Source organism: Pseudoblastomonas marina, assembly GCF_034374265.1.
In the GTDB taxonomy this organism is placed as follows: domain Bacteria; phylum Pseudomonadota; class Alphaproteobacteria; order Sphingomonadales; family Sphingomonadaceae; genus Alteriqipengyuania_A; species Alteriqipengyuania_A marina.
In genome coordinates this window covers 1,796,632-1,854,302 of record NZ_CP139718.1, presented here as the reverse complement: position 1 = coordinate 1,854,302, position 57,671 = coordinate 1,796,632, and the positions used below count along the sequence as shown (strand labels likewise).

Below are 57,671 nucleotides of genomic sequence, written 5' to 3'. Positions count from 1 at the left end.
ACCTGGAAACAATCGCCGCGCATTTCGGCAAGTTCGCGCGGACCGAGGACTACCAGAAGAGCGGCGACCTCCCGCCGAGCAATTACGCCTATCACCTCGATGCCGGTCGCTATGCCAAATTCCTCAGGAAATTCGCCGAGGATCGCGGCGTGGTGCGGCAGGAGGGCAAGGTGTCCGAGGTCAATCTCGATCCCGAGAGCGGCTTCGTATTCTCGATCACGCTCGAAGGCGGGCAGGAGATTTCCGGCGACCTGTTCATCGACTGCACCGGGTTTCGCGGACTGCTGATCGAGCAGGCGCTCGAGACCGGCTACGAGGAATGGACCCATTGGCTGCCCTGCGACAGGGCGGTCGCGCTGCCCTGCGGGCGCGACGACGGTTCGCCGCCATTGCCCTATACCCGCGCTACCGCGCACAGCGCCGGCTGGCAGTGGCAGGTCCCGCTGCAACACCGCAACGGCAACGGCCACGTCTATTGCAGCCAGTTCATGGAAGCCGACGAGGCAACCGATATCCTGGTGGGCAACATAGCCGGCAAGCCGCAGGCCGATCCGAATCATTTGCGCTTCGTCACCGGCCATCGGAAGAAGTTCTGGAACAGGAACGTCGTCGCACTCGGGCTATCGGCGGGCTTCATGGAGCCACTCGAATCGACCTCGATCCACCTCATCAATACCGGGCTCAACAAGCTCGTCTCGCTGCTGTCTTCCAACGGGATAACGCAGGCGCAGGAAGATGCGTTCAATCGCTTCACGCTCAAGGAATACGAGCGCATCCGCGACTTCCTGATCCTCCACTACAAGGCGACCGAGCGGACCGATTCGGAATTCTGGAATTACTGCCGCACCATGTCGGTGCCCGACAGCCTGACCGAGAAGATCGAGCTGTTCCGCCACAATGGGCAGATCTTCCGCGAGGAGGACGAGCTCTTCACCGAGACCAGCTGGGCCGCGGTGATGATGGGGCAGGGGATCGCGATGGAAGGCCACAACATCATGGTCGACCCGTCGAAGCTCGCCGCGCTCAAGGGCGAGATCGACGGGATCGAGCAATCGATCCGCTGGCTGACCCAGCACATGCCCACCCACCAGCAGTACCTGGCGAAATATTGTCCCGCGAAGGACGCGGCGTAGATAGTTTCTAAGTCCGTTCGCCCTGAGCCTGTCGAAGGGCGTTGGGGGCGTGCGTACTTCGGCAGGCTCAGTACGAACGGAGAATGAGGACTAGGCCGAGCAGCTCGCGCCGCCGAGAACGCAGAAGCGCGCGCAATGCGGGTGGTTGAGTTTCACGGGGTGGGAAGCTTCGGCGAGCGTGTCGCCAAGGTCGAATTCCTCGTCGTAGGGGATCAGCGTGCAGGCCGCGACACGCGGTCGCTCCTCGCCCTTGCGGTGCACCACCATGCGGCTGGTGGCGCACATGATGTCGGCTGGCGACTTGCCGAGGATGTCCCAGCAACCGGTGGTGATCTCGGCAATGTCCTTGGTCTCGTCCATTTCGGGAAAGAGCACGAGCCGCGCCGGGTTCTGCGGATCGATCGCGATACCCTCGCGCTTAAACAGCGCAGCATAGCCTGCGCGCGCCTCCGGCATGCCTTCGCCCGGCAACAAGCGCCCGGCGACCGCGATCGAGAAACCGTGCTCGGACAACCAGCGTAGCCCGTCGAGACCCACCTCCCAGCTGTTCGGCCCGCGTTCGCCCTCGTGCCCGGCCTTGGTATGGTGATCGAGGCTGACGCGCAGGGTGAGCTTGTCGCCAAAGCGTTCGCGGAGCACCAGCAGCGCCTCCTCGTGGCGCCGCATCGGCCTCATCGCGTTGGTCAGCACCAGCGCCTCGAACCCGCGTTCGAGCGCGTCGGTCAGCATTGGCAGGAAGGCTGGGTTCATAAACGGTTCGCCGCCGGTGAAGCCGATTTCCTTGGTGCCCATGCCCTGCGCTTCGCCATAGAATTCCGCCGCATGCTCGGCCGAAAGATAGACCAGCGCATCGTTGGTAGGGCTGCTCTCGATATAGCAGGTCGCGCAGGCGAGATTGCACAGCGTGCCGGTGTTGAGCCACAGCGTTTCGAGCTCGATCAGCGGCACCGATGCGCGCGGCTCGCGCTGCGCTGTCCAGTCGGGATCGGTGAACTTGGCGGGCGGGAGCGCGGGGGCATCGACCGCGAAAGGCGAGGGGCCGGTCCGCGCGTTGCGACTCTTCGTGCGGCCTAGGGTGCGGGTACTCATGCGAAACGCTTTCTCATGTTCGAAACGAACCGCGCCCATTTCTTCGGCCATTTGCCGAACACGGTCGGCTCCCACGCGGCGAAGGCGGCGGCCTTGGTGATCTCGCTGCGGGTCGGATAGGCGATGATCGCGCTGCCCATCGCAAAACTCGATGCCTTGCCGGTGATCAGCTGCGAATAAGGTAACAGCAACTCGCCGGCATTCCTGCCCACCAGGCTCGCGCCGATCACCTTCTTGCCCTTGAAGATCACCTTCGCTCGGCCGGCGTCATTGCCCTCGGCAAGCGCGCGTTCGTTGTCGTGGAAGGTCTCGGTCACCACGCGGATCGCATCGCCGTGTTTCGCGCGCGCGTCCTTTTCGGTGAGGCCGATCTGCGCGACTTCGGGCTCGGTGAAGGTGCACCAGGGCAGGGCCGAATAATCGACCTTGGCCGGCAGGCCGAGCGTAATCTCGAGCGCGACGTTCGAGCCCTCATAGCCCGAGACATGCGTCAATCGCGGTCCCGCGCGACAATCGCCGATCGCGTAGATGTTGGTCACCGAAGTACGGCGCCGGTCATCGACGACGATGCCGTCGCGGCCGGTTTCGATGCCGACGGCTTCGAGATTCAAGCCGTCGATATTCGCTTTACGCCCGACCGCGACCAACAGGTGGGTCCCGTCGACGCTCTCGCCATTGTCGATCGCAACCGAGATTGCGCCCGGACCGCCCGACACTCCTTTCGCGAGCCCTGTCACGAAGCGCACGCCCTCGGCCTTCATCGCCTCGACCACCACCGCGACATTCTCCCTGTCGTCGCGCGCCAGCAGCGCTTCGGGTTCGATCACGGTCACTTCGGAGCCGAGACGGCGGAAGGCCTGCGCCATTTCCATCCCGATCACACCGCCGCCGACGATGACGAGATGGCCCGGACGCTCGGTCAGATCGAACAGGTTCTCGTTGGTGAGATAAGGGACACTCTCGATCCCCTCGATCGGCGGGACTAAGGGCTTTGATCCGGTCGCAAGCACGATGCGCGGCGCGCTAATCTGACGTCCGCCGACCTCGACCCTGTGCTTGTCGACGAGGCGCGCATGGTCGCGGATCACCTCGCAGCCCATCTCCTCGAAGCGTTCCTGCGAATCGTGCGGGGCGATCGCGGCGATGGCGTCGTGGATGTGCATGTGCACTCCCGAATAGTCGATCTGCGGCGCTGCCAGAGTCACTCCGAAGCGGGTGGGCTCGCGCGCCTCGGCGGCGCGGCGCGACGCGGTGATGAGGGCTTTCGACGGCACGCAGCCATGGTTGAGGCACTCTCCGCCCATTTCGCCCGCTTCGATCAACGCGACCTTCAGCCCGAACAGCGCGCAGCCCCCTGCCGCCGTCAATCCGGCGGCACCGCCACCGATGACGATCGCGTCATGCGTAAATTTCATGCGTGTTCCCGAAACCTTTCATGGATAGGCGCCGTATCAACGTTCACTGTCTTATTCGCAATGAGGGGCCAAGCGGTTTCATGAACCTGGAAAATTCGCGCGATTACTACGGCAAGGTGTTGGCCGGGTCCGACGACCTGAAAACCGACGCCTGCTGCACCGCCGAGGCTCCGCCGCCGGCTGTGATGGCCGCGATGCGCAACGTGCACGAGGATGTGCGCGCGCGTTATTACGGCTGCGGGCTTGTCGCCCCCCAGGCGATCGAGGGTGCGCACGTGCTCGATCTCGGCTCGGGCAGCGGGCAGGATGCCTATATCCTCGCGCAGTTTGTCGGCGAGGCCGGCTCGATTACCGGCGTCGACGCCACCCCCGAACAGCTCGCGGTCGCGCGCGAGCACGAGGACTGGCACCGCGAGCGCTTCGGCTATGCGAAAAGCAACGTTCGCTTCCTAGAAGGCGATATCGAGAAGCTGGGCGATCTCGACCTCGCGGCAAACAGCTTCGACGTGATCGTTTCCAACTGCGTGATCAACCTCGTCGCGGACAAGGCGGCGGTATTCGAGGCTGCGCATCGGTTGCTCAAGCCCGGCGGCGAGATGTATTTTTCCGACGTCTATGCCGAACGCCGTGTGCCCGAGGTCCTGAAGGACGATCCGGTGCTGCATGGCGAATGCCTGTCGGGATCGCTCTACTGGGGCGATTTCGTCGCGCTCGCCAAGGAGGCGGGCTTTCGCGATCCGCGGATGGTGACCTCCCGCCCGCTGGGCATCGGCGATCCGGCGGTGGCGGCCAAGCTCGAGGGGATCGCCTTCCATTCGGCGACTTATCGCCTGTTCAAGCTCGACGGGCTCGAAATCCAGTGCGAGGATTACGGGCAGGCGGTGCGCTACAAGGGCACGGTGCCGGGGCAGGAACGCGTGTTCGAGCTCGATGCGCACCACCATATCGAGGCCGGGCGGATGTTCCCGATCTGCGGCAATAGTTGGAAGATGCTCGCCGAGACGCGCTTTGCCGAGCACTTCGAATTCTTCGGTGATTTCTCGACTCATTACGGCGTATTCCCCGATTGCGGCATCGCGATGCCGTTCGGCGCGGGGCAGGGCGATGTTCCGGCCACCCCGGCGGCCTGCTGCTGATGAAGATCCTGCTCACCGGGGCCGCCGGGCTGATCGGCGGCGAACTTGCTGCGCGCCTCGTCGCGGCGGGTCACGAAGTCACCGCGTTGGTCCATCGCAACCGCGAGATCCGCGCGAATAGCGGCGCGTTGGTCCCGGTCGCAGGGGTGCTTGGCTGCGATATCACCGAGCCGCTGCTGGGCTTTGCGGATGATGAAGCGAAGGTTCTGGCGGAAGCGCACGACCTGATCGTCCATTGCGCGGCGACAGTGCGTTTCGACCTCTCAGATGCGGAATACCACCGCACCAACACGCAGGGCACCGCCAACGTCATCGAACTGGCACGGTTGGGCGACTGTGGGCTGCTTTACGTTTCGACCGCCTATGTCTGCGGGACGCGCGACGGGACGATCCGCGAGGGCGATCCGCTGCCGGAAACCGGTTTCGCCAATGGCTACGAACGTTCGAAGGCCGAGGCCGAGCGCCTGGTTCGCTCCAGCGGCTTGCCGCATGCGATCGCGCGCCCGTCGATCGTTACCGGCGACAGCAAGACCGGGGCAATTCGCCAGTTCGATACGATCTATGCCGCGTTCAAGCTGATCGCCGAGGGGCGCGTGAAGCAGATGGAGGCGCGCGCCGACGCAACGTTCGATTTCGTCCCGATCGATCATGTCGCGGGCGGCTTGACAGCGCTGGTGACGCTCTGGGATGCCGCGCGCGGCGGCACCTTCCACCTCGTCTCGGGCGCGCCGGTCTCGGTGCAGGATTTCGCCAGTGCGATTGGCGGCTACCGACAATTTTCCCGGCCTGCCCTGGTCTCGCCGGACGCGTTCGATGCCGGAGCGTTGCCGCCGCTCGAGCGGCGGCTCTACGGTCGGATCGCGGGGCTATACGCCAGCTATTTCCAGCGTGACCCGCGGTTCGACGATAGCGCCTTGCGCGCGCTGACCGGACTGGAATCGCGTGCGACGGATCGGGCATATCTGGAGTTGCTGATCGATCACTGCATCGAGGCGGGGTTCCTGTCCGGTGCGGACACTCACCGAATGTCGGGGTAGTGATCGGCGAGCCGTTCGCGCGCGCCGAAGGCCCACATCATGCCGACCTTGAAGTAAATCCAATTGGCCTTCAGCGCGCCCCATTCGGCCACGCGACGGTCCGAGGTGTAGATCACCCGCGGAACGAGCTTCACCCGGCCGTATTCGGCCATGCGGATGCAAAGGTCGGCTTCCTCCATTACCGGGGTTCCGGGGTCGCAGCCGCCGGCGGCAAGGAACTGCGCCTTGCGGAAGAACATCGCGTGGTCGCCGAACAGCAGCCGCACGCCCCTGAAGAACAGGTGCGGCCGCAGGAAAAGCGGCGCGTACCAGGTCTTGATCCAGTTGTGGAACGAGGTGCCCCAACGAGTCTTATCCGGCCCGCGCAGGATGGTGGTAAATCCGGCCAGTGAAATGCGCTCGTCGGCGAGCGTGTGTTCTACCACCGCCACCAGGTCGCGCGGCGGCTCGGTATCAGCGTGAAGGACGCAGACCTTGCCCCCCCGCGCGGCTCCGACCCCGGCATTGATCTGTTTGGCGCGCCCGCGCTCGCAATCGAGCACGCTCCACCCTGCATTCCTTGCGATCGCCACGGTCTCGTCCGCGCTCCCGCCATCGACCAGCAGGATTTCTTGCGGTGCCGGATCGAGCGCTGCGACCTGCTCTACCAGCGCGGGAAGAGCTTTTGCTTCATCGAGCACCGGAATAAGCAACGTGACGCTCACGGATGAAATTCCGGCCAATCGACGAGGTCCTCGGGCTCATCGATATCGGCGAGTTCGGGCAGCACCGCGGGCGCGACTTGCGCCCGCGCGAGGCGCGCCATCGTTTCGGCAAAGACGCCGTCGGTGCTCCATTCTATGTCGTCGAACAGGAACGACACGTCGCGGTTGAAGCCGATCAGGTAATAACCGCCGTCGGTCGCGGGTCCGATAACCACGTCGCGCTCCGCCAGCGCGGTCGCGGCGGCGACGAACAGGTTGGGGATCACGCCGGGACAATCGCTACCGACGACCAGCGCTGGGTACTCTACCCGCGCGAGCTTCGCCCCGAGATCGCCGTCGCCCTGCGCTACGAATGTCGGACCGTCTCCGAGCAATTCGCGAAACTCCGCTTCGCTCCCGCCGGTGGTCCGGACTTCCACCGGCAGCCCGCTTTCGAGCGCCTGGTCGACTGTGTGCCGCAGCAGGCTGGTGTAGATCGCTGCCGCCCCGTCCGGCCCGTATTCGGGAATCAGCCGCGTCTTGCATTCGCCCGGCGCCGGCAGGCGCGCGAAGATCACGATGCGGGGGATCGCCATGGAAATCGACCATAACCGGCTGGCCCATGCAATCCATCGAAAAGAGTCGTGCATCGTCCGCGCGCTTTGCTAGGCCCCCGCCCGACAACAGGGAGAGCCCAATGAAATTCACCTCAGTCGCGTCAGTCGCATCCGCAATTGCCCTCGTTCTTGTAGCGCAGCCCGCCTTCGCACAGGACGAAGATGTGCAGGACCAGCCGGTCGAAGAGACCGAGAAGCCTGAAGACGAGGTGATCCCGCCGCAACCCGAGCCCGACGAGCTTCCCGCACAGGACAGCGGCGAGGAAGTCGACGCGACCCCGGTGGCCGAGGAAAAGGCTGACGACGGCAAGTGGGACGTCACCGCCCCGCGCGGATTCGACATCAAGCAGGTCCCGATCCGTACCGACGAAGGCACCTGGATGGATGTCGACGTTTCGCCCGACGGGCGCATGCTGGCCTTCGCCATGCTCGGCGATATCTACACCATGCCGATCGGGGGCGGCACGCCCACGCGGATTTCGGAAGGCCTCGCCTGGGAAGTCCAGCCGCGCTGGTCGCCCGATGGTCGCCGCATCGCGTTCACCTCGGATCGCGGTGGCGGTGACAATATCTGGCTGATGAATGCCGACGGGTCGGACAAGAAGCAGCTGACCAAGGAGAGCTTCCGCCTCCTGAACCAGCCCAACTGGTCCCCCGACGGGCGCTTCATCATCGCCAAGAAACACTTCACGACGGGACGATCGGCAGGCACCGGCGAAGTCTGGCTCTACCATGTCTCGGGCGGCGGCGGCGTCGCGCTGGTCGAGCGGCCCAACCCGCAGCACCAGAAGGAACTCGGCGAGCCGATCTACTCGGCCGACGGCGAAGCGATCTATTATACCAGGAACGTGTCCTCGGGCCCGATCTTCGAATACGCGCAGGACACCACCCAGTCGCTGTTCGAGATCGAACGCTACGACCTCGCCACCGGCGAAACGAGCACTGCGGTTTCGGGCTATGGCGGCTCGGTTCGCCCGACCCCGTCGCCCGACGGGAAACTGATGGCCTTCGTCCGGCGCGAACGCGACCAGACCAAGCTGTTCGTCAAGAACCTGACCACCGGAGCGACGCGCGAGATCTACGGCGATCTCGACCTCGACCTCCAGGGGACATGGGCGGTCTACGGTGTTTACCCCAACATGGACTGGACGCCCGATAGCCGCTCGATCGTGTTCTGGGCGGGCGGCAAGCTGCGCCGCGTGAATGCGGATGGTAGCGGCGCGGCGGTGATCCCGTTCCGCATCGACGACACGCGCGGCGTCGCGAGCGCGCCGCATCCGGTGATCGAGGTCGCCCCCGATACGATCACCACCAAGATGCCCAAGGGCGCGACCCTTTCGCCCGACGGGCGCAGCGTGGTGTTCGAAAGCCTCGGCAAGCTGTGGGTCAAGCCGGTCAATGGCGGCACGCCGCGTCGTCTGACGCGCGAGGGCGGTGCCATCGAAGGCTGGCCCACCTTCTCGCGCGACGGCAACCGGATGGCCTGGGTCCGCTGGACCGATGCCGGGCTGGGCGAAGTGATCGTCGCCGACGCGGATGGTCGCAATCCGCGCAAGATCACGAACGTGCCGGGCCACTATTCGAACCCGCGTTTCGCGCCCGACGGTCGTTCGATCGTGTTCCAGAAGGGCGAGGGTGGCTTCCTGCTCGATCCCGAATATTCGGAAGATGCCGGTACCTATCGCGTGAGCGCGAGTGGCGGCGCGCCCGAACTGATCGCGCGCGGGCTCTCCAACCCGCATTTCGGCGCCGACGGCGATCGGCTGTTCTCGCTCGGCTTCGGCGGCGGAAACCTCCAGCTGGTCTCGACCGACCTCAATGGCGAAGCGAAGCGCGTCCACGCCCAGGGCGATCTCGCCAGCACCTTCAGCGTCTCCCCGACCGGCGAATTCGTCGCCTACGTCCAGAATTACGAGCTCTTCGTGATGCCGCTGATGCCCGGTGGTCAGGCGATCGGCGTGGGCGAAAGCGGCGGCGCGTTGCCGGTGACCAAGGTTTCCAAGGGCGGCGCGGATTACATCGGCTGGAGTGCCGACGGACGGACGGTAACCTGGTCGAACGGACCCACCTTCCATCGCGTCGCGCTGTCGCAGCTTTTCGCCGATGCGCCGGGATCGGACGAAAAGTTCACCCCGCCCGAAACCGGCGTCTCGATGGCGATGACGGTGCCGGCGGACAAGCCCGATGGCACGGTCGCCCTGGTCGGGGCGAAGATCCTGACCATGGCCGGCGAAAGCGGTGCGGGCGCGATCGAGAACGGCACCGTGCTGATCCGCGGCGATCGCATCGTCGCGGTCGGACCGGCCGGTTCGGTCGAGATCCCGCGCGGCGCGACCACGGTCGACATGGCGGGCAAGGTGATCATGCCGGGTCTCGTCGATGCCCACGCCCACGGGCCGCAGGGGCAGGGTGATCTGATCCCGCAGCAGAACTGGGCGCAGGTCCAGCAGCTCGCGCTCGGCACGACGACGATTCACGATCCATCGAGCCAAGCGAGCACGATCTTCGCCGCCGCCGAACGCCAGCAGACCGGCAGCCTGCTCGCCCCGCGCATCTTCTCGACCGGTGAGGTGATCTACGGCGCGAAGGCGCCCGGCTTCTTCGCCCGGATCGACAATTACGAGGATGCGCTTGCGCATGTGCGCCGGATCAAGGCGCAGGGCGGCGTCAGCGTGAAGAACTACAACCAGCCGCGCCGCGAACAGCGCCAGCAGGTGGTCGCCGCCGCGCGGGCGGAAAACATGCTGGTGGTGGCCGAAGGCGGCTCGCTGTTCGGGATGGACATGAACCTGATCGCCGACGGCAACTCGACGGTTGAGCACAACATCCCGGTCGGGGTGATGTACGAGGACGTGCTGCAGTTCTTCAGTCAGTCGGACACCAATTACACGCCCACGCTGGCGGTAACCTATGGCGGGCTTGCCGGTGATCCCTACTGGCGTCAGGAAACCGACGTCTTCGCCAATCCGCTGCTCATTCATTCGCCGCCCGAATGGCTGTTGGCGGGCACTGCGCGCCGCACCAAGGCGCCCGAATGGGCGTTCTACGACGACGATGCCGCGCGCGAGGCGAAGAAGCTGGCCGAGCGCGGGGTCGAGGTGTCGATCGGTGCGCACGGCCAACAGGCCGGGATCGCGGCGCATTGGGAGCTGTGGAGCTTCGTGCGCGGCGGGATGACCCCGGTCGAGGCGCTGCGCGCAGGCACGATCGCCCCGGCGCGTTCGCTCGGGATGGATCGCGATATCGGCAGTCTCGAAGTCGGCAAGCTCGCCGACCTCGTGGTGCTCGATGCGGACCCGTCGCAAAATATCCGCAATTCGGACAAGATCAGCCACGTCATGCTCGGCGGGCGGCTCTACGATGCGCGGACGATGAACGAGGTCGAGACCGGCGACGCACGCCGCCTGCCCTATTGGTGGGAAGACTGATGCCCGGTCGGGGCCGACCGTGATCGGTCGGCCTCGACGCGCCGGTTAGCGCAAAGGCTCAGCCCGCGCGGACCTGCTTGAGAAAGCGCTCGACGTCGGCGCGCAGGCTCGAGGCCTGGCTCTCGAGCTCGGTCGCGCTCGACAGGACCTGGCCTGCGGCCGCACCGTTGGCGATGGAGGTTTCGCGGACCTGCTCGATGCTCGTCGAAACCTCGTCGGTGGCGCGCGCCGCGATATCGATATTGCGGGCGAGATCGCGTCCGGCGACCGATTGCTGGTCGACCGCGCTGGCGATCGAGATCGAGGTCGATTCGAGTTGTTCGATCTGGTCGACGATCGAGCGCAGGGCGGACACGCTGTCGCCGGTCGAACCCTGGATCGCGCGGATCTGCTCGGCAACTTCTTCGGTCGCCCGGCTGGTCTGGCTGGCCAGTTCCTTGACCTCGCTCGCGACGACCGCGAAGCCGCGCCCTGCCTCGCCGCCACGCGCCGCCTCGATCGAGGCGTTGAGCGCAAGCAGGTTGGTCTTCTGCGCGATCGACTGGATCAGTTCGACGATCTGGCCGACCTGCGTGGCGCTTGCGGAAAGCGCGGAAATGGTCTCGTCGGCACCGTCGGCGGCGTCGCTGGCCTTGCGCGCCAGTTCGGCGGATTGCGTGGCCTGACGGCTGATCTCTGCGATCGACATGGCAAATTCGTCCGACGCCGTGGCCGCAGAAGTGACGCCGGTATGCGCCTTGTCCATGGCGACGGCGACTTGGCCGGTCTGGGTGGTCGCCTGTTCGGCGGCGATCGCCATCGAGGTGGCGGTTTCCTGCAACTGCGCGCTGGCCGAGGCCACGCTGCCGGCAACGCGACTGATCGAACTTTCGAAATCCGCCGCGAGGCGGTTGATGGCTTCGCGCCGGGCGTCTTCGGCGGCGGTATGGCGGCGTTCGCGTTCTTCCTCGCGGCGTTTGGCCGCCTCCTTCCGGTCGGCAAGCAATTCATCGAGCTTGTGCCCCGACTTGACGAACACGGCGAAGGCGCGCGCAAGCTTGCCGATTTCGTCGCCGCGATGGGTGCCGGTGACGACGACGTCCCGGTCGCCCTTTGCCAGCCGGGTCATGCCCTGCGCTATCGCATTGAACGGGTCGATGATCCGGTCGAGGATGAAGCGAAGGCTGGCGAGCCCCAGCATGGTGCCCGCGACGGTGATGCTGATGATGGCGACAGTAAATGCACCCGCGTGTTCGGGAAACAGCAGCGCGAGCACGGCGAGGATGGCCACGGTGAGCAGCGAGCCGATCGTGATGACCGATATCGCCTTGGCCTTTTCGGCCAGCGATTTGGACGTCAGCCAGCGCGACAGGGCATCGCCATCCACGTCTTCCTCGATCTCGGGAATCTCGATCTTGGCGAGCTCTTCGCGCAGGTTCGCGCCGCGATCCTCTTCGATCGGTTCGACAGACAGCGACTGGGCCAGGGCGTTCATTTGGACGTGGTCTCCCGGATTTCGGTTCATCCGGAATAGGCAAACGTCCCTAATTCTTGGTTAAACGCCGATTTCTGCGTGAGATGGCGGGTTTCAGCGCTGCGGCAGCGGGCGAAACGGGGCCCGGACCAGGTCCACCGGATCGAGATCATCGAGCGATCGGGCATCGTCGAGTCCGATGGTTATCGCGCCCTGCGGGACGTCGTCGCGGAAGGTGCCGTGGAGCCGGTCCCACAGGCTGAAACCGCTGGTCCAGTTGCTGTCCTGTTCGGACAGCACGGCCGAATGGTGGATGCCATGCATCTTGGGCGTGGTCAGCAGGTGCGAGAGGGCCCGGTCCCATCCGTGGGGCAGGCGCAGGTTCGAGTGGTGGAACAGCACCGAGGCGAAGAAGAAGTCCTGCCATGCGCGATGGGTCGCGGGATCGACTCCGATCAGCCGCGTCTGGACCAGCCGGAACGGTAGCGAGACCAGCATGTCGAGCCCGTGGAAGCGGATCGCGGTCGAGGAGTCGAGGTCGCGGTCGAGGTGGTGGACCCGGTGGAAGCGCCACAGAAACGGTACCTTGTGGGTGGCGACGTGCCACCAGTAATAGGCGTAATCCATCGCCAGCAACCCGCCGGCGAAGCGCAGGCGCCTGGGCAGCAGGTGCATGATGCCGCGAGTCTTCGCCTCGTTGGTCGCCGCTATGCGCCCGACCAGCGGCGTTTCGACCGCGCGGATCACCAGCGCGCAGCTCGCGCCGAGCAGCAGGTTGGTGGCGAGCCGCGGCCATTGCGGGAGTGTGCGCTCGCGCAGGGGGCGACGGCGTTCGGCCCAGAGCAGCCCTCCGATCGCCAGCGCGGCCCCCGCGATCAGCAGAGGCCGCGTCCGGCTCATGGAAGGACCACCTCCATCAGATATCGGCCAGCAGCGAAGCGTTGCCGCCCGCCGCGGTGGTGTCGATCGTCACCACCCGTTCGGTCGCAAAGCGCGATACGTAATGCGGGCCGCCCGCCTTGGGACCGGTGCCCGACATGCCCTCGCCGCCGAAGGGCTGGCTCTCGACCACCGCGCCGATCTGGTTGCGGTTGACGTAGAGGTTGCCGACCCGAGCCTTGGATTCGACGAGGCGGCGGGTCGCGTCGATGCGGCTGTGGAGGCCGAGCGTCAGTCCGTAGCCGGTACCGTTGATATCCTCGATCACCTGTTCGAGCCGGTCGGCGCGGAAGCGCGCGACGTGGAGCACCGGACCGAAATTCTCACGCTTCAGTGATTCGATCGATTCGATCTCGACGATGGTCGGGGCGACGAAGGTGCCGGCGCGCAGCGCGCGCGGGAGCTTCTTCTGGTAGACGTTGCGGCCCTGCCGCTTCTTACCTGCGATATGCTTGTCGAGCGAGCGCTTGGCGGTCTCGTCGATCACCGGGCCGACATCGGTTTCGAGATGCTTCGGATCGCCGACATTGAGTGCTTCGAACGCGCCGCGAATCATCGTCAGCATCTCGTCGGCGATATCGTCCTGCAGGTAGAGGACGCGCAGCGCCGAACAACGCTGGCCGGCGCTCTGGAAGGCGCTGGCGACGACATCGCGTGTGACCTGCTCGGGCAGCGCCGAGCTGTCGACGATCATCGCGTTTTGGCCGCCGGTCTCGCCGATGAAGATCCCGATCGGTCCCTCGCGCGCAGCGAGCGTGCGGTTGATCGCCTGCGCAGTCTGGGTCGAACCGGTGAAGGCGATGCCGGCGATGCGCGGATCCGAGCTCAGCGCGATGCCCGGCTTGGCGTCGCCCGGGATCAGCTGGAGGACTTCCTTGGGAATCCCGACCGAATGGCACAGATCGACCGCCAGCGCGGCGATCAGGGGAGTCTGCCCGGCGGGCTTGGCGAGCACGCAATTGCCCGCCGCAAGCGCCGCGGCGGCGGTGCCGATGAAGATAGCCAGCGGGAAGTTCCACGGCGTGATCGTCCCGATGATCCCGCGTCCGGCGAGCGTCAGGCGGTTTTCCTCCCCGGTCGGGCCCGGCAGGTCGATCGGCCCGGCGAACTGGCGCCGCGCCTCGTTGGCGTAATAGCGCAGGAAATCGACCGCTTCGCGAACCTCGAGCACGCCGTCGATGACGGTCTTGCCCGCCTCGCGCCGGCACAGCGAGAGGAACTCATCCATGTGGTCCTCGAACGCATCGGCGGCCTTGTCGAGCAGCTCGGCGCGGGCGTTGCCACCATAGGCGTTCCACGCATCCTGCACCTCGAGCGCGACCGAAATGCCGAGCTCGACGTCGGCTTCGGTGGCTTCGCGGACCCAGCCGACCACGTCGTCGCGGTTCTGCGGCGCGTGGATCGCGTCCTTGTCGCCATAGCTGGTCGCGGTGATCGTCGGCGCGGCCTCCCATTCCCGCGTGTCGAGCGTGTCGAGCCGGTCCATCAGCGGTTCGCGCACCAGCGGGTCGGCGAGGTCGACGCCCTTCGAATTGATCCGATCGGGAAAAATGTCGCGCGGCAGCGGAATCGCCGGATTGCGCTTGGGTTCGAGCGCGGCGAGTTCGGCCACCGGGTCTGTGGTCAGGTCCGCGACCGGCACCTCCGCATCGGCCATCCGGTTGACGAAGGAGGAATTCGCTCCGTTCTCGAGCAGGCGGCGCACGAGGTAGGCGAGCAGGTCCTTATGGGTGCCGGTGGGCGCATAGATGCGGACATTGGTGCGCTGGTTGCCTTCGAGCTTGGCGAGCGCGCCGAACACGTCCTCGCCCATGCCGTGGAGGCGCTGGAACTCGAACTTGCCCTCGCGGCCGTTCTCGGCAGCCAGTGCCTTGATCGCCCCCACCGTGTAGGCGTTGTGGGTCGCGAAAGCGGGGTAGATGTCGTCGCCCGCCTGCAACAGCTTGGAGGCGCAGGCGAGATACGACACATCGGTGCCGATCTTGCGGGTGAAGACGGGGAAATCGTCGTAACCACCGACCTGGGTGAGCTTGATCTCGGTATCCCAATAGGCACCCTTGACCAGCCGCACCATCAGCTTGCGATCGTATTTGCGCGCGAGCCGGACGGTCCAGTCGCACAGCGGGGCGGCGCGTTTCTGGTAGGCCTGGATCGCGAGGCCGAAGCCCTCCCAGCGCGACCCGTCGGGCAGGCGGAAGAGATCGTCCTCGGCGACCAACTGCTCGATGATGTCCATCGACATTTCGAGCCGTTCGGCCTCTTCGGCGTCGATCGTGAAGTGGATGTTCGCGTCGCGCGCCTTCTCGGCCAGCGCGCGGACCACGGGAACGAGGTCGGCGATCGCCTTTTCGGCGTGGGTGAACTGGTAGCGCGGGTGGAGCGCCGAGAGCTTGACCGAAATGCCGGGCGAAGCCGCGATCGTCCCTTGCGCCTCGCGCGCCAGACGCTCGACCGCCTGTTCGTAGGCGATGCGATAGCGCTCGGCATCGGCGAAGGTCATCGCCGCTTCGCCGAGCATGTCGAAACTGTGGGTCAGCCCCTTGGCGCGTTCGGGGGCGGCGCGCTTCAGCGCTTCCTCTATCGTGCGGCCGTAGACGAATTGGCCGCCGAGGATCGTCATCGCCTGCAGCGTCGCCTTGCGGATCACCGGCCCGCCGAGCCGGTTGGCGGTGCGCTTGAGCGTCGTGCCGAGCCCGCGCATGTCGGGAGTCGGGCCGTTGAGGACCTCGCCGGTCAGCATCAGCGAGAAGGTCGCGGCATTGACGAAGGTCGAAGGGCTGTCGCCCATGTGTTCGGCCCAGTCGACCCCCGCGAGCTTGTCCTTGATCAGCATGTCGGCGGTGCGGCTGTCGGGCACGCGCAGCAGCGCTTCGGCGAGGCACATCAGCGCGATGCCTTCCTCGGTCGCCAAGCCGTAAGTGTGGAGGAAGGCGTCGATCCCCGAGGCCTTGCGCTTGCGCGCATCGGTGATCAACCGCCCGGCGATCTCGGCCGCCTGGTCGTGCAGGCGGCTCGCCGGGCCGGCCTGCTTGAGGCGTTCGGTGACGCAGGCCTCCTCTTCCATGCGATAGGCGAGGCGGAAACTCTGGCGATCAATGGAGGCTGGCAAGCGGTGGGACTTTCTGATCGGATCAAAAACAATGCGCCGCCCTTTACCCGGGCGGCGCCGCGCCTTCAATCGAAGTCGCGACCTATGTAACCGCGCGCCTGGCCTGGTGTTCCGAAGCATGCCACGCGTCGCTCTCCATCACCTCGGACAGAATCTCGACCGCACGGGCGACTTCGGCGTGGCTCAGATAGAGCGGGCTGAAGCCGCAGCGGAAGATATCGGGGGCGCGGAAATCGCCGATCACGCCACGCGCGATCATCGCCTGGCAGATCGGCCAGGCATGTTCGTGGCGATAGGAGACCTGGCTCCCGCGCTGCGCGTCGTCCGCGGGGCTGGCGAGTTCGAAGCCGTGGCGCTCGCAGAGCGTTGCCATCCGCTCCATGAACAGGCGAGATAGCGACAGCGACTTGGCGCGGATCGCCGCCATGTCCGCCTCGAGCATCAGGTCGACCCCGCTTTCGAGCGCGGCGAGACCGAGCATGGGCGGCGTGCCGGCGAGGAATTTTTCGATTCCCGCAGCAGCCTCGTAATCGTCTGTGAATTCGAACGGCGCGCGATGCCCGAACCAGCCCGCCAGGACCGGCTGCACCGCTGCGTGGTGACGTTCGGCAGCAAACAGGAAGGCCGGCGCGCCGGGGCCTCCGTTCAGATACTTGTAGCCGCAGCCGACTGCGAAATCGGCCTTCGCGCCATTGAGGTCGACCGGGACTGCGCCGGTCGAGTGGCTCAGGTCCCACACCACCAGTGCGCCGGCTGCATGCGCCTTCGCGGTGAAATCCACGAGATCGCGCATACGACCGGTCTTGTAATGGACCTGTGTCACGAGCACGACTGCGACGCTTTCGTCGATCGCGTGTTCGAGATCGTCGTAATCGACGATGCGCGTCTTCGCTCGCGGACTGAGGCGGGCGAGTCCGTCGGCCATGTAGAGGTCGGTCGGGAAATTCCCGCCTTCCGACAGGATCACCGAACGATCGGGATTGCAGTCGAGCGCGGCGGCGAGCGCCTTGAAGATGTTCACGCTGGTCGAATCGCAGGCGATCACCTCGCCCGCTCTCGCTCCGACGAGCCGGGCGAGCTTGTCACCGATCCGACGTGGGGCGTCGATCCACCCGGCGGCATTCCAGCTCGAAATGAGCCCGTCGCCCCATTCATCGTCGACGATTGCGTGCATGCGTGCGCGCGTCGCCTTGGGGAGGGGCCCGAGCGAATTGCCGTCGAGATAGATGGTCCCCTCGGGCAGCGCGAAGCGATCGCGGAAATGCGCCAGTGGGTCGGCGGCGTCGAGGGCGGCGGGATCGGTCATGCGAGCTCGCGCAGGATCGCGCGTACCGGGCTGGCATCGGCGCCTTCGATCGGCAGCGGCAGCGCGACGAGCTCGTAGCGTCCTTCTGCCACGTGATCGAGCACCAGGCCTTCGAGAATACGCATGTCGTGGCGGCGCACAGCGTGGTGCGCGTCCATTGTCTTCGAGGTCATCGGGTCGAGCGACGGGGTGTCGGTGCCGATCAGCACCGCGCCCTGCTGGCCGAGGCGATCGACCACCGCGTGATCGATCGCGGAAAAGCCGTGGTCCCATGCGGCGCGCGGGACCCGGTCATAAGTTCGGAACAGCACGCGTTTGGCGCCTGCGAGCTCGTCCCAATCGATATCCTCGATCTTGACCGCGTCGATCGCGTTGCGGGCATCGACCACGGCGCATTCGCCGACATAGGCGGCGAGGTCGCTGCGTGCGCTGTCGACGCCCTCGGCATGGTAGTGCAACGGCGCATCGGCATGCGTCCCGGCATGCGTGCTCATCACCACCTCACCGGTATTGACCGGGCAGTCGTCCGAAATTTCGGCCTTGCGGGTGTAGGCGAATTCGGGCTCGCCGGGCCAGTTGGGCATGCCGACGCGCAGGGTCTGGCTGATGTCGATGATACGCGGTTCGCTCATGCGCGCGTCCTATCCCCTCGACGCGGGCTTTGACAATGCTAGGAAACGCGCATGCATCGTTCCTTTCTCGTGCTCCCGCTCCTTGCCCTCGGCCACCCGGCATTCGCGCAGGAGGCAGATAACACGCTCGTCGTCACCGGCGAAGCGCTCGACGCGCCCGAGGGCGAGGAAGCGCTCGCTACCGAGGAGATCGACCGCGAGGGGATCCTCGCCGCGCCATCGGGCCGGATCGAGGACGTGCTCGAAGGTGTCGCCGGCTTCCAGCAGTTCCGCCGTTCGGACAGCCGTTCGGCCAATCCCTCGGCGCAGGGCGCGACGCTGCGCGCGCTCGGCGGCAATGCGACCAGCCGTGCACTGGTGCTGCTCGACGGGGTGCCGCTGGCCGATCCGTTCTTCGGCTACATCCCGTTTTTCGCGATCGCCGCGGAACGGCTCGGCCGGATTGCGGTGACGCGAGGCGGCGGGGCCGGGGCATTCGGCGCGGGAGCGGTATCGGGCACAATCGCGCTCGAAAGCGCGGGGCCCGACCAACTCGATCCGCTCGCCGCGCAAGCCCTGGTCAACGATCGCGGCGGGACCGAGGCCTGGGTGCAGGCCGCGCCGCGTCTCGGCGAGGGCTTTGCGACGCTGTCGGCCCGCTGGGATCGTGGCGACGGGTTCTTCACCACGCCGCGGGACCAGCGCGAGAGCGCCACCGTACCCGCCGCCTACGATGCCCGTTCGGTAGAGGCACGCGCGGTCGCGCCTCTTTCGCAAGGCGTCGAGTTGCAGGCACGCGTCGCCCTATTCGAGGACGAACGCACGCTGCGGTTTGCCGGGGCCGACAGCTCGACCAGCGGGCAGGATGCCAGCGTGCGGCTGGTCGCGCGCGGCGCGTGGCAGGTCGAGGCGCTCGCCTACATCCAGGCGCGCGATTTCTCGAACGTGGTGATCAGTTCGACCCGCTTCACCCCCGTGCTCGACCAGCGCAAGACGCCGAGCACCGGGCTGGGGGGCAAGATCGAATTGCGCCCGCCCGAAACGGCACTGGGCGAGTGGCGCTTCGGGATCGACTACCGCCGGGCTTCGGGGGTCCTGAGCGAGGATGCGATCAGCGCGTTTTCGGGCAACCTTACCGAGCGCCGCCGGACGGGCGGGACCAATGACGATTTCGGCCTGTTCGCCGGGCTGTCGGGCGAGAGCGGACGGTTGAGCTGGCTCGGCCTCCTGCGCGCCGATCGCTGGACCATCGCCGAGGGTTTCTATCGTGCGGAGAGTGCGACCGGCGCGGTACTGACCGATGATCGCTTTGCCGAGCGCAGCGATTGGGGGCTGACGGGCCGGGCGGGCCTCCGCTTCGAAGCGAGCGATGCGGTGGCAATCCGGGCGGCGGTCTATCGCGGCCTGCGCGTGCCGACATTGAATGAGTTGTACCGACCGTTCGTGATCTTCCCGGTTGTGACCGAGGCCAATGCCGCGCTCGCCCCCGAAATGCTGTGGGGCTACGAGATCGGCGCCGACTTGGAGAGCGACAATGCGCGGCTCTCGCTCACAGCTTTCGACAACCGGCTCGACAATGCGGTCGCCAACGTCACATTGACGCCGGTGCTGCGCCAGCGCCGCAATCTCGACGCGGTGCGCGCGCGCGGTATCGAGCTCGACGGCGAGCTGCGCTGGGGCACCTTCTCGGCGCGCGCCTCGATCGCTGTCACCGATGCCGTGGTCGAGGGAACGGGCGCGGCCGCGCCGCTCGACGGCAATCGTCCGCCTCAGGTGGCGGAGATCGCGGGCGGGGCGGCGCTGGCGTGGCGGCCGCACCAGCGGACAGAGGTGGCGCTGACCCTGCGCCACGTCGGCGACCAGTTCGAAAGCGACCAGGAAACCGACCTGCTGCCCGCCGCGACCACGCTGGGTGCCTTCGCCCAATTGCCGCTGACCGAGCGCCTGTCGGTTGTGCTGCGCGGCGAGAACCTGACCGGCGAGCGCATCGTCACGCGCAACCAGGGCGGCTCGATCGATCTCGGCACGCCGACCACGGTGTGGGGCGGGATCCGGCTGACGCTGTGATCTTGCCGCTGTGAAAATCGTCCTCAGCCGCAAGGGGTTCGACAGCTCTTCGGGCGGCGGTCCGTCGCCGATCGTCGACGGCGTGCCGATGAGCCTGCCGATCCCGAGCGGGGGTTATTCCTCGACCACGTGGGACGATCTCGGCTTGGCCGATCATGTGGCGGATGCTTCTCGCGGCAAGCTTTCCGGCGCGGAGCATTGCCATCACGATCCCATGTTCCCTGACTGCGGCACTGCAATCCTCGGCCAGTGCGCCGCCGCGCAATCGCACCTCGAAAACCAGGGGGTCGGGAGCGGCGACACCTTCCTGTTCTTCGGCCTGTTCGCCGGGCCCGATGGCAAGCGTCATCACCGCATTTTCGGCTGGATGCAAATCGAACGGATCGAGCCGATCGAGCAAATGGACGCCGTGCGTCGCAACGAGCTGGTCGCGCTCGGTTTCCCCCACGCAATCGGCATGCACGCGAAGAACGATACCGCTTGGTCGGGGCCCGGCGGGCTGGCGCAATCCGCGCCCGACGATCTGCGGCTGACTGTCCCGGGCGGTCCGTTGTCGCGTTGGCGCGTGCCCTCCTTCATGCGCGAATGCGGGCTCAGCTATCACGGCAAGCCCGAACGCTGGCACGAAGACGGTACACTCGCGGCCGCCGCGCGCGGGCAGGAATTCGTCTGCGACGCGGGCGATCGCGCGGATGCGCGCGAATGGCTCGAGAGCGTGCTTGCCGCGTGCCGGAGCGCGGTTTAAGCAAGCGATTAACAACGGGGAGGGTAGCGTGGCCGGACCGCTTGCAGGATTGCGCATCGTCGAGATGGCCGGGATCGGCCCGGGTCCGTTCGCGGGCATGATGCTGGCCGATCACGGTGCCGAGGTGATCCGGGTCGAACGCCCCGGAGCGGGCGCGAGAGTGATGGCACAGCGCGACGTGCTGGCGCGCGGGCGGCGTTCGATCGCGGTCGACGTGAAGAGCGAAGAGGGCCGCGCAGTCGTGCGCGAATTGTGCCGGTCCGCCGACGGGCTGATCGAAGGCTATCGCCCCGGCGTGATGGAACGGCTCGGGCTCGGGCCCGACGTGCTGCTGAAGGACAATCCCAACCTCGTCTACGGGCGCATGACCGGCTGGGGGCAGGACGGCCCCTATGCGCAGGCGGCCGGGCACGACATCAATTACATCGCGCTGGCGGGTGCGCTCTATCACTATGGCCGCGCGGGCGAGAAGCCGACCCCGCCGATCAACATGGTGGGCGATTTCGGCGGCGGCGGTATGATGCTCGCCTACGGCATGGTCAGTGCACTGCTGCACGTCGCGCGCGGGGGAGAAGGTCAGGTGATCGACGCCGCGATGACCGACGGCTCCGCGCTGCTGATGGGCATGATCTGGGGCATGCGCAATGCCGGCGTTTGGTCGGACACGCGCGGGACCAACGCACTCGACACCGGCACGCATTATTACGACACCTATCAATGCAGCGACGGAGAATACATCTCGATCGGATCGATCGAACCGCAATTCTACGCCGAGTTGCGGCGGCTTGCGGGGCTGGAGGACGATCCCGAATTCGACCGCCAGCACGATCCTGCCGCCTGGGGCTCGCTCAAGGCCAAGCTGACCAGCCTGTTCCGCACCCGTACGCGCAAGGAATGGTGCGACCTGATGGAGCATACCGACGTCTGCTTCGCCCCGGTCCTGTCGATGGGCGAGGCCCCCAAGCACCCGCATAACAAGGCGCGCGGTACCTTCGTCGAGGTCGGCGGCGACACCCAGCCAGCGCCCGCGCCGCGCTATTCCGCGACCGCGACCGATACCCCGCAACCGGGGCCCGAGGTCGGCGCGGATGGCGTAGCGATCCTGCGCGAGATCGGCTGGGACGACGCGCGGATCGGGAAGGCGCGCGATGACGGTGTGATCGGCTGACGCGCTTCGACACGTGTTCAGCGCGATTGCCCGACTGAACTTGCGGGGTTTCCCGGTTCGTGCGACCGAGCGGGCATGAGTGATCCAAAGGCAGGCTGGCGCTTCGCGATCGATCGCGGCGGAACTTTCACCGATGTCGTGGCGACGACGCCCGATGGCAGGCTCGTCACCCACAAATTGCTGTCCGAGGATCCGGGGCGTTACGACGACGCGGCGAGCGAGGCAGTGTCGCGCCTGCTTGCCGAACACTGCGAAGGACCGATCGCCGAGGTGCGGATCGGCACGACCGTCGCCACCAATGCGCTGCTCGAACGCAAGGGCGAGCGGCTCGCGCTGGCGATCACAAGGGGCTTCGGCGACGCGCTGCGGATCGGCACGCAAGCGCGCCCTGAAATCTTCGCGCGCCATATCGTCCTGCCCGAACAATTGCCCGAACGCGTGGTCGAGATCGACGAGCGGGTCAGTGTCGACGGCGAGGTCTTGCAGGCGCTCGACGAGGATGCGGTGCGCGCGCAATTGCAGGAACTGCGCGAGGCGGGGTTCGACGCGCTCGCGGTGATCTTCATGCATGGCTGGAAATACCCGGCGCACGAACGGCGCGTCGCGGAAATCGCGCGCGAACTGGGTTTCGGCCAGGTCAGCGCCGGGCACGAAGTCGCGCCGCTGATCAAGCTGGTTCCGCGCGGTGATACGACCGTGGTCGACGCCTATCTTTCACCTGTCTTGGACCGCTATGTCGAAGGACTGCGGGCCAACCTACCCGATCATGAGCGGCTGTCCTTCATGCAGTCGAATGGCGGCCTCGCCGAAGCGCAGAGCTTTCGCGGCAAGGACGCGATCCTTTCGGGCCCCGCGGGCGGCGTGGTCGGCATGGTCGCGGCGTGCGAGCCGCTGGGGCACGAGCGTCTGATCGGCTTCGACATGGGCGGCACCAGTACCGATGTCTGCCACTATGCGGGGCAATACGAACTCACCGGCGACGAGGTAATCGCGGGGGTGCGCATCGCCGCCCCGGCGATGCAGATCCACACCGTTGCGGCGGGCGGCGGCTCGGTCTGCCGGTTCGACGGTGCGCGCTTCCGCGTCGGTCCCGAAAGCGCAGGCGCCGATCCGGGCCCGGCCTGCTACGGCAAGGGCGGCCCGCTGACGGTCACCGACTGCAACCTCGTGCTCGGGCGGATCGACCCGGCCTTCTTCCCGCGCGTGTTCGGCCCGAACGGCGACGGCCCACTCGACGCGGCGGCGGCGCATGCACGCTTGCAGGAGGTCGCCGAAAGCCTGCCCGAGCCGATGTCGTTGGACGAGATCGCCGAAGGATTCCTCGCGATCGCGATCGACAACATGGCCAATGCGATCCGCAAGATCTCGGTCGCGCGCGGTCATGACGTCACGACATACGCGCTCGCCTGTTTCGGCGGGGCGGGCGGGCAGCATGCCTGCCGCATCGCAGACGAGCTCGGCATGGACACCGTGCTCGTCCACCCGCTCGCCAGCCTGCTCTCGGCCTACGGCATCGGGCTTGCCCCGGTGAAGGCGATCCGCGAACGCAGCATGGTGGTGCCGCTGGCCGATGGCTTCGGCGAGGCGCTCGACCGGTTGCAGGACGAAGCGCGGCAGGCGCTGCTCGACCAGGATATCGACGAAGAAGCCATCGAATTGTCGCCGCGCGCGCAACTCCGTTTCGCCGGGAGCGACAGCACGCTGACGCTTGATTGCGGCGATCCGGCGACGATGGACGCGCAGTTCCGGCGCGAGCACCGCCACCGTTTCGGTTGGTCCGACGACGCGGCCGCGATCATCGTCGAGGCGCTCAGCGTCGAGGCGAGCGGCACCGTCGGCGGGCTCGCCGGCATCGCGCCCGAACCGGTCGCGGTCGCGGGCGAGGCGAGCGGCGAGTGGCAAACGGTCGAGCGCGCGGCGCTGAACGACGGCGCGGCGATCGCCGGCCCCGCGCTGGTGATCGATCCGGGCTCCACCACCGTGGTCGAGCCTGGCTGGGAGGGACAGTTGGCCGAGGAAGGCTCGCTGGTCTTGAAGCGCGTCGAGGCGCGGCCCACGCGCCGTGCCGAAGGCACCACGGTCGATCCGGTCCGGCTCGAGATCTTCAACAATCTCTTCATGGTGATCGCCGAGGAAATGGGACTAGTGCTCCAGTCGACCGCGACCTCGGTCAACATCAAGGAACGGCTCGATTTTTCCTGCGCGATCTTCGATGCCGAAGGCGCGCTGATCGCCAATGCGCCGCATATCCCGGTGCATCTCGGCAGCATGGGGGATTCGATCCGCCGGGTAATCGAGGCGCGCGGACAGGGTGCGGACGGCAAGCCCGCCGACGGGCGCGGGATGAAGCGAGGCGACGCCTATTGCCTCAACGATCCCTATCGCGGAGGGACGCACCTGCCCGACGTCACGGTGATCGTGCCGGTATTCTATTCTGACGAGAGCGAGGCGCCCGACGCATTCGTTGCTGCGCGCGGGCATCATGCCGATATCGGCGGGATTGCCCCCGGATCGATGCCGCCCGAAAGCCGCACAATCGACGAGGAAGGCGTGCTGATCGACAATTTCCTGCTCGCCGACGAAGGCCGGTTTCGTGAGGCCGGGGTGCGCGACGTACTGGCGAGCGGCGAGTATCCGGCCCGGGCGCCCGATCGCAATATTTCCGACCTGCGCGCGCAGCTGGCCGCCTGCACGCGAGGTGCCGAATTGCTGACCGGCTCGGCGGTCGAACACGGAGCGGATGTCTTCGCCGCCTATATGGGCCATGTCCTCGCCAACGCCGAGGAAAGCGTGCGCGGGTTACTCGACCGGCTCGAGGATGGCAGTTTCGCCTATGAAATGGACAGTGGCGCGGTGGTGAAGGTTGCTATCCGGATCGATCGCGAAAACCGCTCCGCCGTCTTCGATTTCACCGGGACCTCCGACCAGCGCGACGACAATTTCAACGCACCGCGATCGATCACCCGCGCTGCCGCGCTCTACGTCCTGCGCACGCTTATCGACGATCCTATCCCGATGAACGACGGTTGCCTGCGCCCGGTCGAACTGGTCGTTCCGGATGGGTCGATGCTCAACCCCGTCCCGCCCGCCGCGGTGGTCGCGGGCAATGTCGAGACCAGCCAGGTCGTCACCGATTGCCTGTTCGCCGCCTGCAAGGGGCTCGCGCCAAGCCAGGGGACGATGAACAACTTCACCTTCGGCAACCAACGGCACCAGTATTACGAGACGATCGCGGGCGGATCGGGCGCGGGGCCGGACCATGACGGAACCAGTGCGGTGCAGACCCACATGACCAATTCGCGCCTCACCGATCCCGAAATCCTCGAAACGCGCCTGCCGGTGCGGCTCGAGGAGTTCGCGATCCGGCGTGGCTCGGGCGGCAAGGGAGCGCATAGTGGCGGCGATGGCGTGGTCCGCCGCGTCACCTTCCTCGAAGAGATGCGCGCCAACATGCTCGCCAATCGCCGCAAGATCGCCCCGCGCGGGCTCGAAGGTGGCGAGGATGCGCTGCCGGGCAAAAACTGGGTCGAGCGCAAGGACGGTGCGCGCGAGGATCTGGGCGCGACCGGCTCGGCGCAGATGCAGCCGGGCGATACATTCGTGGTGCTGACGCCGGGTGGCGGCGGTTTCGGGAGAAGCGACACATGAACTACTGGCCGTTGCTGGGCATCGCGATCGTCGTGATCGGGTTCGCCCTGCGCTTCAACCCGCTGCTGGTGGTGGTCGGCGCGGCCGTCGCGACGGGGGTGCTGGCGGGGCTCGACCTCGTTTCGGTGGTCGAAGCGTTGGGATCGGCGTTCAACGACAATCGCTATATCTCGGTCACCTGGATCATCCTGCCGGTGATCGGCCTGCTCGAACGGTACGGCCTGCAGGAACGCGCCCGCGCGGTGATCGAAAATCTGCGCGGGGCGACGATGGGCAAATTGCTCGTCTTCTATCTCGGCTTCCGCCAGATCACCGCGGCGATCGGGATGAAAGATATCGGCGGACACCCGCAGGCGGTGCGCCCGCTCGTGGCACCAATGGCCGAGGCCGCGGCGGTCAAGACCCACGGCGACCTGCCCGAGGAAGAGCGCGAGAAGGTCAAGGCGATGTCGGCGGCGACCGACAATGTCGGGCTGTTCTTCGGCGAGGACATCTTCTTCGCCATCGCCTCGATCCTGCTGATTCAGGGCGTGCTCGAAGGATACGGCTATAAACTCACCCCACTCGAACTGGCAGTGTGGGCGATCCCGACTGCGATCTGCGCCTTCCTGATCCATGGAGGCCGCATCCTCGCCTTCGACAAGCGACTGGGGAGGGCGGCCAAATGATCACCTACGAATGGCTCTATATCCTTGCCGGGATCTTCTTCGTCGGCTGGTCGCTTCTGAGCCTGCGCGATCGCCGCTTCGGCAATGCCGCCTTCTGGGGCCTGCTCGCGCTTAGTTTCCTGGTCGGCAGCCATGTCTCCGATTTCGTCAACGGGCTGATCGTGCTCGCGCTGGTGGCGGTTGCGGGCATGGGCGGATTGAAGCGTAGCGATCCGGCGACAACCGCGCCCGCCGAGCGCCAGAACTTTTCCAAACTGCTTGGCAACAAGCTGTTCCTGCCCGCGCTGGTCGTGCCGCTGACCGCGGTGATCGGCACGTTGGCCTACAATTACACGCCGTTCGGCGATACCGGCTTGTTCGAGGAGCGGCGCGAGACGCTGCTGCTGTTCGCGATCGGCGTGCTGTTCGCGCTGGCGGCGGGGATCGCATGGCTGCGCCCGCCCGCGCTCGCGCCGATGGAGGAGGGGCGACGGCTGCTCGATTCGATCGGCTGGGCCGCGATCCTCCCGCAGATGCTCGCCGCGCTGGGCGCGGTGTTCGCGCTTGCGGGCGTGGGCGACGTGATCGGCAGCCTTGCAGGCACGATCATCCCCGACGGCAGCGTGTTCGTCGCGGTGGTCGTTTTCGCGCTCGGCATGGCGGTGTTCACGATGATCATGGGCAATGCCTTCGCCGCCTTCCCGGTGATGGCGGCGGCGATCGGGATACCGCTTCTGATCGTCGAATATGGGGGCAATCCCGCGACGATCGGCGCGGTCGGGATGCTGGCGGGCTTCTGCGGCACGCTGCTCACCCCGATGGCGGCGAATTTCAACATCGTCCCGGCCGCATTGCTGGAACTGAAGGACCAGAACGGGGTGATCCGCCAGCAAGTGGGCACCGCGATCCCGCTCTGGGTCTGTAACGTGGTGATCATCTATGTGGGGGCATTCCTGCTATGGAACTGACCGAGGAAATCGCCCGCCGTTTCGCGAAAGCCGCGCTCGGCCACGTCGCGCGCGAATATCCGCACAAGCTCGACCACGTTATGGAAGGCGACGAGGATGTCCTCTCCCCTCGCACGCTCCATCCGTGTTTCTTCGGCAGTTATGACTGGCATTCCTGCGTGCATGGCTGGTGGACGCTGCTGACGCTGCGGCGGCTCTATCCGGACATGCCGGAGGCGAGCCATATCGCCTTGCTCGCCGAAGCCACCTTCACCAAGGAAAAGCTGGCGGTCGAACTCGCTTATGCGCAGCGCCCCGCCTCGCGCGGGTTCGAACGTCCCTATGGCTGGGCGTGGCTGCTTTACCTCCACCTCGAGGCGACGCGGCACGAGGATCGCGACTGGGCGACACGGGTTGAGCCGCTTGCGCGGTATTTCGGCGAGGGATTCAAGGCCTATCTCGGCGTGCTCACCTATCCGATCCGCACCGGCGCACACCCGAACTCTGCCTTCGCGCTGACGCTTGCGATCGAGTGGGCCGACCGGTTCGACGAGGAACTCGCGGACACGATCCGCCGGACCGCGCGCGGCTGGTTCGATCAGGATCGCGATTCGCAGGCCTGGGAACCGGGCGGCGACGAGTTCCTTTCGCCGACCCTCGCGGAGGCATTGCTGATGAAGCGCACGCTGTCGCCCGAGGAATTCGCGCCGTGGTTCACTGCGCTTCTCCCCCGACGCTCCGCGCACCTTCCGCCGACCCTGTTCACGCCCGCCACGGTCAGCGATCGCACCGACGGCAAGATCGCCCATCTCGACGGACTCAACCTCAGCCGCGCATGGGCGTGGCGCGAACTGGGTGACGAGGTGACCGCGCAGCGCCATCTCGAGGCCGCGCTGCCGCATGTGACCGGCGATTACATGGGCGAACACTGGCTCGCGAGCTTTGCGCTGCTGGCGCTGCGGGCGCGCGCCTAGAAATCCTGCGAGACGCTCAGATTGACCTTGGGCGTCGACCCGTCGCTGTCGAAGCGCGGCCCTGATAGCGGGACCGCCAGCTCGAGATCGACATCGAGCCTGCGGGTGATGTCGACGCGCACACCGCCGCCGGCCGAGAACAGCGAGCCGTTGTTCACGGCGGTGCCGATGTCGCTGACCACGCCGCCGTCGACGAAGCCATAAAACTGCATGCCGCTGACGAAGTCGACCGGCTTGTCCAGGTAATATTGCAGCTCGGCATAGCCCATGACGCCTTCGTCTCCCGAGCGTTCGTTGTAATTGTAGGCGCGCAAGTAATACGGGCCGCCGAGGCCGATATCTTCCGTGATCAGCAGCGGATCGCTCGACACCTGTCCGCGCGCGGACAGCTCGAGCCCGAAATTGCCGCCAAGCGGGCGGCGGTACCAAAGCCATGCTTCGGCGAGGGTGAACTGGCCCGACGCGTCGCTGCGCGAAGCGAGCGGGTCCCCCGCCTGCGTTGCCCCGAGGATATCGAGGCCGCGCGCCAGCGTAAGGCGCCCGCGCAGGCGTCCGCCACCGAGTTCGGCGGTGCCGAAGGCGCCTGCGCGAACCACCGCGAGCCGATCGTGCTGGACCCGGATCCCGGCGCGGTCCTGACGCAGGTCGCGGACCTGGAATTCGCCTTCGAGCCACATGCTCGCCCGGCGCGACCGCAACATTGGATAGCGCGCGCGCAATTCCGCCCGCCACGATTCGCCAAGGATTTCGCGATCGCGCAGGAAAGCCCCGGGCCGGGTCGCCGAATAAGAGCCGGACAGGGCGAGCTGGAGCCCGTCGGGGGAGACCGTCCCGGCGTAACGGGCGGCCAGGTATTGCAATTCCCCGGGCTCTAGCACCGACGTGGAAAGGGTGAGATCGACTTCGTCGGTCGCGGCGAGCAGGCCGTTGAAATCGGCGTCGATCCGCGCGCGGAATGGCCCGATCGCCTCGGTCCCGTCATTGCGGAGTGAAGCCGAGGCCGAGGCTTTTTCACGCGTCGCGTTTACCAACAGGACGTTGCGGTCGCCTTCGCGCTCGAGCCGGGTCGAGCGGATGACCACCCCCGATACGTCGCCGGCGATGAGCACCCTGCGTTCGAGTTCGGGCAGGGTGACCGGGCCGCTGCCGACCAAGGGCTTCAGTTGCGAATAGATCGCGTCCGGATCGACGCCCACCACGCGGATCTCGTCGACCGAGCCTTCCTTGAGCGTCACGCGCAACACGCCGGGAGAAAGCGATTGCGGTGCGATGGTGGCGGTAGCGAGGACGTATCCGCGTTCGCGCGCGCGCCGCGCGACCGCATCGGCCAGCGCGGCGATCTCGGATTCGGTGAGCGTGCGGGCGCTGTAGGCTTCGATGATGTCGAGGAAGGCCTCGTCGGACAGGGCCGAATTTCCGTCGATCACGATGGCGCCGACATCGTACTGCTTGGTGCCGACGGCGACCGGCAGCACCGATTCCGGCTCGATGTAGATCGGGGCCGACTCGCTGGGCGTGTCCTCTTCATCGCGCTCTTCGAGCTGGGTGGGATCGATCCGTTCCTGCGCATCCTGCGCGTGGGCAGGGCGCAATCCGACGAGCCCGAACGCAACGGTCGCAGCGATGAGTTTTGCGCGCATCAAGTGCGACCTCCCTGGCTGCGCTCATTAACGGGTCGCCATAACCAAATGCTTAATATTAGTATTCGAAGTTACCCGTTTTTAACCAACATCCTTTGTCTGGGTGAAAGATGCCCTGTCCTATTCGGGACGGCTGAAGGGATTGTACTATGCGCCATAAACGAACAACCATCGTTCTTGCACCGATCGCTGTTCTCTTGAGCAGTACGAGTGCGTTTGCCCAGTCCGGCCCCTGGACCGTGAGCGAAGTCGAAGGCCAGGTCGTGATCAAGGACGACAGTGGTGAGCGTGCGGCGCGTCGCGGCACCAAGCTCGATCCAGGCGATTCGATCGAGGCGCGCAATGGCGGCAATGCGATCATCGTGCGCGAGCGGCAGTTCGTCACGATCCGGCCCAATACGCGCATTCGCATCGCCGACGGGAGCGAATCGCGCTCGGTGATCCAGGTGGTGCAGGACTGGGGGCGTGCGCTGTTCCGGATCGACAAGCAGAAGGATCCGCATTTCGGTGTCGGCACGCCGTATCTCGCCGCGGTGGTGAAGGGTACGACCTTCACCGTCACCGTCGGTGCCGAAGGGGCCTCGGTGCAGGTGACCGAAGGCGCGGTCGAAGTGGCGACCGAGGATGGCGGGGCAAAGGACCTCGTCCTGCCGGGCGTGGTGGCGATGGTCAGCGCGAACGACCGCCTGCGGCTCGTGGTCGAGGGCGACGGGCAGAAAATCATCGATTCGCCCAATCGCGGCGCCGGCCAACCCCAGGGCGGCACGGTCAAGGTGCCGGTTCCGAACCCCGGCGGTGCGTCGCAGGAAATCGGCGGGGCGATCGGCAGCGGCCCGGTCGATCTCGACGAGGTTTCCGGCGGCTTTATCCAGGGTGAAATCGGATCGCTCGCGGGCAATATCGTGGCGGCAGCAGCCCGCAGCAACGCTGGCGGTAATGGCGGCGGTGCCGACAACGGCAATGGCGGCGGTGCCGGCAACGGCAATGGCGGCGGCGCAGGCAGTGGCAATGGCGGCGGTGCTGGCAACGGCAATGGCGGCGGTGCAGGCAGTGGCAATGGCGGCGGTGCCGGCAACGGTAATGGCGGCGGTGCCGGTAGCGGTAATGGCGGCGGTGCCGGTAGCGGCAATGGCGGCGGTGCTGGCAACGGCAATGGCGGCGGCGCAGGCAGCGGCAACGGTGGTGGAGCCGGCAACGGCGGTGGCGCCGGAAATGGTGGCGGCGCAGGCAGTGGCAATGGCGGCGGTGCTGGCAACGGCAATGGCGGCGGCGCAGGCAACGGCAATGGCGGCGGTGCCGGTAGCGGCAATGGCGGCGGAGCCGGTAACGGCAATGGCGGCGGCGCAGGCACCGGCAACGGTGGTGGAGCCGGCAACGGCAACGGCGGTGGCGCCGGAAATGGTGGCGGTGCGCCCGACAATGGTAATCCAGGGCAAGGGCCCGGGTCCGATCCGGGCAATGGCGGCGAGGATCCCGGCCAAGGAGTCGATCCGGCCGGAGGAGATCCGGGCCAGGGTGTCGATCCCGAGAACGGCGGCCTCGACCCTGAGGAGCCGGGCAACGGCAATGGCAACGGTGGCGGAAACGGTGGCGGGCCGGGCAACGGTCCCGGCAATGGCAAGCCTGCCGGTTTCGGGGGCGGCGATGCGCCGGTCTGAGCCGGTGATCCACTGTGTCGTGTCAGCCAGCACAGCCTGACGCGCCCATGCGGTTCCTGTTCGCTTTTTCCGCTTTCCTGACGGGCATTGCCGCGGCGGCGCTATTCGCCGTCAGCGGGCTGCATGTCACGCTCGAGCAGCAGTGGCGCGAAGCGATCCACGAGTGGTCGCCCCGCGAGGCCAGTGGCCAGGTCCACGTCGTCGAGATCGATGCCGCCAGCCTGGCAGCAGTCAATCGCTGGCCATGGCCGCGCCAGCATTACGCGAACGTGGTCAAGCGCCTCGACGAGGCGGGCGTGCGATCGATTGCCTTCGATATCGACTTCTCCTCGCCATCGGCGGCGGGTGACGACGCTGCCTTTGCCGCCGCGCTCGAACGCGCCAAGACCCCCGTTTACCTGCCGACCTTTTCCCAGGCCGCGAGCGCGAACGATCGCCGCGCGCTCGAAGCACTGCCGATCGAGCCGCTGAGGCGCTCGGTCAGCCTCGCTTCGGTCATGATGCGGCCCGATGCCGACGGCTTCGTGCGTTCGCTGCCGATGGGGGCGGTTACCGGCGACATACCGCGGCCGTCGCTCGCGGCTGCCAGTTCGGGCGCGAATGGCGCGGTCGACGAAATCTTCGCGCTGGACCTGTCGGTGGATCCGGCCACGATTCCCCGCCACAGCTTCGTCAAGATCGAGCGTGGCCGGTTCGATCCCGACGAGTTGCGCGGCAAGGACGTCATCATCGGCGCGACCGCGATCGAGCTGTTCGATCGTTACCCCGTGCCGCTTCATGGCGTCATTCCGGGGGCGGTCGTCCAGGCGCTGGGTGTCGAAACGCTGCTGGCGGGACGCTTCGTCGAAATCGGCTGGATCCTGCCACTGGCGTTTGCGGCTTTGATCTCGGTGTGGATCCTCGGTGCCCAGACTTCCGCACTGGCTGCCGCGAGGGGCGGCACGATCACCGTGTCGTTGATGGTCGCCGGGTTCTGCTTGCAGGCGGTGTCGCGGATCGCGGCTGATATCGTGCCGGCGCTGGTATGCGTAATCGCGGTTACCGGAATGATCATCGCACGACATCTCCACCACGATTTCCAGCATCGGCGTCTCTACGACCCCGGCACCGACCTGCAAAATCGTCGCGCGTTCGTACAGCGCCCCGGGATCGACGAGGAACGCCTCACGATCGCCATGGCACTCGACAATTACGAGGCCCTGCGCGCCGTTCTCGGTGAGGATGGGAGCGATACGCTGATCCGGCGCATGGCCGACCGTGTCACTGAGCACGATGCATCGGTGTGTATCTTCCGGGTCGAGGAGCGAGTGCTCGCATGGACGGTTTCGGCCCTTGGCTACGATCCCGATCAGGAGCTGGCAAAGCTGGCAAAGCTCCTGCGCGCGCCGATGTATATCGATAACCGGGCGGTCGATACCGACCTGACCTTCGGGGTGGCATCGAAAGATGCGCTCAACGAAGCGATCCACGCGGCGCGCGTGGCGGCGACCCAGAAACGGACCGTCTCCTTCCACGCCGACACCGAACAGGAAAACATGGAACGCCGCGTTTCGCTACTCGGCGAGCTGGAAGGTGCGATCGAACGCGAGGAGTTGCAGGTCTGGTTCCAGCCGCAACTCGATCTGGGGTCGAACGAGATCGCAAGCGTCGAGGCATTGGTGCGCTGGCAGCATCCGACCCGCGGTTTCCTCGCTCCCGGCCACTTCATCCCGCTGGCCGAGAAATCCAACCGGATCGATTCGCTGACGATTTACGTCCTGCGCAAGTCGATCGACGCGCTGATGGCCTGGTGCGACGAGGGGATCGTGCTGCGCGCCGCCGTCAATATTTCGGCGCGGCTGCTATCCTCGAGGTCCTTCATCCGGGAAATCGAACAGCTGGTATCGACCAGTGGCATCCCGCGGGACAGGTTGGTTTTCGAAATCACCGAAAGCGCGACGCTCGACGATCCCGAGGAATCGACCGCTGCGCTCCATCGCTTGCGCGCGCTCGGCATCGCCATTTCGATCGACGATTACGGCACCGGGCAATCGAGCCTCTCCTACCTCAAGACGATGCCGCTGTCCGAACTGAAGATCGATCGGAGCTTCGTCCAGCATGCCCACAAGGAGGTCAGCGATGCCATGCTCGTGCGGTCGACGATCCAGCTGGCGCACGAACTCGGCCTGACCGTCGTCGCCGAAGGCGTCGAGCACGCCGAGTGCCTCGAATTCCTCCGCTCGGCCGGGTGCGACATCGCGCAGGGTTACCTGATCGGAAAACCGATGACCTTCGACGATATCCGCACGATCACCGCCGAATACAGTCGCAAGGTCGCCTGACAGCGATCGCGCGTATGCGCCGGCCGGTACTGCCTCGAATCGATCGATTGTGGCTGGAACCGAAATGTCTGGTGCGGTCGAGAAGACTCGAACTTCCACGGGTTATTCACCCACAACGACCTCAACGTTGCGCGTCTACCAGTTCCGCCACGACCGCACTCTAGACATGACAAGGCCCGCTATCGAAGGAGCGGGCCTGCTCGGTAGGCGCGCGCCATTAACACCGGTTTGGCGGGGCCGCAAGCGCATCCGTGCGGTTTGATTGCATTCGCGCGAATTTTCTCAGCGTCAGAACGCCGCCCATCCGAATTCGGTGAATTTCGCGCTGGTCGGCACGTCGACGATCGCCTCGTTCACGGTCACGCTTTCGCCCGGGGCGAGCTCGCCCACCGGGGGGACGATCTGCGTTTCGTAAACGATCCGCTCGCGCGAATCGCGCAGCACGATCTTGATCGGGGGCAGGCGCCGGGTCTCGGTGCCGACATTGGTTACCGTCCCGCTGGTCTCGAAATATTCGATCCCGTTGGGCAGTGTGCGCCGGTCCTGCCGGTCGGGCGGGAATTCGAGCACGAGATCGGGCGGTGCCTGGACGAAGGTCGGGCGGTTGCCAGGCAACCAGTCGGGCATGCCGAAATATTGCAGCGCCCCGAACACACCGAGCGCGGCAAGCGCGAAGGCGACCGCGCCGATCGTCCAGATCCGCGTCCAGTTGCGGCGCGGGCGGAAGGGCGGTTCGTGCGCGAAGCTCGATCCGGTTTCGACATCTTCCTCGTCGTATGAACCGTGATCGTGCGCGGGGATGTCGTGGCCGACCGGCGGTTCGCCGTGATCGTCCTCGTCGAACCGCTCGGGGACCGGATCGGCGACCGGCGGCGGTGGGACCGGTTCGTTGCCCTGCTCCGGTGCCGGCTCGGACGGCGGCACCGGGGCGGACGTCGGTGCAGGCGGCGGCACGTGGTCGCGCGCGACGGGACGCTCGACGCCTTCGGCTGCGAGCCCGGCCATGGGTGTCCGGCGCGCCGGTGCGGTCTCGGACGCACCTTCGGGCGCGCGCTGGGACCGAGTCTGGGGCGCGGGCGGTGGGGGAGGGGGCGGAGCCGGAGCCGGTGCATCGGTCAGTCGCTCGACCGGCGGACCGTCCTGGAACCAGCTGTGCTTGCACTTCGCGCAACGCACGGTCCGACCGTCCACGCCGATGGCGCTGTCGGGGACGGCATAGCGCGTGTTGCAGGCCGGACAGGCAATAATCATCCCTAGGGGCTTACGCACAACGCGCACGGCGCCGCAAGTTCGCGCCCGTGCAAACGCGCGCATGCGGGCCTTTTTTCCACATGGAGGCATCGCTATAGCCCCTATCGACCGGGCGCAGCGCGCCAGAACGAGAAAAGAGCCTCGAAAGCCCCATGACCACGGCCAGCGAAGATGAGATCGTTCGCTTCGACAATGTCGGGTTGCGCTACGGGACGGGCAAGGAAGTGCTGAGCGACGTTTCGTTCTCGCTCTATCCGGGCCGATTCTACTTCCTCACCGGGGCGAGCGGCGCGGGCAAGACCTCGCTGCTCAAGCTGCTCTACCTCGCCCAGCGCCCCTCGCGCGGGGCAATCTCGATGTTCGGGCAGGACGCGATCACGCTGCCGCGCGACCGGCTGCCGGGCTATCGGCGCCGGATCGGCACGGTCTTCCAGAATTTTCGCCTGCTCCAGCACCTCTCCGCCTTCGACAATGTCGCGCTGCCACTGCGGGTGGCGGGCGTGGCGGAAAAGGATCTGCGCAAGCCGGTCGGCGATATGCTCGAATGGGTTGGGCTCGCTGATCGGGTCGATGCGCGACCCGCTACCCTGTCGGGCGGGGAGCAGCAGCGCGTGGCGATCGCGCGCGCGGTCATCGGGCGGCCCGACATGCTGGTGGCCGACGAACCGACCGGCAATGTCGATCCCGACATGGCGGTCAAGCTCATGCGGCTGTTCGAGGCGCTGGGGCGCCTCGGCACCGCGGTGGTGGTCGCGACCCACGATCTCCATTTGTTGCGCAATGTGCCCGACTCGCTCATCATGCGCCTCGACAAGGGCAAGCTTTCGGACCCGACCGGCGCCCTGCGCTATCCTCCGCGCAAGGGCCTTTCGGCATGAGCGGCGCCAAGGGAAAATCCACCCCACCGGTGGTCAAGGACAGCGTCCGGCGCGGCTGGCGCCCGCTCGGTGCCTCGGGCGATACCGCGATGGTTCCGCAGGCGCGGATGAGCGGGCCGATGCCGTGGCTGATCGCGATCATGGTGGCGATCACCGTGGTCGCCGCGGCGGGTGCGCTGGCGCTCGGCAACATGGCTGAGAGCACCTCGGCCTCGATCGAGGGCGGGGTCACGGTCCAGGTGCTCGAGCCCGACGAGAGCGAGCGGAGCCGACAGGTCGAATTGCTGCTGCCCGCATTGCAGGGCCTCGCCGGGGTCGTCTCGGTTCAGCGCGTGCCGCAGGAAGAACTCGATGCGCTGGTCGAGCCGTGGCTGGGCGAGGAAGCGGTCGAAGGTGGCAACGTCCCGATCCCTGCCATGGTCGATATCCGCCTGCGCGGCGAACCGAGCAGCGCCGCCATCGACCGGATCGAACAGGTGATCGCGCCGCTCGCGCCCGACGCACGGGTCGATGCGCAGGCGAGCTGGCTCGGACCGGTGTTCGATGCGGTCGAATCGCTGCGCTGGATGGCGCTTGCGCTCATCGTGATGCTCGCCGCGGCGACATCGGCGGCCGTGTTGCTGGCGGCGCGCACCGCGATCAACGCGCACCGCGACACGATCGAGGTGGTGCACATGCTCGGCGGGACCGATGGCCAGATCGCCCGCGTTTTCCAGCGCTCGATCGCGCTCGACGCGGCCGGAGGCGGAGCGATCGGGCTGGCAGTGGCGCTGTTGACGATCCTCGCGCTGGGCCTGCGCTTCGCCGGGCTGGGTGACGGGCTCGCCGGCCAGGCGACCCTCGAATGGAACGACTGGCTGGCGCTCGCCGCCGTGCCCATCGTCGGCGTGTTCCTGGCAATGGCGACGGCGCGCTTCTCGGTCATGCGTGCGCTGGGGAAGATGCTGTGAGTTTCGGCCAGATCGTCCGCCGTTCGGCCGCCGTCGTCGCGCTGCTGTGGGCGCTCGGCTTCGTGTGGTTCGCGATTGTCCTGCCGCAACCGGCCGCCGATACTCAGACCGATGCGATCGTTGTCCCGACCGGCGGCGGCGGGCGGATCGATCGCGGACTCGAATTGCTGCGCGAGGACAAGGCGCAGGCGATGTTCGTCGCCGGGGTCGATCGCGAAGTGCGCCCGCCCGAATTCGCCGAGGGCTTCGGGGTCGAGGAAGCGCTGATGGAATGCTGCGTGACGCTCGATTTCGTTTCGGTCGATACCAAGTCCAACGCCCGCGAAGCGGCAAAGTGGCTGGAAGAGAAGGAATTTCGCTCGGTCCGTCTCGTCACCTCGGACTGGCATATCCGTCGCACCGCGCTTGATCTCGAACGCGCGACCGGCGGCAAGGTGGTGATCCTCGAGGATGCGGTGCCGACCGATCCGACCTTCGGCATGCTGTTTCTCGAATATCACAAGCTGCTCGCGCGGCGTCTCGCCGGACTGTGGGAGTAGCGCCATGCCCGGACCGGTCACCATCCTCCGCAACATCGCTTTCGCCATCGCCTTCTACGGCGGCAGCTTTCCGCTGATCGGCTGGGCCGGGATCGCTTCGCTTCTGCGCCTGCGCGGCGCGACCGGTGCGGTCCAGGCGTGGTCCGACTGGCATCACTGGTGCGTACGCAATTTGCTCGGGATCCGGATCGTGGTCGAGGGCAATGCCCCGGCGGGCGGCCACCTGGTCGCAAGCAAGCACGAAAGCTTTTTCGAGGCGATCCACCTGCCCGCACTGCTCGACAGGCCCGTGCCCTTCGCCAAGGCCGAATTGTGGCGCATCCCGGGTTGGGGCCCCGCCGCGACGCGGTGGGGCGCGGTTGCGGTCCACCGCGAGCAGGGCGCGAAGATGCTGCGCCGGATGATCACCGACGGGAAGGCCTATGCCGCGCAGGATCGCGTGCTCGCGATCTTCCCCGAAGGCAGTCGCGTGCCGCACGGCGCGAAGCCGAAGCTGCAGTCGGGCTTCGCCGGTCTCTACAAGATGCTCGGCGTGCCGGTGGTGCCGATGGCGGTGAACAGTGGGCCGCTCTACCACCGCGGCTGGAAACGCAGCGGCACGATCACCATCCGCTTCGGCGAGATCATCCCCCCCGGTCTCCCGCGCGACGAGGTCGAGGCGCGGGTGCGAGAGGCAATCAACGTCCTGAACTAGAGCGTTTCGTGGATGGTTTTGGGGACCATGCACGCCATCACGCCCTCGTGGCCGTCCTCGCTGCCATAACCCGACCATTTGACCCCGCCGAACGGGGCGTCGACCGCGCTGACCGCTGTATGGTTCAATGCGACCATGCCGGCCTCGATCTCGCGTACGAGCCGCTGGCGACGGGCCTTGTCATTGGTCCAGGCATAGGCGGCGAGGCCGTATTGCAGGCGGTTGGCCTCTTCGAGCATGGCTGCTTCGCCGTCATAGCGATTGATCATCGCGACCGGCCCGAACGGCTCCTCGTTCATGATCTCGGCCTCGATCGGGACGTCGGCGAGCACCGAGGGGGCATAGAAGAAGCCCTGGTTGCCGATCCGCTCGCCGCCCGCGAGCACCTTTGCGCCCTTGTCGCGCGCATCGGCGATCATCGCCTCGATCGCGTCGGGGCGGCGGGCATTGGCCATCGGGCCCATTTGCGTGTCTTGGTCGAACCCGTTGCCGACCTCGATCGCCTTGGCGCGCGCGGCGAATCCGTCGCGGAACTGCTCGTAGATCGAATCCTGCACGATGAAGCGCGTGGGGCTGACGCAGACCTGCCCGGCATTGCGGAACTTGGTCGGCACCATCTTGTCGAGCACGTGGTCGACATCCATGTCGTCGAACACCAGCACGGGGCCGTGGCCGCCGAGCTCCATCGTCGCCTTCTTCAGGTCCTGCGCGGCGAGCGCGGCGAGATGCTTGCCGACCGCGGTCGAGCCGGTGAAGCTCAGTTTCTTGATCACCGGCGAGCCGAGCAGGTGGCGGCTGATATCGTCGGGCACGCCGAACACCACCTGGCATGCTTCGCCGGGGACCCCGGCATCGATCATCGCCTGACAGATCGCGAGGCCCGCGGCAGGGGTTTCCTCGTCGGGCTTGACGATCACCGAACAGCCCGCGGCAAGCGGTCCGCCGATCTTGCGCGCGACATTGAGCGAGGGGAAGTTCCACGGCGCGAAGGCGGCGACCGGGCCGACCGGCTCGTATTCGACCCGTGCGCTCTGCCCGTCGGGGCGCACCAGCGTGCGGCCGTAGATGCGCTGGCATTCGCCGGCATAGAATTCGATCAGGTTCGCAGCATAGAGCGTCTCGCCCTTGGCTTCGGCCACCGGCTTGCCCTGTTCGCGGGTGAGAATCTGCGCGATGTCGTCGGCGCGCTCGCGGATCAGCTCGGCACCCTTGCGCAGGATCGCGGCGCGCTTGTCGGCCGGCGTGTCACGCCAGATGCGAAAACCCTTCGCCGCATGGTCGAGCGCGCGGTCGAGATCGTCCTTCGAGGCGCAGGGCAGCTGGCCGATCACTTCCTCGGTGGCCGGGTCGATCACGTCGCGCGTTTCGCGCCCGTCGGTTCCCAGCTTGTCGCCGCCGATCAGGAGATGGAGCGAGGGATAATCGGTCATGGCGGGGCCTTTCTTGCGGGAAACGGGATGACGCGCGGCAGCGCGCGCCAGTGTTTGTGGAGTGCGGGTGCATGTGGCGTGCCCGCGGCGCAATGTGAAGGGGCAGACGACCGGGCCCAGGAGGGGCGGGCAGGTTCCCTTTGCAGACCGGGCATGCTTGCCTATGGGCCGCTGCGTGACGCTTCCCGATTTCTACCGCGACGACCTGCGCAGGCTCGAGCAGGCCAGTCGCCGCCGCACGCTCGCACCGCGATCGGGGCGCGATTTTTCCTCCAACGACTATCTCGGCCTCGCCCGATCGGAGCAGCTGCGCGAAGCCGCGATCGCCGCATTGCGCCGGGGTGTCGATCTCGGCTCGGGCGGCTCGCGCCTCCTGCGCGGCAACACCGCCGAGCACGAGACGCTCGAGGCCGAGGCGGCCCGGTTCTTCGGCAGCGAAGCCGCGCTGTTTATCGCCACGGGTTTTGCCGCCAACAGCCTGCTGTTCGCAACGCTGCCGCAGCCGGACGACCTGATCCTGTACGACGCGCTCGTGCACGCCAGCGCGCATGAGGGCATGCGCCTGTCGCGCGCGCCCGGCGAGAGCTTTGCGCACAATGATGCGAACGCCGCCGAAGACGCGATCCGCCGCTGGCGCAGGGCGGGCGGAACCGGCACGCCGTGGATCGCGATCGAGACGCTTTACAGCATGGACGGCGACCGGGCGCCGATCGTCGACTTCGCCGCGCTGGCGGAGCGTATGGATGCCATGCTGTTGGTCGACGAGGCGCATGCGGTCGGCGTCCATGGTCCGGAGGGACGCGGCCTCGCCGCCGCACTGCGAGGCCGCGAGAACGTGGTCGTACTCGCGACCTGCGGCAAGGCGCTGGGCTGCGAGGGCGCGCTCATCCTCCTCCCCGCGAACCTGCGCGATTTCATCGTCAATCGCGGGCGCAGTTTCATCTTCTCGACCGCGCCATCTCCGCTGATCGCGGCCATCGTGCGCGAGAGCTTGGCAATCATCGAGCAGGCCGATGACCGCCGCGCCCGATTGCAGGCGCTCGTCGTCCGCGCCAGCCGCGCCGTGGCACCGCTTGGCATTGCCCCGAGCGGCAGCCAGGTCCAGCCGGTCCCGATCGGCGACGATGCCCGCGCGATGGAGATCGCGGCGGCGCTCCAGGCGCGCGGCTTCGACGTGCGCGGCATCCGCCCGCCGACCGTGCCCGACGGCACGGCGCGGCTGCGCGTCTCGATCACCCTCAACACCGACGATCAGGCCATCGACGAGCTTGCGACAGCCTTGGGAGAACTCCTGTGAAAGAGACGATCATCGTGACCGGCACCGATACCGATATCGGCAAGACGGTGTTCGCCGCCGCGCTGGCTGCGGCGCTCGGCGCACATTACTGGAAGCCCGTGCAGGCCGGGCTCGACGATGGCAGCGACAGCGCGCGTGTGGCGGCGCTGGGCGTTTCCGAGGCATCGATCCTGCCCGAAGCCTACCGCCTGACGACGCCATGCTCTCCTCATCGCGCCGCCGAGCTCGACGACGTCACGATCGACCCTAAGCGACTCGACCTGCCGAAGGTGGACGGCACGCTGGTGATCGAAGGCGCGGGCGGTGCGCTCGTGCCCGTCACGCGCGACCTGCTCTATGCCGATCTGTTCGCGCGATGGGGCGCGCCGGCGGTTATCGTCGCGCGGACCGAGCTGGGCACGATCAACCACTCGCTGCTGACGATCGAGGCGCTGCGTTCACGCGGCGTACCCATCCTCGGCGTGGCCTTTATCGGCGCGCCTCAGGAGGACAGCGAGGCGACCATCTGCGGGATCGGCGAGGTCGCGCGGCTGGGGCGCCTGCCGATCGTCGACCCGCTCGATGCCGACAACCTGTCTACAGCCTTCGCGCGCGCATTCGACCTCGGAGATTTCGCATGACCAGCTCGCCGGTCTGGCATCCGTTTACCCAGCACGGGCTCGGCGAGCCGATCCCGCACGTCACCCACGCACAGGGTGCCGTGCTCCATACGCGAGACGGTGCCGAGGTGATCGATGCGATCTCGTCGTGGTGGGTGACGACGCACGGCCATGCCCATCCAAAGATCGCGGCGGCGATCGCCGAGCAGGCGGCGCGGCTCGACCAGATCATCTTCGCCGGCTGGACCCACGGCCCGGCGGAGGAACTGGCCGCCAGCCTGCGCGACTTGATGCCCGAAAGCCTGACTCGCGTCTTCTTCTCCGATTCCGGATCGACCAGCGTCGAGGTCGCGCTCAAGATGGCGCTCGGCTACTGGCTCCACCGGGGCGAGGCGCGCCATCGGATCGTGGTGATGGACAATGGCTATCACGGCGACACGATCGGGACGATGTCGGTGGGCGCGCGCGGGGCCTTCAACCGCGCCTACGAACCGCTGCTGTTCGACGTCACCTCGATCCCCTTCCCAGACGAGGGGGCCGAGCAGCGCACGCTCGACGCGCTCGAACGCGCCTGCCGCGACCGGGCCGCCGCCTTCATCGTCGAACCGCTGGTGCTGGGGGCGGGCGGGATGCTGATGTATTCGCCCGCGACCCTGGCCGAAATGCGCCGCATCTGCGCCCTACACGGCACGCTCTTCATCGCCGACGAGGTGATGACGGGGTGGGGACGGACCGGCACCATGCTCGCCTGCGAGCAGGCGGGAATCGAGCCCGATATCCTGTGCCTGTCGAAGGGACTGACCGGCGGCGCGATCCCGCTGGCGGTCACCATGGCGAGCGAACCGGTGTTCGAAGCTCACCTGAGCGACGACCGCGCGCGGATGTTCTTCCATTCGTCGAGCTACACCGCCAATCCGGTCGCCTGCGCGGCGGCCAACGCCAATATCGCGATCTGGCAGGATGAACCGGTGGCCGAGCGGATCGCCACGCTGGCACAACGCCAATCGGCGCAGCTGACGCGCCTGACTTCGCACCCGCTGGTCCGCAATGCGCGCCAGGCGGGGACGATCACCGCTGTCGACGTGGGCGAGGCGGACGGATACCTCTCCGATCTCGCCCCCCGCCTGCTCGCCGCCTTCCGCGCCCGCAACGTTTTGCTGCGCCCGCTGGGCAACACGGTCTACGTGATGCCGCCCTACTGTATCGAGGAAGCTCAACTCGACCGCGTTTACGCCACGATCGTCGAGGCGATCGAAGAAGTCGCCGGCCCGAATTGATCCGACCGACCGTAATTGGCAGAATCGTGGTACTGAACCGGGAAGTCAGGCGATCGCCGGTCCCGGAAATGGTTCCAGAAGAGGCATCACAATCGGTCTCATTTTTTACCTTTTTTCAGATGTTTAGGTAATTCGGTTTGTGCGAAGAGCCCGCAAAAGGCCCGCAAATGCCGTCTAATGCATTGGTTCGATGCCTTTTTGGGGACTCTAGAATGCATTTTTGCGCCCGGGAAACCAGCCAAGATTGATGTCCGCTAAGCGCCCTCCTTTCCGCCATTCAACGGGCTGTGCTCTCTCTCCGAGAGCCGTCGTTCGTTAGGCTCACTTTGAATGTTCGGAATTCGCTCCAGCGTCTCTTCTCCCAGCCCGATAGTCTGGGAGAGGAGGATCTGATGCCATTCCCCTGACCTCGACATCTTCGATTTTCTCTCTGACAGGCCCGAGGTCGCGACTGAGTCCGCGAAAGACCGCTTCCCCTTCGATCAGAGAATTTTCGATCGCCGGAATGCCGCTCTTTGCCTGGGAAAGCTTATTCTCAGCGTTCTGTACCCCCTCGCTGAATTGGCGAAGACGTCTTCGCGCGCTGGTGGAAGCGCTTCCGTCCGAAATTCGGCGATCTGCGTCTCGAAGATCAATCGCCCATCCACCGATCCGTTGCCGCAAGTCTGACAATCTTCCTTTTGTTGAGCCCAAATCTTCGTCCCAACCTTCGACATCCGATGCGAGATCGGCCGTCGTGACTCGAAGCCGGGCAAGATCCGAGGTGATCGCTCGCTGCTTTTCTGGTTCCAGTCCTTCGTTCAAAGCGCGGACACTGTTTGCCACGCTCTCGACGGTAGCGGTCGCATTCCCCCCAAAAAGTCCGGTTCCGTCCGAGGGCGGTATGATCTTCCTTCCTGAATTGTCGGCGTATATGCCTTGACGGCCCCTTCGACCCTCGAGCACCAGCGCTGCCTCGCCGGTTATCAGGTTGGTACTGATTGTCGCTTCAAGGCCGTCAACTTTCGCTGCATCAGGATCGAGAGTCAGCACGACGAGAACGTTTCCCGGTCCATTTTCCGCCAGGCGGACCGATGTTACCCGACCCACAGGAACACCCGACAGTGTTACGGTCGACCCCGGCTGAAGGCCTTCCACGGAGCGATCAAACCTGACGAGATATGTTTCCTGATTGGGCGTGGGATCGAGAAGCCACACCGCAAAAGCGATGGTGGCAAGCATCAGAATGCCAACGATCCACCCCACTAAGGAAAAGTTTGCGTTAGTTTCCATCTTGCACGCAAACAGGGATTTTTCCGTCCGGCAGAGGTGCCGAAACATTGAAAGTTCGCGCCCCGCGTGCTCCTAGGGTGTCCGCCACAGTACCTGACCGAGGTTGGCCTTGTGGCGCAATCATTAGGGTCACAGTTTTACAGGGTGAGTTTCGACCAGGAAACGCTGTACTGCGTCGCCGAACGCATCGTTCTCGTCGCCCGCGACCATATGCGACGCACCAGCGATATCGCTGAATTTTGCATGGGGAACCAGTTTCCGGAATTCAGCGGCGCCTTCGGGAGAAACAAGGTCGCTAGATCCACCGCGCACGAGATGGACCGGGAGCGACAGCGCCGACGCAGCCTGAACAAGCTCGGTCGACCCGGCGGAAACGTCGTCGGTAATGGTGCGTCGGCGCGTAACGTTCTCGACGAATGCCGGATCCCAGTGCCAATAATACCGCCCGTCCCGTGCCTTTCGAAGGTAACTCTTCAATCCCGAGGAACTTTGCCGTCTCTCGCGGTGCGGCAGATATGCTGCGATTGAAGCGGAAGCGTGCTCGGGCGATTCGAACCCCTCTCGGGCGTGCTGCGCCATGAAGCCGAGGACCCGCGCGACCCCGTTCGCTTCCATTTGCGGCGTAATGTCTACGAGGGTTAGCGAGGCGAACGTGCCGGGCGCGATCGTGCCCTCGGCCACAAGGCCCGCCAATCCTCCCAGCGACGCACCGATCAGCGCCGGATTGCGCTCGAAACTCTGCGCAACTGCAACGAGATCCCGGCCGAAATCGTGCACATCATAAGCGCCGGTCGGGGACCATGGACTTTCGCCATGCCCTCTGAGATCGAGGGCAATCGCTCGGTATCCGGCCCGGCCCAGGCGAGTGCCGACCTTTCTCCAGGCGCGCCGTGTCTGTCCGCCTCCATGAGCCAGAAGCACAGGGAAACCGTCAGCCGGTCCGAATGTACTTGCGACAAGCGTCAGGCCGTCGGCACCAGGAAGCAACAGGCGATCCTCGTTCACGAGCGCGGCCTCCGGGCAAGAAAAAAGAATGTCAGCGCCGCCAAGGCACAGCCAATGGCTGCAATTATCGATAGGTCTGCCAGGATAGCTGCCGATACGATGAGCGCTGCCGCAATCAGGTCGCTGGAACGCATGGGCGCCGCACCTGACGGCCTTTCCAGTCGCGCAAGATCCTGAGGATCCAACCGGATCGGCAGCTGTCCGCGGCGAGCGATCGACGCCAGGTTCTCGACGATCTCCGGGGTGCCGAGAAGCGCGCGTATCAGCGTCGATGCTGTCCGCCGGGCATTTCCGCGCAGGTTTGCCAGGCTGGCGCGCTCCATCAGCAGTTGTTTGCCGATCGGAGCAAGTTCGGACGTTATGTCGAAGCGCGGGTCAAGACGGCGTACGAACCCCTCGGCGGTGAGCAGCGTGCGCAGCATCAAGGCGAGGTCGCCGGGTAGGGCCAGTTGGTAAGTCCGCAGAAGATCGAATACATCGGCGAAAATGCCAGACAGGTCGATCTGGTCGAGAAGCGTGTTGCGAAACTTGCCGACCAATTGATTAAGCGATGCCTTCAGCGCCTCACGATCGACCGCCGGATTGCCTGCCCACTGAAGGAGAACATCGACCAGATCGTCGATATCTTCTCCGGCGATCGCCAGTGACAGGCGCACCAGTTCGTCCCGCCGCTCTGGCAGCAGAGTGCCTACCGCGCCAAAGTCGATGAACACCAAGGTCCCGTCGGGGCGGATCAGCACATTGCCCGGATGCGGATCGGCGTGGAAGCGACCGTTGAAGATAATCATGCTCAGCACCGCGCGTGAATAGCCGCGCGCGACGGACGTAAAATCCACGCCGGCGTCCCTCAGTGTGGCCAAGTCGGTCGCCGGGATCGCGTCGACCCGCTCCTGGACATTGAGACTGCGCCCGCTCACCTCGTTGTCGAAGTGGGCTGTCTCGATCCCGAACCGTGCAAGATAGCTGCCGATCTCCGCACTCGCGCGTGCTTCAGCGCCCAGATCCATCTCACGATCGAGGCTTTCGGCGAAGAACCGCAACAGCTCATCGGGCCTCTGTCTTTCGACAAGGGGACTGGCGCGTTGTGCCAATCGGGCAATGCGCCGCAGTAAACGCATGTCGGCATCCACGACACTTTCGATTCCCGGTCGCCGGATCTTGACGATGACCGGTACGCCGTCGCTCCGTATTCCTGCGTGCACCTGCGCTATAGAGCCCGCCGCGATCGGCTCCCGATCCAGCTCACGAAAATACTGGCCGGAGTCTTCCCCGAGAGCATGGGTGAGCGGAGCCTCGACACGCTCGAACGGTACACCCGGAACGCGATCGTGCAGCTGCGATAGCGCTGCCGTCCAATCCGGCCCCAAGAGATCGCTTCGCATCGCGAGGATCTGGCCAAGCTTGGTCGCGACTGGTCCCAGTTCGCGCAGTGCCTCGACCAGGGCTTCCGGGCGCGTCGGATGTGCATTGGTTTGAGATCGGCCGGATCCCAACGCGGACACGATGCCGCCCAGCCCGTGACGGCCGAGAATTGCTATGACCTGCGCAAGCCGCTTCCGGTCACTCATGCGCGAAGGCGGCATGTCTGCCATCAGAGAGCATCCCGCCGTACGTTTTCGCTGACCATCTCCAAAAGCGAATGCAAAGTACTCTTCTGTTGCGGCGTCATTCCGCTCCATATTCGCAGGTGGGTCGCGTCTGCGGCCCGTCTGAGGTCAGGGAGTATTTCCTCAACCCGTCTCGTCAGGCCGAGACTCCAAGACCGCCCGTCCGCCGGGTCACGGCGGCGCTCGATAAAGCCTTTCTGGGTCAAGGCGGTGACCGCCAAGCCAATGGTGGCGGATTCGAGTTCGAGACGCCTGGCGATGTCGGTCTGGTTCAGGGCAGGATCTTTGATGAGCTGCGCCAGCACACGCCACTGCGTACGATTGAGGCCAAGCGGCTGTGCCCGGTCATCGAATGCCTTGCGCGCGGCGCGACTGATCTCGTCCATCATGAAGATCGCTCGATCATCGTCGGTGATGACATTGTCGAGTGCGAGAGTGTCCTCGTCTTCCGTCATGAGTGGGTCCTATCGATCAGGAAAAAATAGTAAAGGCCTTTCGTATTTTATTTTGACCGCTATATCGCTCGTGCAACGGGCCAAACGATGGCGAGGAGCGAAATTACCATGGCGGACGAGACAGCAGGCGATAGCGATCAAGGCGAACGTCCGAAGGGGTTGTCCAGTCCGCGGGTCCGGCTTGGTCTGCTGATCGCCGTCATTCTGGTCCTGCTCGCCGGGGGCTACTGGTATTACAATCATCAGACGTACGGCCGATTCCAGCAGTCCACCGACAACGCTTATATCGCCGCCGACAGCGTCATCATCTCCCCCAAAATTGCCGGCTATGTCGAGCGCGTACTGGTGACTGAGAATCAAACGGTTGCGTCGGGCGATGCACTTGTGCAGCTGGACGTGCGGGATTATCGCGCCCAGACGAACCAGGTCGAAGCCCAGATCGCGGCGTCGCTCGCCGGAGCTGATACGGTTCGCGCACAACAGCGAGAGCAGGATGCGGCTATCGAGCAGGCCCGTGCCCAACTTGCCGCGGCATCTGCGCAGGCCGGTCTGGCTGCGGAGCAGGTTGCGCGTTATCGCCCCCTTGCCGCTTCCGGAGCGGAGCCGCGCGAAAGGCTCGACCAGCTGCAGGCCCAGGCCAGAGAAGCGCAAGCCCAGGTCGCGGCGGCGCGCGCCGCGCTCACGGCTGCACAGCGGCGGCAAGGCACGCTGGGCGAACAGATAGACCAAGCCAATTCGCAAGCCAACGCAGCTCGTGCGCAGCTTGAGGCGGCCCGCCTGAACCTGTCGTCGACCACGCTCAGGGCGAGCATTTCCGGGCGGGTGGGTGACCTCACGGTCCGGCCCGGACAATTTGTCCAGCCCGGCCAGCGCCTGATGAGCGTGGTTCCCACCGACCGTCTTTATGTGACGGCGAATTTTAAGGAAACGCAGCTCGGCCTCGTCCGCCCCGGGCAACCCGTCACCCTGGAAATCGACGCGCTGCCCGATCTCGAGTTATCGGGGAGAGTGGAAAGCATCGCCCCCGGGACCGGGGCGGAATTCTCGATCCTGCCTCCGCAAAACGCGACGGGCAATTTCACCAAGATCGTTCAGCGCGTCCCGGTCCGCATATCCATTCAGGCTTCTTCCGAAGTCCTGCGTCTGCTGGTGCCGGGCATGTCCGTTGTCGCCAGCGTTGATACCCGCGGCGCCAGAGACGAACTCGATTCGATCCGCAACGCGGCCAGAGACTGACCGATGGCAGGTGCCTCTGCTGCGGTTGCTCCGCCGGTCGAGAAGGCCGATGCCACGGCCTGGATCGCCGTAGCCGCCGGTGCACTCGGCGCGATGCTGGCAACGCTCGACATCTCGATCGTCAATTCCGCGCTGCCGACGATACAGGGAGAAATCGGCGCGACCGGAACCGAGGGCACGTGGATTGCGACAGCTTTCCTTGTAGCCGAAATCATCATCATCCCTCTGAGTGCATGGCTGGAAAGACTGCTCGGCCTTCGAACTCTGCTCATCGTCGCCGTTTCCGCCTTTACGGCCTTTTCGGTGTTGTGCGGCATTGCCACCGATTTGACGACCATGATCATCGGCCGCACCGGTCAAGGATTCATGGGAGGCGCGCTGATTCCCACCGCCATGACCATCGTGGCGAAGCGGCTGCCTCCATCGCAGCAACCCATCGGAATGGCGCTGTTCGGGATGACGGTGGTCCTTGGTCCGGTCATGGGGCCGCTCGTCGGGGGCTGGCTTACGGAGAACCTGAGCTGGCACTACGCTTTCTTCGTCAACGTGCCCGTCTGCGCCTTGCTCCTGGCTCTGCTCTTCATCGGGCTGCCCCACGAAAAACCTGACTGGGTCTACCTGCGCGAGGCGGATTGGGCAGGCATCGTGGGTATGATCCTTGGCCTTGGCGGGCTGACCGTCGTTCTGGAAGAAGGTCACCGTGAGGAATGGTTCGAATCCACACTGATCGTGCAGCTCACGTTGATGACGATCGTCGGCTTCGCGCTTCTGACTTACGGACAGCTGTATGCACGCAAGCCAGTGCTCAAATTGCGCCTGATGCTCAGCAGGCAGTTTGCCAGCGTCGTGGTCATGGCGCTGGCACTCGGCATGGTCATGTATGGCTCGACCTACGTGATCCCGCAATTTCTTGCGATAATCTCCGACTACAATGCCTTGCAGACTGGGTTCGTAATCTTCTGGATGGGTGTTCCGGCCTTCCTGCTGATGCCTGTGCTGCCCTTCATGATACGAAGGATTCACATCCGGATTGCGGTCGGCGTGGGCATGTTCATCATGGCGCTAAGCTGCTTCGTCAGCATCAATCTGACAGCGGCATCGGGAGGTGGAGTGTTCACCGAAAGCCAATTCCTGCGAGGCATCGGCATGATCCTCACGATGATGTTCCTCAATCAGGCGACGGTAGCTTCGGTTGCCAAGGAGGATGCCGGCGATGCTTCCGGGATTTTCAACGCTGCGCGAAACCTCGGCGGTTCGTTCGCGCTCGCGGGGCTTGCCTCGTTCCAGGATCAGCGCCTGTGGCATCATAGTCGGCGCATGGAAGAAACCCTCAACGCCAACAGCCCCCGGCTACAGGAATACCTGGACGGCATGACGGCGTCGCTGGGCAGCCCACAGGCCGCGCTGGAGATGCTTTCCGGCATCATTCAGCGCGATGCGTTCGTAATGACCTACAACGATGTGTTTTTCGCCATGGGCGCGATTACCCTGGCCACGGTGCCGCTGGTACTGTTCCTCAAGCCTCTCCCGAAGAACGTATCCCTTTCGATGCACTGAGAACTCTATGCGCAAGACCCTAACTCTCCTCGCTCCCATGGCGCTCCTCACGGGTTGCATGTCCGGTCCCGACTATGCCGGTCCCCCGCAACCTGCGACCGCCGCAAGCGACGCGTTCGCACGGGCCGGCCCCGAAATCGATCCGTCAGCGCCGATTGCCGGCGACTGGTGGACGCTGCTCGGCGATCCGGTCCTCAATGATCTGGAAGCACGCGCGCTGGCCGGCAATCCGGGCGTGGCCGCGGCGCGCGCTCGCATCGAACAGGCAAGGGCTTCTGTCCGCCAGGAGCGCGCCAACCGGCTGCCCGCCGTGGCTGCGCAGGCGACTGCGATCCAGGCGAAGATTCCAGGTCTGGATATCGGCAGCGGCCCGCCCGCGGGATCGCCCGGCGCTCCTGCAGACACCGAAGAGCAGGACAGCCTCAGCGTTTACAACGTCGGGCTCAATGCAAACTGGGAGATCGATTTCGCAGGGGGGCAGGCACGGCGTGTCGAGATGGTCAACGCTCAGGCTGCGGCCTCGGTGGCGAACGCCGAGGATTCGAAAGTTCAGCTCGCCGCTGAAGTCGCGCGGGCTTATGTGAGCCTGCGGGAAGCGCAGGGGCGGCTCGAGCTCGTCCAGCGCGAGCGTGAGTTGCAGCAGCAAACTCTCGAATTGACCTATCAGCGCTATACGCAGGGCGCTCTCGCGCTATTCCCGGTCGGCAACGCGAACGCCGAGCTCGAATTGCTCAACTCGCAGATCGCGGAAGCGCAAGCGGACATCGATGTGTTCAAGGACACGCTCGCGGTGCTTACGGGCGAAGCGCCCGGAGCACTCGACGGGCTCCTGACGGCTCAGGCCGAAATTCCGCTTCCCCCCGAACGGGTCGCGGTGGGTGATCCCGCCGCGCTGATAGCGCGGCGGCCGGATGTTCGTGCCGCGGAACGAACGCTCGCGGCGGCGAATGCGCGCATCGGAGTGGCGGAGGCCGCTCGCTTCCCCAAGCTTTCATTCATGGGCATACTCGGTTTGGGCGGATCGCAGCCGGATGACATCTTTGATCTCGGCAATCTGTCAGCGATCGCCTTGCCGAGGCTACAGTGGAACCTGCTTGATTTCGGCCGCACGGCAGCATCGATCGATCAGGCCGAGAGTGCGCGCGACGAGGCCGAAGCACGCTATGTTGAAGTGGTCCTCGGCGCACTGCGCGATGCCGAACAATCGCTTGCCCGGTTCGGGCAGCAACGAGCCAACGTAGCCGCGCTGGCGCAAATCAGTCGACAGGCCGACACGGCTGCGGAGCTTAACGAGCAACGCCGCGCAGCGGGGGTAATCTCGCAGGGCGAGCTCAACACTTCGATCCGCCAGCGCGAACAGGCCAGAGCAAATCTCGATCGGGCGATCGCCGCCATGACAAATGGCTGGATCGCGATCCAGAAGTCCTTGGGACTGGGATGGGCCAATTTGCCTGCAGGCCAGACCACGGTGGTTGAGTCGGCCACAGTCGATCGAGATAGGGCTGGGCGATCGAACTCAAATTGAGTTCGTCGGTTTGCTTTGGTAGATCTCGGGCGCGCGGTTTCCAAGCCTAGCTGCGGCGAATAGTTATGCTGGTGGTGATGGCGCATTCATCCGATCGTAACGACTGCTATCTGTCTACCTCTTGAGTTGGCTCTCGACCCAAGCAATTATGTCTTCCTCCCCCCATGCGACCGCATAGCCACCCAACTGCACCGGCTTTGGAAACTTACCCTCGCTCATCCAGCGATAGATCGTCGAACGGCCGAGGCCGACACGGTGCTGTACTTCGGGCAGACGAATGAGACGGGTGACCCGGCGGGTTTCGGTCGCTCCCTTGTCGATCTCCTCACCCACGATGGCCTCCTTCGACACCGGCAAAGACATCGCCAAGCAGGACGTCCTTGCGTTCGAGTTCATCGATGTGGTCGGAGAGCAGCCGTGCAACACGATGAGCGGTGCCCTTAGCCCAGCGCGGCTTCACATCGTGAACCTGGTTGCCCAAGACACGCTCGAGCGCTGAAGGCAGTTCGCCAGAAAAGTCCTCGAAGAACTGCGCGAGGTCTGATTGCAGCCAGGCGATCGCGTGATCTCCGCTGCTGACAAGGAAAAGAAGCAGGTGGGCGTGCGGCGCGACACCGCTCGCAGCGAGAATGCGCAAGGCTTCACCGAGGCTGGCTGAGCGTTCGCCGGCAAGGACGCGGCGCAGGGCATCTTTATGGATCTGCGCGTCGCGCGCGATGTCGCAGCGGGCACGGCCGCTGGTTTCGACAGCTGCTACAAGCAGCCGGGCGAGATCGGCGCGAACCTGTTGTTCGGCAAAGAGCGCCATGTTGGTCATCGACGAATCCTTTTCTCAAGATGTGATCGACTCACCGGCTAACCGCGAAGGAAGCCTGTAGGAAAACGAAAAGAACATCTAGAGAACATAGAGGAAGGGACGAATCAGCTTCCTTCGATGATTCGCGCGAATTCCGTCCGCACCAGCGCAGATCGCGGCTCGCATCGCTCAGAAGCCGGCACAGTCGGCGCTGCTCCGCGATCAGCCTGCGCGAATCCCGTCCATTGCCCCTTCAGATGTCGCTTTCTGTTTGGTCGGCAGCCCCAAAATCCAGTTCCCGATTTCCTACAGCCCGGCTCCCGGGAGAGGAAAGAACATACAGCGAACGTATCGCTGGCTGATGTTCAATCCCTCGGAGTTTCCATCCATGACCACCAAGACTGCCCTTCCGGTCCAGCAGCGCATGCCCAACCGTGCACGCGGCCGCGACTACATTCTTCCCGCCTGCGTGGCGCTGGCCTGCGCCGGTGCCGCCTTCGCCGGCGCCGACACCACCTTCGATCCCGCGCTGACCAAGTTCACCGACTTCCTTGAAGGCTCGGGCGGCAAGATCATCACCGTGCTCAGCCTTGCGGGCGGTCTGATCGGTCTCGCCTCGGGGCGCTTCTCGCTCGGCCAGGTCGCGGTGCCGGTCGGCGTCGGGATCGGTGTCGGCACCGGCGTGCCGATCGTCACCTCGGTCGTGACCGCGGTCATCTGATCAGCGGATCCGGTCACGACAGGAGGGCGGCATGGCCGACAGGTACCTCGTTCCACGGCGGCTCGACGACCCGGAGCTCATCGGCTTCTGGACCATCGACGAGTTTGCAGGGATTCTCATTCCCTTCGCCTGGGGCATTCTCTCGCAGCATATCTTCATCGGTATCGGCCTGGCCGCCGGGGCCTGGCTTGCCTTGCGGAAGGCAAAGGCACGCGGCGCCGGTTCGGCACTGGTGCATGCTGCGTACTGGTATCTGCCCGGGAGCTTTCTCGGGTTGAAGGCCACGCCGCCCTCCCACTGCCGCCTGTTGGCGGGCTGAGGAAGGCAAACCATGCGAGCAGAATTCGCGCACGAACAGGCGCAGACTTACCTCCGGCAACGTAACCGCTTTGCCGTGCTGGCGGGTGGTCTGGGCCTGACCACGCTGGTCTGCCTCGGCGCCGCGGTAACCCGCGACGAACAGGTTGTGCTGGTGCCGATTACCTCCGAGCGGATCACCGTCTCGAGCGGCGGGATCGACGCGCCCTATCTCGAACTTGTCACCCGCGACACGGCGCTGATGCTGCTCAACCGGGCGCCCGAAAGCCTCGACTACTGGATGGCGAACATCCTGAAGCTCGCCGATCCCGCCGCGCACGGCCGCCTCAAGGCCGAGCTTATCAGAATCGTCGAGGAACAGCGCGGCTCGGACATCAGCCAGGCCTTCGTGATCGCGGAAATGCATGTCGATCCCAAGGCCCTGACCTCGACCGTCACCGGCACGCTCAAGACCTTTGTCGGCGCGCAAGTAATCGCGAGCCAGCGCCGCTCCTTCCGTTTCCGCTGGTCGAAGCGTGGCCTCAGCCTCGCGCTCGCCGGCTTCGAACAACTCCCCACCGACAAGGAGGAACCAGGCCAATGAGCCTTCTCCCATCCCCCCTCGCTGCTGCGCTTGCCGGAACCGGCCTTGCCTGTTTCGCGATCGGCGCGACAAGGCGCCCCGATCCCGGGCTCAAGCTGACCGGCCTCGCCGTACTTGCCTTCGCGCTCGCGCCGGTCCCGGCGCATGCCGACCAGTTCGTCGAAGCGGCCGACAACGCAACCATCGAGTGCGAGCTCGCCCGCGGCGAACTCACCCGGATTGCGCTCATCGATGACGGCTTTGCCAATGTCTCGAAGATCGCGAGCGGCTTTCCCTACAACGACTTCCAGGTGACGCACGAGCCGGTGCGCGGAGACATCTATATCTCCGTGCCGCTGCAATTTGCCGCTGCCCGGGTCAGCTTCTTTGCGACCAGCAAGGCGGGCTATGTCTACAAGTTCGCCTGCCGCCTCGGCGGCGAGGAAGCGACCCAGCTCTTCATCACCAATCCCGCGCTCGCTAAATCCGCAGCTACCGAATGGGAGACCAAGACCGGACCTGAGGACGCCGCGATCCGCCTGATCGAGGCGATGGCGAGCGATGCCGTCCTGCCCGGGTTCACCGCTCGCGCTGAACTGTCTGCTCCGCGCCGTACCGGCGGGATCGAGGTCCAGCTTGTCGCCGAATACCAGGGCGATGAACTGACCGGACAGCGCTTCCTCGTGCGCAACCTCGGCCAGGAGAGCCTCGCGCTTGGCTCCGAGCGCGAAGGTCCCGCAGGCGCACTCGCCTTTGCCTATGGCCGCGATGCACTCGCTCCCGGTGAAGCGACCAGTGCCTTCCTTGTCTTTGCCAAGGGAGGGCTCGACTGATGGCCGAGGCAACACAGAAGGACGCCGAAAAGAGGCCTCTGCCGGGCTCGCCGGAAGCGCGAGAAAGCGGACGGCGCAACCTCAATTCGCAGATCGCGCAGCGCCAGAAGATGCTGCTCGCCGGGATAGGGGCCATCGCGATCATCGGCGGCGGCATGTTCATCTTCGGCGGCGACGGCGACGAGGGCGGCACCGATGCCAATGGTGCTGCAACGATCGACACCGGCGGCCTCGTCAATCGCAACCTCTCGCAGCGCGAGTTCGTCGCGAGCTACGGTAACCGGCTCGATGCACAGGGCCGCGCGATCAAGGATCTCCAGCAGGCCCAGCTGCCGCGCCCCGAGATCGAACAGGAGCTCGAAGCCCTGCGCAGCGAGAACGCGCAGATGCGCTCCGACGGCCAGGCGGCGATCGACGCGATCTCGGCCGAGAATGCCAATCTGCGATCACAGCTGAGCGAAGCTGCGAAGGCACCTGCCGCCGCGCCGCCACTGCCACCGCCACCTGCCTATGGACCCGGCGTCGGCACCGGCGGAGCTGTCCAGCCACCGCAAGGAGCGCCGGAAACGCAAGGCGGACAGCTCAGCCTGATGAGCTTCAGCGCGGAGACGGGCAAGGACGGCAAGCCGCGTGCGGCAGAGACTGCGCCAGCCTTGTTGCTCGAAGCGAGCCGCGATTACCTTCCGCCCAACAGCTACGCACCGGCAACGGTCATCGTGGGTGTCGATGCCTCGACCGGCGTTGCCAGCCAGAGCGATCCGCTTCCCGTGGTGCTCCGGATCACCGGTCCGGCCCGCTCGGTGATGCGCGGCAACAAACTGCTCACCACCGATATCACCGGCTGCCTCGTCAATGGCGCGGCGCGCGGCGATCTCTCGGCGGAGAAGGTCTACGTCAAGCTGGTGCGCATGACCTGCGCGCAACCCGGTGGGCGCTTCGCGGTGAGCGAGGTCAAGGGGTTCATCTCCTTCGCCGGAAAGTCGGGCGTGCGCGGCCGCGTGGTCAGCCGCGAAGGCAGCCTTGTCAGCCAGGCGCTGCTCGCCGGGATTGTGGGCGGCTTCGGCCGCGGATTTTCCGCCAACGCCAACGGCATTTTTACCGGCCAGGTCGGCGCCAACGGTCAGCGCGAGGCGCTGTCGCCGACCGACATCCTCGCCGGTGGCTTTGGCCAGGGTGCCGGCGAAGCCGCCGACACCGTCAGCCGATACCTCATCGAACGCGCCGAACAATACCAACCCGTCGTCGAGATGCCGACCGGCATCGAGGTCGAGATCGTCTTTCTCGACGGCGTCCACGTCAGGAGCCCCTCCAAATGAACTACAATGACTCGCCGCCAAGCCTGAAGGCGCGCGCCGCCCACCTTGCCCTTGCCCTCTCGAGCGCCGCCGCCGTGCTGACGCTCGGCGTCTCGGCCGTCACCGCTGTGCCTGCGAGCGCTGCCGGGATGGCCCGCGATGTCGCGCAGGCACTGAAACTGCGGCTGCCCAAGACCCCGATCGATGCGATCAGCTGCGACACGCTTGGCCCCTGGTGCGAAGTCGTCTCGGGCGACACGCTGTTCTACATCGACGAGACCGCTCGCTACCTGTTCGTGGGCCGTCTCTACGACATGGAAGAGCGGCGCGACGTGACCGCCGCCCGCCTGCTCGAACTCAATCCCGACCTGCTTGCGGCCGGTGCGGCACGCGTAGCGAGCGATGCGCCGGCGGGACGCGACGAAGCGCCTGTGCAGGCGGCCGCCAGCCATGTCGACCTCTCGTCGCTTCCAGCTGCCGGCGCGATCCATTGGGGCAACCCCAAGGGCGAACGCCTGGTCGTCTTCTCGGATTTCCAGTGCGGCTACTGCCAACGCCTGACCGCTGAACTCGCCAAGGCCAAGGTCCATGTCGAAGAGCGACCGATCTCGATCTTTGGCGCGGCAAGCCGCAAGATTTCCGAGGCAGTGCTGTGCGCTAAGGATCCGGCAAAGGCGCTGCATGCAGCCTACGCCGGCCAGGCTCTGGCGACTGATAAGACCTGCAAGGAGGCCAAGGCACTCGATGCCAACGAAGCCTTCGCGAAGGCCAACGGGTTTGCCGGAACTCCGGTCATCGTGCGCGCCCGCGATGGGGCGGTGCTTCATGGCTACCGGGATGCCGCGGCGATCCGCCGCTTCGTCGCCGAGGGCAAGGGAGAGGCGCAATGAGCCGGCTTCCGATCCTTCGCGCCGGAGTGCTCGCTGCGCCGCTCCTCTTTGCCAGTGGCTGCGCCAGCCTTGGCGGCAACGTAAAAGGCAGCTTTGCCTGCCGCGCTCCCGAAGGGACCTGCGCGCCGACTTCCGCGATCGATGCCGGGGCGACCGGCATCCAAAAGGCCAGCACGTCTGACGCGCATTGGACGGTGACCCCGACCGGCGAAGCGGTTCGCCGCCTGCAGGTCGTGCTGACAGGATACCGCGATGCGGCGGGCCGCGACCATGAGGCGCGCGTCGTTCACCTGACGCTGCCCGAACAGGCAGGGACAGGCTGGCGCGCGCCGCAGGGCCGCCGCGAAGTCCTGCGCTCGCTGGCATCGACCATTGCCGCGACCCGCGAGGGCAACCCCGCAACCGATTTCCAACCAACAGACACATTGCCGGAACAGCTGTTCATCCCCTCGCAGCCCGTTCCGGCGATGCCCGGCGCTGACGCGCCGGAACCCGGGGGACCTGGCTCGTTTTCCCCTCCCCGCGAGCCGGTCCCCCACCCTGACATGACCGAAGGAGAGAGCCGGTGACGCTATCCCTTGCTGCCGCGCGCGACGCACTCTCGCGGGGCCTGTTTGCCGACACGGCTCGGCCTGAGAAGCCGCAGGCGCATTTCGGGCTCGACATGCTCTCGGACTGGCTGCCCTACCGGGTCTATGACGAGGGGGCGAAGCTCTACCGCAACGCCCGCTCGAAGGGCTTCGTGCTCGAAGTCACCCCGCTGATCGGGGCCGACGAACGCACCGGCGAGATCCTTGGCCAGTTCTTCTCCGAAGGTCTGCCGCACGGCGCCTGCCTCCAGGTCCTGAACTTCGCATCGCCGCGGATCGGCAGCGTGGTCGGCCCCTGGTTCGCTCCGCGCTACGAGCAGGGC

Annotated in this window: 49 protein-coding genes and 1 tRNA gene (2 of these 50 only partly in view); 31 read left to right on the top strand and 19 right to left on the bottom strand. The window is 65.8% G+C overall.

Annotated features, from left to right (window positions below):
• Positions 1–1,133: the 3' portion of a tryptophan halogenase family protein gene (locus tag T8S45_RS09185; protein WP_188642540.1), read on the top strand. Its footprint begins 382 nt before the window's first position; 1,133 of the gene's 1,515 nt are visible here — the last part of the coding sequence; its start codon lies beyond the left edge, outside the window; the stop codon is at positions 1,131–1,133.
• 90 nt (positions 1,134–1,223) lie between these two features.
• Here T8S45_RS09185 and T8S45_RS09180 read toward each other — a convergent pair whose 3' ends face one another.
• Together T8S45_RS09180 and T8S45_RS09175 are read right to left on the bottom strand one after the other, a co-directional pair.
• Positions 1,224–2,222 carry a radical SAM protein gene (locus T8S45_RS09180; RefSeq protein ID WP_322293496.1) on the bottom strand — a complete coding sequence of 333 codons (999 nt, stop codon included), beginning with the start codon at positions 2,220–2,222 and terminating at the stop codon, positions 1,224–1,226.
• Complete coding sequence (locus tag T8S45_RS09175) at positions 2,219–3,637, bottom strand: dihydrolipoyl dehydrogenase family protein (RefSeq protein ID WP_322293495.1); 1,419 nt, start codon at positions 3,635–3,637, stop codon at positions 2,219–2,221. The genes T8S45_RS09180 and T8S45_RS09175 overlap by 4 nt, the downstream gene beginning before the upstream one ends.
• 80 nt (positions 3,638–3,717) lie before the next feature.
• Here T8S45_RS09175 and T8S45_RS09170 point away from each other — a divergent pair, with 80 nt between their 5' ends.
• Positions 3,718–4,773: a methyltransferase domain-containing protein gene (locus tag T8S45_RS09170; protein WP_322293494.1), complete on the top strand. Its 1,056-nt coding sequence runs from the start codon at positions 3,718–3,720 to the stop codon at positions 4,771–4,773.
• Positions 4,773–5,810, top strand: a complete 1,038-nt coding sequence (locus T8S45_RS09165) for an SDR family oxidoreductase (protein ID WP_322293493.1) — start codon at positions 4,773–4,775, stop codon at positions 5,808–5,810. The genes T8S45_RS09170 and T8S45_RS09165 overlap by 1 nt, the downstream gene beginning before the upstream one ends.
• Here the strand turns inward: T8S45_RS09165 and T8S45_RS09160 are convergent.
• Positions 5,792–6,514, bottom strand: coding sequence for a glycosyltransferase (locus T8S45_RS09160; protein ID WP_322293492.1), 723 nt, complete (start codon positions 6,512–6,514; stop codon positions 5,792–5,794). The two genes, T8S45_RS09165 and T8S45_RS09160, sit on opposite strands and share 19 nt — an antisense overlap.
• The gene (locus T8S45_RS09155; RefSeq protein WP_322293491.1) at positions 6,511–7,089 is read right to left on the bottom strand and encodes a TIGR04282 family arsenosugar biosynthesis glycosyltransferase; all 579 of its coding nucleotides are present in this window, start codon (positions 7,087–7,089) and stop codon (positions 6,511–6,513) included. The genes T8S45_RS09160 and T8S45_RS09155 overlap by 4 nt, the downstream gene beginning before the upstream one ends.
• A gap of 101 nt (positions 7,090–7,190) precedes the next feature.
• On the opposite strand from T8S45_RS09155, the gene T8S45_RS09150 reads away from it, so the two are divergent.
• On the top strand, positions 7,191–10,538 hold the full coding sequence (locus T8S45_RS09150) for an amidohydrolase family protein (RefSeq protein WP_322293490.1): 3,348 nt from the start codon (positions 7,191–7,193) through the stop codon (positions 10,536–10,538).
• A 58-nt stretch (positions 10,539–10,596) separates the two neighbouring features.
• On the opposite strand, the gene T8S45_RS09145 is transcribed toward T8S45_RS09150, so the two are convergent.
• The 5 genes from T8S45_RS09145 to kynB form a co-directional block, all read right to left on the bottom strand.
• Entirely contained in the window at positions 10,597–12,012 is a 1,416-nt protein-coding gene (locus tag T8S45_RS09145) for a methyl-accepting chemotaxis protein (protein WP_322293489.1), read from the bottom strand.
• 93 nt (positions 12,013–12,105) lie between these two features.
• Positions 12,106–12,891, bottom strand: coding sequence for a sterol desaturase family protein (locus T8S45_RS09140; protein ID WP_322293488.1), 786 nt, complete (start codon positions 12,889–12,891; stop codon positions 12,106–12,108).
• Positions 12,892–12,907: 16 nt separating this feature from the next.
• The gene (gene putA / locus T8S45_RS09135; RefSeq protein WP_407654934.1) at positions 12,908–15,994 is read right to left on the bottom strand and encodes a bifunctional proline dehydrogenase/L-glutamate gamma-semialdehyde dehydrogenase PutA; all 3,087 of its coding nucleotides are present in this window, start codon (positions 15,992–15,994) and stop codon (positions 12,908–12,910) included.
• Between the two features lie 127 nt (positions 15,995–16,121).
• Positions 16,122–17,345 carry a kynureninase gene (kynU, locus tag T8S45_RS09130; RefSeq protein ID WP_322293486.1) on the bottom strand — a complete coding sequence of 408 codons (1,224 nt, stop codon included), beginning with the start codon at positions 17,343–17,345 and terminating at the stop codon, positions 16,122–16,124.
• Entirely contained in the window at positions 17,342–17,977 is a 636-nt protein-coding gene (gene kynB / locus T8S45_RS09125; protein ID WP_322293485.1) for an arylformamidase, read from the bottom strand. The genes kynU and kynB overlap by 4 nt, the downstream gene beginning before the upstream one ends.
• A gap of 51 nt (positions 17,978–18,028) precedes the next feature.
• Here kynB and T8S45_RS09120 point away from each other — a divergent pair, with 51 nt between their 5' ends.
• From T8S45_RS09120 to T8S45_RS09090, 7 genes are all read left to right on the top strand, one after another.
• Complete coding sequence (locus tag T8S45_RS09120) at positions 18,029–20,023, top strand: TonB-dependent receptor plug domain-containing protein (RefSeq protein ID WP_322293484.1); 1,995 nt, start codon at positions 18,029–18,031, stop codon at positions 20,021–20,023.
• A 10-nt stretch (positions 20,024–20,033) separates the two neighbouring features.
• A complete protein-coding gene (locus T8S45_RS09115) occupies positions 20,034–20,768 on the top strand; it encodes an Nmad3 family putative nucleotide modification protein (protein WP_322293483.1) in 735 nt (244 codons plus the stop codon).
• Positions 20,769–20,796: 28 nt separating this feature from the next.
• On the top strand, positions 20,797–21,936 hold the full coding sequence (locus T8S45_RS09110; RefSeq protein ID WP_322293482.1) for a CaiB/BaiF CoA transferase family protein: 1,140 nt from the start codon (positions 20,797–20,799) through the stop codon (positions 21,934–21,936).
• 75 nt (positions 21,937–22,011) lie between these two features.
• Entirely contained in the window at positions 22,012–25,584 is a 3,573-nt protein-coding gene (locus tag T8S45_RS09105; RefSeq protein ID WP_322293481.1) for a hydantoinase B/oxoprolinase family protein, read from the top strand.
• Positions 25,581–26,252: a DUF969 domain-containing protein gene (locus T8S45_RS09100; RefSeq protein WP_322293480.1), complete on the top strand. Its 672-nt coding sequence runs from the start codon at positions 25,581–25,583 to the stop codon at positions 26,250–26,252. The genes T8S45_RS09105 and T8S45_RS09100 overlap by 4 nt, the downstream gene beginning before the upstream one ends.
• Positions 26,249–27,199 (top strand): DUF979 domain-containing protein, encoded by a 951-nt coding sequence (locus T8S45_RS09095; RefSeq protein ID WP_322293479.1) that lies wholly within the window; start codon positions 26,249–26,251, stop codon positions 27,197–27,199. The genes T8S45_RS09100 and T8S45_RS09095 overlap by 4 nt, the downstream gene beginning before the upstream one ends.
• A complete protein-coding gene (locus T8S45_RS09090; RefSeq protein WP_322293478.1) occupies positions 27,190–28,152 on the top strand; it encodes a DUF2891 domain-containing protein in 963 nt (320 codons plus the stop codon). Before T8S45_RS09095 ends, T8S45_RS09090 begins: the two co-directional genes overlap by 10 nt.
• Here the strand turns inward: T8S45_RS09090 and T8S45_RS09085 are convergent.
• The gene (locus T8S45_RS09085; RefSeq protein WP_322293477.1) at positions 28,149–29,792 is read right to left on the bottom strand and encodes a ShlB/FhaC/HecB family hemolysin secretion/activation protein; all 1,644 of its coding nucleotides are present in this window, start codon (positions 29,790–29,792) and stop codon (positions 28,149–28,151) included. The two genes, T8S45_RS09090 and T8S45_RS09085, sit on opposite strands and share 4 nt — an antisense overlap.
• Positions 29,793–29,989: 197 nt before the next feature.
• Here T8S45_RS09085 and T8S45_RS09080 point away from each other — a divergent pair, with 197 nt between their 5' ends.
• Entirely contained in the window at positions 29,990–31,450 is a 1,461-nt protein-coding gene (locus tag T8S45_RS09080; RefSeq protein WP_322293476.1) for a FecR domain-containing protein, read from the top strand.
• Between the two features lie 47 nt (positions 31,451–31,497).
• Entirely contained in the window at positions 31,498–33,771 is a 2,274-nt protein-coding gene (locus T8S45_RS09075; RefSeq protein WP_322293475.1) for a putative bifunctional diguanylate cyclase/phosphodiesterase, read from the top strand.
• 69 nt (positions 33,772–33,840) lie between these two features.
• Here T8S45_RS09075 and T8S45_RS09070 read toward each other — a convergent pair.
• A tRNA-Leu gene (locus T8S45_RS09070) sits at positions 33,841–33,928 on the bottom strand.
• Positions 33,929–34,059: 131 nt separating this feature from the next.
• The gene (locus tag T8S45_RS09065) at positions 34,060–35,022 is read right to left on the bottom strand and encodes an MJ0042-type zinc finger domain-containing protein (RefSeq protein ID WP_322293474.1); all 963 of its coding nucleotides are present in this window, start codon (positions 35,020–35,022) and stop codon (positions 34,060–34,062) included.
• Between the two features lie 152 nt (positions 35,023–35,174).
• Between T8S45_RS09065 and ftsE the strand changes: the two genes are divergently transcribed.
• Genes ftsE through T8S45_RS09045 form a run of 4 tightly spaced genes read left to right on the top strand, consistent with a single transcriptional unit; the run spans position 35,175 to position 38,083 of the window.
• Positions 35,175–35,900 carry a cell division ATP-binding protein FtsE gene (ftsE, locus tag T8S45_RS09060; RefSeq protein WP_322293473.1) on the top strand — a complete coding sequence of 242 codons (726 nt, stop codon included), beginning with the start codon at positions 35,175–35,177 and terminating at the stop codon, positions 35,898–35,900.
• Positions 35,897–36,850 carry a cell division protein FtsX gene (locus T8S45_RS09055; RefSeq protein ID WP_322293472.1) on the top strand — a complete coding sequence of 318 codons (954 nt, stop codon included), beginning with the start codon at positions 35,897–35,899 and terminating at the stop codon, positions 36,848–36,850. Before ftsE ends, T8S45_RS09055 begins: the two co-directional genes overlap by 4 nt.
• Positions 36,851–36,861: 11 nt before the next feature.
• The gene (locus tag T8S45_RS09050) at positions 36,862–37,389 is read left to right on the top strand and encodes a YdcF family protein (protein ID WP_322295210.1); all 528 of its coding nucleotides are present in this window, start codon (positions 36,862–36,864) and stop codon (positions 37,387–37,389) included.
• Between the two features lie 4 nt (positions 37,390–37,393).
• On the top strand, positions 37,394–38,083 hold the full coding sequence (locus T8S45_RS09045; protein ID WP_322293471.1) for a lysophospholipid acyltransferase family protein: 690 nt from the start codon (positions 37,394–37,396) through the stop codon (positions 38,081–38,083).
• Here the strand turns inward: T8S45_RS09045 and T8S45_RS09040 are convergent.
• A complete protein-coding gene (locus T8S45_RS09040) occupies positions 38,080–39,513 on the bottom strand; it encodes an NAD-dependent succinate-semialdehyde dehydrogenase (protein ID WP_322293470.1) in 1,434 nt (477 codons plus the stop codon). The genes T8S45_RS09045 and T8S45_RS09040 overlap by 4 nt on opposite strands.
• A 175-nt stretch (positions 39,514–39,688) precedes the next feature.
• Here T8S45_RS09040 and T8S45_RS09035 point away from each other — a divergent pair, with 175 nt between their 5' ends.
• Genes T8S45_RS09035 through T8S45_RS09025 form a run of 3 tightly spaced genes read left to right on the top strand, consistent with a single transcriptional unit; the run spans position 39,689 to position 42,686 of the window.
• Positions 39,689–40,810: an 8-amino-7-oxononanoate synthase gene (locus T8S45_RS09035; RefSeq protein ID WP_322293469.1), complete on the top strand. Its 1,122-nt coding sequence runs from the start codon at positions 39,689–39,691 to the stop codon at positions 40,808–40,810.
• Positions 40,807–41,430 carry a dethiobiotin synthase gene (gene bioD / locus T8S45_RS09030; RefSeq protein WP_322293468.1) on the top strand — a complete coding sequence of 208 codons (624 nt, stop codon included), beginning with the start codon at positions 40,807–40,809 and terminating at the stop codon, positions 41,428–41,430. The genes T8S45_RS09035 and bioD overlap by 4 nt, the downstream gene beginning before the upstream one ends.
• Entirely contained in the window at positions 41,427–42,686 is a 1,260-nt protein-coding gene (locus tag T8S45_RS09025; RefSeq protein WP_322293467.1) for an adenosylmethionine--8-amino-7-oxononanoate transaminase, read from the top strand. Before bioD ends, T8S45_RS09025 begins: the two co-directional genes overlap by 4 nt.
• Positions 42,687–43,007: 321 nt before the next feature.
• On the opposite strand, the gene T8S45_RS09020 is transcribed toward T8S45_RS09025, so the two are convergent.
• The 4 genes from T8S45_RS09020 to T8S45_RS09005 form a co-directional block, all read right to left on the bottom strand.
• A complete protein-coding gene (locus tag T8S45_RS09020) occupies positions 43,008–44,006 on the bottom strand; it encodes an MlaD family protein (protein WP_322293466.1) in 999 nt (332 codons plus the stop codon).
• A gap of 81 nt (positions 44,007–44,087) precedes the next feature.
• Positions 44,088–44,963, bottom strand: coding sequence for an alpha/beta fold hydrolase (locus T8S45_RS09015; RefSeq protein WP_187335529.1), 876 nt, complete (start codon positions 44,961–44,963; stop codon positions 44,088–44,090).
• On the bottom strand, positions 44,960–46,555 hold the full coding sequence (locus T8S45_RS09010) for an ABC1 kinase family protein (RefSeq protein ID WP_187337189.1): 1,596 nt from the start codon (positions 46,553–46,555) through the stop codon (positions 44,960–44,962). Before T8S45_RS09010 ends, T8S45_RS09015 begins: the two co-directional genes overlap by 4 nt.
• Complete coding sequence (locus T8S45_RS09005; RefSeq protein ID WP_215227341.1) at positions 46,555–47,025, bottom strand: MarR family winged helix-turn-helix transcriptional regulator; 471 nt, start codon at positions 47,023–47,025, stop codon at positions 46,555–46,557. The genes T8S45_RS09010 and T8S45_RS09005 overlap by 1 nt, the downstream gene beginning before the upstream one ends.
• 87 nt (positions 47,026–47,112) lie before the next feature.
• Here T8S45_RS09005 and T8S45_RS09000 point away from each other — a divergent pair, with 87 nt between their 5' ends.
• From T8S45_RS09000 to T8S45_RS08990, 3 genes are read left to right on the top strand one after another with little or no spacing between them, the layout of a single operon-like run.
• Positions 47,113–48,261, top strand: coding sequence for an HlyD family secretion protein (locus T8S45_RS09000; RefSeq protein WP_375545964.1), 1,149 nt, complete (start codon positions 47,113–47,115; stop codon positions 48,259–48,261).
• 3 nt (positions 48,262–48,264) lie between these two features.
• Entirely contained in the window at positions 48,265–49,818 is a 1,554-nt protein-coding gene (locus tag T8S45_RS08995; protein ID WP_215227340.1) for a DHA2 family efflux MFS transporter permease subunit, read from the top strand.
• 37 nt (positions 49,819–49,855) lie between these two features.
• Positions 49,856–51,343, top strand: a complete 1,488-nt coding sequence (locus T8S45_RS08990; RefSeq protein ID WP_259963215.1) for an efflux transporter outer membrane subunit — start codon at positions 49,856–49,858, stop codon at positions 51,341–51,343.
• Positions 51,344–51,457: 114 nt separating this feature from the next.
• Here the strand turns inward: T8S45_RS08990 and T8S45_RS08985 are convergent, their stop codons facing one another.
• Positions 51,458–51,676: a helix-turn-helix transcriptional regulator gene (locus tag T8S45_RS08985; RefSeq protein ID WP_259963214.1), complete on the bottom strand. Its 219-nt coding sequence runs from the start codon at positions 51,674–51,676 to the stop codon at positions 51,458–51,460.
• Positions 51,669–52,160, bottom strand: a complete 492-nt coding sequence (locus T8S45_RS08980) for a hypothetical protein (protein ID WP_322293465.1) — start codon at positions 52,158–52,160, stop codon at positions 51,669–51,671. Before T8S45_RS08980 ends, T8S45_RS08985 begins: the two co-directional genes overlap by 8 nt.
• A 367-nt stretch (positions 52,161–52,527) precedes the next feature.
• On the opposite strand from T8S45_RS08980, the gene T8S45_RS08975 reads away from it, so the two are divergent.
• The 8 genes in view from T8S45_RS08975 to traC are tightly spaced (at most 31 nt apart) and all read left to right on the top strand, a layout consistent with a single transcriptional unit that may run on beyond the window.
• Complete coding sequence (locus tag T8S45_RS08975; protein WP_322293464.1) at positions 52,528–52,860, top strand: hypothetical protein; 333 nt, start codon at positions 52,528–52,530, stop codon at positions 52,858–52,860.
• Positions 52,861–52,891: 31 nt separating this feature from the next.
• Positions 52,892–53,179 carry a type IV conjugative transfer system protein TraL gene (traL, locus tag T8S45_RS08970; RefSeq protein ID WP_006834208.1) on the top strand — a complete coding sequence of 96 codons (288 nt, stop codon included), beginning with the start codon at positions 52,892–52,894 and terminating at the stop codon, positions 53,177–53,179.
• A 12-nt stretch (positions 53,180–53,191) separates the two neighbouring features.
• A complete protein-coding gene (locus tag T8S45_RS08965) occupies positions 53,192–53,761 on the top strand; it encodes a type IV conjugative transfer system protein TraE (RefSeq protein WP_322293463.1) in 570 nt (189 codons plus the stop codon).
• Complete coding sequence (locus T8S45_RS08960) at positions 53,758–54,573, top strand: type-F conjugative transfer system secretin TraK (protein ID WP_322293462.1); 816 nt, start codon at positions 53,758–53,760, stop codon at positions 54,571–54,573. The genes T8S45_RS08965 and T8S45_RS08960 overlap by 4 nt, the downstream gene beginning before the upstream one ends.
• On the top strand, positions 54,573–55,889 hold the full coding sequence (locus tag T8S45_RS08955; RefSeq protein ID WP_322293461.1) for a TraB/VirB10 family protein: 1,317 nt from the start codon (positions 54,573–54,575) through the stop codon (positions 55,887–55,889). Before T8S45_RS08960 ends, T8S45_RS08955 begins: the two co-directional genes overlap by 1 nt.
• Positions 55,886–56,758 carry a DsbC family protein gene (locus tag T8S45_RS08950; RefSeq protein WP_322293460.1) on the top strand — a complete coding sequence of 291 codons (873 nt, stop codon included), beginning with the start codon at positions 55,886–55,888 and terminating at the stop codon, positions 56,756–56,758. Before T8S45_RS08955 ends, T8S45_RS08950 begins: the two co-directional genes overlap by 4 nt.
• Positions 56,755–57,327 carry a hypothetical protein gene (locus T8S45_RS08945; RefSeq protein ID WP_322293459.1) on the top strand — a complete coding sequence of 191 codons (573 nt, stop codon included), beginning with the start codon at positions 56,755–56,757 and terminating at the stop codon, positions 57,325–57,327. The genes T8S45_RS08950 and T8S45_RS08945 overlap by 4 nt, the downstream gene beginning before the upstream one ends.
• A protein-coding gene (gene traC, locus T8S45_RS08940) for a type IV secretion system protein TraC (protein ID WP_322293458.1) crosses the window boundary here: on the top strand, positions 57,324–57,671 show its 5' end (the start). 2,196 nt of this gene lie beyond the right edge of the window; only the first 348 of its 2,544 coding nucleotides appear in the window; its start codon is at positions 57,324–57,326; the stop codon falls past the right edge of the window. Before T8S45_RS08945 ends, traC begins: the two co-directional genes overlap by 4 nt.

Coding starts and splice junctions, on each gene's coding strand:
- T8S45_RS09180 (WP_322293496.1), bottom strand. CDS start 2,222: ATGAGTACCCGCACCCTAGGCCGCACGAAGAGTCGCAACGCGCGGACC.
- T8S45_RS09175 (WP_322293495.1), bottom strand. CDS start 3,637: ATGAAATTTACGCATGACGCGATCGTCATCGGTGGCGGTGCCGCCGGA.
- T8S45_RS09170 (WP_322293494.1), top strand. CDS start 3,718: ATGAACCTGGAAAATTCGCGCGATTACTACGGCAAGGTGTTGGCCGGG.
- T8S45_RS09165 (WP_322293493.1), top strand. CDS start 4,773: ATGAAGATCCTGCTCACCGGGGCCGCCGGGCTGATCGGCGGCGAACTT.
- T8S45_RS09155 (WP_322293491.1), bottom strand. CDS start 7,089: ATGGCGATCCCCCGCATCGTGATCTTCGCGCGCCTGCCGGCGCCGGGC.
- T8S45_RS09150 (WP_322293490.1), top strand. CDS start 7,191: ATGAAATTCACCTCAGTCGCGTCAGTCGCATCCGCAATTGCCCTCGTT.
- T8S45_RS09145 (WP_322293489.1), bottom strand. CDS start 12,012: ATGAACGCCCTGGCCCAGTCGCTGTCTGTCGAACCGATCGAAGAGGAT.
- T8S45_RS09140 (WP_322293488.1), bottom strand. CDS start 12,891: ATGAGCCGGACGCGGCCTCTGCTGATCGCGGGGGCCGCGCTGGCGATC.
- putA (WP_407654934.1), bottom strand. CDS start 15,994: ATGGAAGAGGAGGCCTGCGTCACCGAACGCCTCAAGCAGGCCGGCCCG.
- kynU (WP_322293486.1), bottom strand. CDS start 17,345: ATGACCGATCCCGCCGCCCTCGACGCCGCCGACCCACTGGCGCATTTC.
- kynB (WP_322293485.1), bottom strand. CDS start 17,977: ATGAGCGAACCGCGTATCATCGACATCAGCCAGACCCTGCGCGTCGGC.
- T8S45_RS09120 (WP_322293484.1), top strand. CDS start 18,029: ATGCATCGTTCCTTTCTCGTGCTCCCGCTCCTTGCCCTCGGCCACCCG.
- T8S45_RS09105 (WP_322293481.1), top strand. CDS start 22,012: ATGAGTGATCCAAAGGCAGGCTGGCGCTTCGCGATCGATCGCGGCGGA.
- T8S45_RS09100 (WP_322293480.1), top strand. CDS start 25,581: ATGAACTACTGGCCGTTGCTGGGCATCGCGATCGTCGTGATCGGGTTC.
- T8S45_RS09095 (WP_322293479.1), top strand. CDS start 26,249: ATGATCACCTACGAATGGCTCTATATCCTTGCCGGGATCTTCTTCGTC.
- T8S45_RS09090 (WP_322293478.1), top strand. CDS start 27,190: ATGGAACTGACCGAGGAAATCGCCCGCCGTTTCGCGAAAGCCGCGCTC.
- T8S45_RS09085 (WP_322293477.1), bottom strand. CDS start 29,792: ATGCGCGCAAAACTCATCGCTGCGACCGTTGCGTTCGGGCTCGTCGGA.
- T8S45_RS09075 (WP_322293475.1), top strand. CDS start 31,498: ATGCGGTTCCTGTTCGCTTTTTCCGCTTTCCTGACGGGCATTGCCGCG.
- T8S45_RS09065 (WP_322293474.1), bottom strand. CDS start 35,022: ATGATTATTGCCTGTCCGGCCTGCAACACGCGCTATGCCGTCCCCGAC.
- ftsE (WP_322293473.1), top strand. CDS start 35,175: ATGACCACGGCCAGCGAAGATGAGATCGTTCGCTTCGACAATGTCGGG.
- T8S45_RS09055 (WP_322293472.1), top strand. CDS start 35,897: ATGAGCGGCGCCAAGGGAAAATCCACCCCACCGGTGGTCAAGGACAGC.
- T8S45_RS09045 (WP_322293471.1), top strand. CDS start 37,394: ATGCCCGGACCGGTCACCATCCTCCGCAACATCGCTTTCGCCATCGCC.
- T8S45_RS09040 (WP_322293470.1), bottom strand. CDS start 39,513: ATGACCGATTATCCCTCGCTCCATCTCCTGATCGGCGGCGACAAGCTG.
- T8S45_RS09025 (WP_322293467.1), top strand. CDS start 41,427: ATGACCAGCTCGCCGGTCTGGCATCCGTTTACCCAGCACGGGCTCGGC.
- T8S45_RS09020 (WP_322293466.1), bottom strand. CDS start 44,006: ATGTTTCGGCACCTCTGCCGGACGGAAAAATCCCTGTTTGCGTGCAAG.
- T8S45_RS09010 (WP_187337189.1), bottom strand. CDS start 46,555: ATGGCAGACATGCCGCCTTCGCGCATGAGTGACCGGAAGCGGCTTGCG.
- T8S45_RS09005 (WP_215227341.1), bottom strand. CDS start 47,025: ATGACGGAAGACGAGGACACTCTCGCACTCGACAATGTCATCACCGAC.
- T8S45_RS09000 (WP_375545964.1), top strand. CDS start 47,113: ATGGCGAGGAGCGAAATTACCATGGCGGACGAGACAGCAGGCGATAGC.
- T8S45_RS08995 (WP_215227340.1), top strand. CDS start 48,265: ATGGCAGGTGCCTCTGCTGCGGTTGCTCCGCCGGTCGAGAAGGCCGAT.
- T8S45_RS08990 (WP_259963215.1), top strand. CDS start 49,856: ATGGCGCTCCTCACGGGTTGCATGTCCGGTCCCGACTATGCCGGTCCC.
- T8S45_RS08980 (WP_322293465.1), bottom strand. CDS start 52,160: ATGACCAACATGGCGCTCTTTGCCGAACAACAGGTTCGCGCCGATCTC.
- T8S45_RS08975 (WP_322293464.1), top strand. CDS start 52,528: ATGACCACCAAGACTGCCCTTCCGGTCCAGCAGCGCATGCCCAACCGT.
- traL (WP_006834208.1), top strand. CDS start 52,892: ATGGCCGACAGGTACCTCGTTCCACGGCGGCTCGACGACCCGGAGCTC.
- T8S45_RS08965 (WP_322293463.1), top strand. CDS start 53,192: ATGCGAGCAGAATTCGCGCACGAACAGGCGCAGACTTACCTCCGGCAA.
- T8S45_RS08960 (WP_322293462.1), top strand. CDS start 53,758: ATGAGCCTTCTCCCATCCCCCCTCGCTGCTGCGCTTGCCGGAACCGGC.
- T8S45_RS08955 (WP_322293461.1), top strand. CDS start 54,573: ATGGCCGAGGCAACACAGAAGGACGCCGAAAAGAGGCCTCTGCCGGGC.
- T8S45_RS08950 (WP_322293460.1), top strand. CDS start 55,886: ATGAACTACAATGACTCGCCGCCAAGCCTGAAGGCGCGCGCCGCCCAC.
- T8S45_RS08945 (WP_322293459.1), top strand. CDS start 56,755: ATGAGCCGGCTTCCGATCCTTCGCGCCGGAGTGCTCGCTGCGCCGCTC.